The sequence below is a fragment of the Deinococcus cellulosilyticus NBRC 106333 = KACC 11606 genome, assembly GCF_007990775.1.
Taxonomy (GTDB): domain Bacteria; phylum Deinococcota; class Deinococci; order Deinococcales; family Deinococcaceae; genus Deinococcus_C; species Deinococcus_C cellulosilyticus.
Map to the genome: position 1 here is coordinate 110,018 of NZ_BJXB01000009.1, position 57,671 is coordinate 167,688.

A 57,671-nucleotide genomic window follows, 5' to 3' on the forward strand; every position below is an offset into this window, starting at 1 on the left:
CCACCGTTTTAGCAAATGCATCTTTCTCAAGATGCTCCAGGGTGTCCGAGAGGGAGGTGCTGCTGGACTCAAACACCTTCTGCAGGATCTGCTCCGGGGCATCGAAAGGCTGGATCACCTGCTGTGAGGCGTCCCGGTCACTGCTGGCCAGGGTGCGGGACAGTTTCAGTTTGAATTCCTGATAGCTTCTGAAGCCCAGGCCCTGCACCAGTCTGACCACGGTGGCCTCGCTGGAGTTGGACACAGCAGAGAGATCTGCGATGGTCCAGTGCAGAAATTCCTCCGGGTTGGCCAGGATGGTGTCAATGATCCGCACACTGGCAGCCCCGACCTCTTCACGCATGACATGGAGCTTGCGCAGCAGGGGGGGCAGATGGGCTGGAAAGGATTGCGACATCAGGGCTCCTTCGGAAGTGCAGACCGCAGGTGGTTTGATTCATTCTAAGGCTTCACCTGCAAAACACCTGCATCAAAATGAAGCAAAAATTCCTGCAAAACCCGTGCAAAACTTCAGCCAGGGCCAGACCGGGGTTGCTGCAATGGAGTGTTGATGGAGGACCACAAGACCAGGAAACATGGCTCGAAAAGCAAAACCTGCTGTTGAAGCCAGATGATCAGCACAGAAAACGATGAAACAAAACCATCATTTTTCTTCTGTTTTTGTGAAGCATTGTTGCGTTTTCAGGGCATGAAGATGCAACATCAGCGGGCTTGCGGTGCTGCATCTCCTGTGGCGATCAGGCCGATCAGGGCGTCCAGGGTGAGAGCAAGCAGGGCAGCACAGAGGGCTCCCACCATCACGAGGCCTGTGTTCTGCTGGGACAGACCATTGATGATTGGGGACCCCAGACCACCTGCACCCAGCGCCGCTCCGATGGTTGCAGTTCCAACGTTGTACACGGTGCTGGTGCGAATTCCTGCGAGCAGCACGGGCATGGCCAGTGGGAACTCGATGCGCAGCAGTTTCTGCAGTCCGGTCATGCCGGTTCCGGTTGCTGCGTCCAGCACCCCTTCATCCACACTGAGCAGGCCCGCGATCCCATTGGAGATCACCGGAACGAGACCGTACAGGATCAGGCCCAGCAGGGTCGGATAGACCCCAAATCCGAGTGCTGGAACGGCAAGAGCCAGAATCGCCAGGGTGGGGACCGTCTGGCCCAGTCCGGTCAGGGTTTCTGTGAGGCGCAAAAAGGACTGGTTGTGTGGGCGGGTCACGAAGACAACCAGTGGCAACGCCAGCAGCAGGATGATGCCCTCGGCCAGCAGCACCAGAAGCAGGTGGTCCAGGGTAAGCTGCCAGAGGGGTCTGTCTGTTTCGGGGGGTGTCCCGGCAGACAGTGGAGCCAGCAGTCGGGGCAACAGGCCTGGAATCAGGGCCACCAGCAACAAGGCAGACCAGATGAGTGCAGTGAAAGGGCTTCTCCGTGCAACCCTTTTCACTTCTGGCTCCTCTGCAGATGCAGCAGATCGCTGTAGTGCACCACACCCAGCACTCCACTGTGGTCTTGCACGGCCACAGCATCCACACCATCCCGGAGCATCACCGACAGGGCCAGCCTGGCATGGTCACTGGAGGAAAGCACCGGGGCCCCCTCCAGATGCCCGGGTTTCACCAGTTCAGCAAGGGAAATGCCTGCAAGCTGGGTGAGCACAGCATCTTCCCCCATGAACCTGCGCACAAACGGACTGGCAGGCTGATGAATGAGTTCATCAGGCGTCCCAAACTGCTCCAGGCGGCCTTCATTCATCAGGGCAATGCAGTCTGCCATCAGAATGGCCTCGCTGATGTCGTGCGTCACCATGACAATGGTTTTGGAAAGGCGTTTCTGGATGTCCAGAAATTCCAGTTGCAGTTTCTCTCTGGCAATGGGGTCCAGGGCACCGAAAGGCTCATCCATCAGGAGAACAGGAGGGTCTGCAGCGAGGGCACGGGCCACCCCCACCCGTTGCTGCTGCCCTCCGGAAAGTTCTGCAGGTTTCTTGTCCCGGAAGAGGTCAGGATCAAGACCCACCAGTTGCAGAAGTTCATCCACCTTCTGACGGGTCTGTTTTCGGTCCTGCTTTAAAAGGTCAGGCACCGTGGCGACGTTCTGCCCAATGGTCAGGTGGGGAAAGAGCCCAATTCGCTGGATCACGTAACCCATGTTGCGGCGCAGCACCTCGGGCCGGATGCCCAGCACGTTCTGACCGTTCAGGGAGATGCTGCCTGCGGTGGGTTCAATCAGGCGGTTGATCATCCTCAGGGTGGTGGTCTTTCCACACCCTGATGGCCCCAGCAGGGCAGTGATTTTGCCTGCCGGGAAGGTGAGGGTCAGGTCCTCCACTGCGGTGCGCTCCCCGTATTTTTTCTGCAAGCCTTTCAGTTCGATCATGTGGTCCTTCCCAGTTTTGTTCCAAGCAGTTGCTCCAGGGCACGCAGCAGCACATCGGCCAGCACGGCCAGCAGACACGCTGGGATGGCCCCCAGCAGAATCAGATCTGTAGCCCCTCCCTGCAGCCCTTTGAAGATGTACACGCCCAGTCCTCCTGCTCCGATCAGGGCAGCAACACTGGTGACACCAATCAGGAGGACCATCGCCTGACGCACCCCGGCGAGCCACACCGGCAGTGCCAGAGGGAGCTCTACCCTCCAGAAACGCTGGGTGTCAGTCATGCCCATGCCACGGGCAGCGTCCAGCACGCCCTCATCCACACCCCTGAGGGCCACCACCCCGTTTCGCAGCAGAGGGAGCATGGCGTACAGGGTAAGGGCCACCAGGGCAGGTGTGGTCCCGATGCCGCTCACCCCCGCAGCCCGCAGGCCGGGAACATGGTCCGCAAGCCATGAAAGGGGGGCAATCAGAAGGCCCAGCAGGGCGAGACTGGGTACGGTCTGGAAAGCTCCGGCCAGTCCGAGGGTGAAGGCTGCTGCCTTCTCATTGCGGCTGGACCACACAGCAAGCGGTCCACCGACCAGGGTGGCCACCAGCAGGGCTGAGAGCGTCAGCCTGAAGTGCTGCCCGAGTTCTGCGAGCCAGCGTTCCCCTTCGTTGCGGCCCTCGACCAGCACGCTCCAGCTGTCCAGCTGATGGGTCAGGTAAAGCAGGACCACCACAGGAACCCACAGCCACGCCCAGAGTTGCCGCCTTGAAGGGAGGGCCAGACTGGAGACGTAAAGGGCCATGCCTGCACCCACCATCCACAACCAGAAGCCTGTGCTTGCACTCACCCTGGCGATTTCAGACTGGCCCAGAAGATCGTGACGGGTGAGGAGTCCAAACAGAAAAAAACCACCTGCCAGCGCAAAGCTGGCAGGCAACCAGAGCCATCTGGGCCGGAAAAAGCCGACGGCTGCGAGAACAGAAAGCAAAGCCCCTCCAAGCCACTGGTGCTGCGCGGCCAGCATGTGAAACTCGGGAAGGGCAATGCGGTTGGGTCTCAGACCTGTCCACGGCAGAAAGAGGGCTGCCGCGAGCAGGGCCAGCGGAAGCAGAAGGGTCCTGAAATCAAAGGTGTGCTTCATGGGTCAGGCAAAAAGCCAGGGGAGCATGCTCCCCTGACCCCTCTGGCGTTACTTGATGATGCCTTTGCTCTTCAGGAAGGCTGCTGCCACATCACGGGCAGGCTTCCCTTCTACGGCAATCTGGGCGTTCAGTTTCTGGATGCCCGACTGGTTCAGCGTCCTGAAAGCCTTGTTGAGCAAAGTCTGGATTTTGGGGTTGGCCTTCAGCACTTCTGTGCGGATGATGGGTGCTGGCTGGTACACCGGCTGGGCATTTTTGGGGTCTTTGAGCACCACCAGATCCAGCGCAGCAATGGTCCCGTCGGTGCCGTAGGCCATCGCTGCATTCACACCGTTCTGCCCACTTGCTGCAGCCTGCTGGGTTTGCAGAGGGGTGGCTCCGGCCAGCAGCAGCTTCTGGTCTGCTTTCAATTTGAAGCCATAGGTGTTTTCAAAGAGCTGGAATGCGTCAGGACGGTTGAAGAACTCCGGGCTCCCGGCCACCTTGAGGTTGCCGCCTTTGTTCAGGTAGCCTGCCAGATCGGCATAACTGGAAAGTTTATTGGCCCTGGCAAACTTGGCAGGGAGGGCCAGTGCCCAGGTGTTGTTCACGTTGGCAGGATTCAGCCAGGTGATGCCGTTTCTGGCATCCAGGTCTTTTGCCAGCTTGTGAATCACTTTGGGATTCTGTGCATTCTCGCTGCTGATTTTGGCTTCCGGGAAGAGGTAGACGGCATTTCCGGTGTACTCGGGGTAAACGTCAATTTCTCCAGACAGGATGGCTTTACGGGCCACTCCGGTGTCCCCGAGGCTGGTTTTGTCGGTGACGTCAAATCCGGCGTCTTTCAGGGTCAGCAGGATGATCTGCCCCAGAAGTTGTGCTTCGGGGTCCAGCTTGCTCGCCACAACAATCGGTTTGGCAGAAGCCTGTGCGGCAAGGGCAAAAGCGGCAATCAGTAAAACACTTTTCTTCATGATTCTCCTCCAGCAGGACAGATACGGCTCAGAACAAAATGGGGTTCAACGTTTGAGTGAGGTGCGAATGGCCAGCCAGGGTCGGTCCGCACTGAAGTCATAATACTTGGTGCTGACCAGTTGCAATGTTCCCTGAATTCCACCTTTCAGGAGGCCATTGTGCAGTCGAATCCCCTGGTAATAATGCGGTGACAGGTGCTGGGAAGCGCGCTGGTGGTGGGCGCTGTGCTGCCAGTACCCCATGTGAGACAGGTCTTTCAGGACCACCAGGTTCAGCCAGTTGAAGGGATCGAGTTGCCGTGAGCTGTAACTCAGAATGGCAGGTGAGGGTTCCTGTCTGAGCGCCTCCACCAGCTTTGCATCGATGGCACTGAGTTCCTGCCGGATGTCAGCGGGCGCATCTGGCCTCAAAATGGAACGGAATCCCACAAAGGCAAGCTCAGGGAGGTTTTGCAGGGCATGAGGATCAAAAACGTGGAGGGTGTGGGGCCACTGGCCGTGTTCCAGCCTCTCTTCATGGGTGCGTCCGGTCAGCAGGGTCCCGAGCAGGGTGTCTTGCATGTCCTGCAGGTTCGAGAGGTCCAGGGCATTGTGGGCAGGATCGGTAAAAGGACGTTCTGGAAGCTGTTCTTCGAAAGCAAGCTGTACAAATCTGGACGCGGAGGGTGAGGGGGCATGTTGGTGTTCAGACATGAAGAGCTCCGGTGTGGTGCAGCACGCTGGCCTGCGAGGCCACCTTGTGCAAAATCTGGTACTGGTCTTTGTGCGTGATCTGGTAATGGCTGAACCCTGACCGGTGCAGCAGGTCCTGACCTGCAGGGGTGAGGTGCAACTTCAGCAGGGCCTCCTGCAACACCTGACGGGATCTGGGGTCCAGGTTCCGGTGCACGGCAAGAGGTGGGGCTGGAAAGGGTCCAATGCTCTCAATGATGCGGAGTTCCTGCCTGAGCCTGGGTTGTTGCTGCATCACCCAGGAAAGCACCTGGCTGTCAATCGCAGCAGCGTCCACCTGCTGGGCACGCACCTGCTGGATGGACTGCAAGTGTGAGCCACTTGGGGTGAATCGTCCTCCAAAGGGCGCAGACTGCTGGGCAAGCCGGGACAGCGGGGCAGCAAGACCGGACAGAGAGGTCAGGTCATTGAAGGCCCAGTGTGCGTAAGCCAGATCATTCAGGTTGTCAAAAATGCTGTCTCGGTGAACAATCACGTCGCTGAAGTACACAGGCTGGCCTTTTGAGCGTTCCTGCAGGGGAACCGGCACCGCCAGAAAGTCGAGGTGGTCATGCTCCAGTCCCAGCAGGCCACAGATGAAGCCCGCCTGTGCGTTTCCGTTTCTGAGGGATTTTTCGTCGGTGGTCCACAGTTCTGCGGGCTGGTATTTCAGGTTCAGCTGGGGGTGGGTCTCGAAAAGCCTCACCAGATCCAGCAGGTGTTGCTGGTGGCCGGGTCCCAGCAGGGACACCACATCCACCGTGATGGGGCGAACCAGGGTCATGATCTTCTCCTTTCTGGGCAGGCTTTCCTGTCCCTTTTGTGCACCAATCCTAGATTAGTTTACATAAATTGTCAACTAAGCGATCTGGCCAGCAAGGGCTGTAGCCTTCAAACCAGAGCAGCACCTCAGGAAGGCCGGATTTTATGGCCATACAACGTGCTTTATGGGGTCAGCCACCTCTCCGCCGCTCCTTTTCCATTGGATCAGAATCCATCCAGGAAAATGCCGAAACTTTATTTATTTACAAAAATCATCAATAATACTGGCATTGAAGGTCCCACCCCCAAGGAGCATCCATGACCCAGAAAATTGAACCCGATGAACTGCAACACCTGCAAACCCAGCACAACCAGCCCCTGATTGTGGACGTGCGCTCCGAAGAAGAATACCTTGCTGGACATGTCCCAGGAGCCATTCACATTCCCCTTGCGGACCTGGCATCCAGGATCGGTGATTTGCCGCAGCAGACCATCGTCCCGTACTGCAACATGTTTCATCCGGGTTCCTCCAGAGGAGAACAGGCCCGGGACCTGCTGCAATCCCATGGCCTGGATGCCCGCGTGCTCGAGGGCGGGTTTCAGGGCTGGAAAAAGGCAGGGCTTCCTGTGGAAGAAGAGCTTTAAGACCATTCCGAAGTGTCTTAGGATGGGGCATGAGCGCCTCAAATGCATGGACTTCAGGCCCCACAGACAGCCTGACCGATGTTGAAGGCATCCTGGTCGGGCATCACACGGACATGGAACTGCTGTCTGGAACCACTGCTGTGCTTTTTCCGGAGGGTGCAGCGGCGAGTGTGGATGTGCGTGGGGCAGCGCCGGGCACCCGTGAAACCGACCTGTTGCAACCGGAAAACCTTGTGGAGGACATTCAGGGCCTGGTGCTCAGCGGAGGGAGTGCTTTCGGGCTGGACGCTGCTTCTGGAGTGGTGCAGTTTCTTCTGGAACAGGGTAAAGGCTTCAGGATTCATGACCACCTGCATGTGCCGATCGTTCCAGCAGCCATTCTTTTTGATCTGGAGCGTGGAGCAGCACGTGGACGTTTTCCAGACCGCAGTTTTGGATATCAGGCTGCAGCAGCGGCAACGGAAGGCCCGGTGGTTTGTGGAAGTGTGGGCGCAGGAACGGGAGCCCTGGCAGGCAGCCTGAAAGGGGGCATCGGAACGGCCAGCCTGATGCTGCCCGGAGGCATTGTGGTTTCTGCCCTGGTGGCCCTCAATTCTGCCGGAGAGGTGTACCATCCGGAAACAGGCCAGCTTTATGCAGATGCCTTTGTGCCTTCAGGCTGGTCTGTGGGCTGCATCGAGCCTCCTCCGGCAAAACGCGGTCCACAGATCGGGCAGAACACCACCCTGGCCGTGGTTGCCACCAACGCCACACTGAACAAGACCCAGCTGAAAAAAGTGGCCCAGATGGCACATGATGGCTTTGCCCGTGCCATCCATCCTGTGCATACCCTCTTTGATGGAGACACGGTTTTTGCCGTGGGCACAAAAAAGCTTGCCCTGCAGCACCCTCTGCAGTTGCATGAGGTCTCTGTGGCTGCTGCCGATGTGGTTCTGCTTGCCATTCGAAACGCTGTGCTGGAGGCAACTTCGGAAGATTTTCCCACCTTCAAGCGCCTGCTGAAAACCGGACCATAGACCCCCTGCTGTCCTGTGGAAGGGCACACCCTCATTTCTGGCGGAAGCATTTTCTCTGATGTTCTGGAAAGGACACCACATCAGAATGGTTTGAACTTGAATCAATATAGTGCTATAATTTATATAGTTTAGAGCAGCCCTCTCCTCTGTTCTTTCAAGGAGCACTGATGAGCACACATCCGAAAAAAGTCGGTTTCCTGACCTTCGGGCACTGGCAGGGTGGCAGGGGTTCTCACACCCCCACCGCCACAGAAGCCCTCACACAGACCATCGAACTTGCCGTTGAAGCGGAAAAAGCCGGTCTGGATGGTGCCTTCCTGCGGGTGCACCACTTTGCCAAACACCTCTCTGCACCCTTTCCTCTCCTGGCGGCCATGGCTGCACGCACACAGCACATTGAACTGGGCACCGCAGTGATCGACATGCGGTATGAGAACCCTCTCGGGATGGCAGAAGAAGCAGCCATCACCGACCTGATCAGTGGTGGCAGATTGCAACTGGGCCTCAGTCGCGGATCTCCCGAGCAGGCTTACAAAGGGTACGAAGCTTTCGGGTACATTCCCCAGGATGGGCAATCGGTTGCCGATTATGCCAAGGACAAAACCGAACTGTTCCGGGCAGCCATCCAGGGCAAAGGGATGGTTTCCGCAGATGCAGGAGGAAGGCCCTCCCAGGCCATGCTGCCAGTTCAGCCCCAGTCTGCCACCCTGCAAAACCGCATCTGGTGGGGTGCAGGCACCCGGAGCACTGCCGTCTGGGCAGGTGAGCAGGGCATGCACCTGATGAGCTCCACCCTGATGACCGAAGACACAGGTGTGCCCTTTGGCGAATTGCAGGCAGAACAGATTGCGCTCTTCCGAGAAGCCTGGCACAAAGCAGGCTGGGTCGGTGAACCCCGGGTGTCTGTGAGCCGCAGCATCCTGCCCATCACCTCAGACTTTGACCGTTACCTGTTTGGTGGACACGCCGACACCGATCAGGTGGGGATTCTGGACGGTGCACGTTCCCGTTTTGGTCGCAGTTATGTGGGCGAACCGGATGTCATTGCCCAGGAGTTGCAAAAAGACCCTGCTGTGCAGTCTGCAGACACCCTGCTCCTGACGGTCCCGAACCAGCTTGGGGTGGAATACAACGCCAGAATGCTGCAGACCATCGCCACGCACATTGCTCCTTCCATTGGCTGGCGTCCTGCCTCAGAAAGCACAGAAATGGTCGAAAACGCCTGAACCTTGAATCTTCTGGAAGCTCTGGGAATGCCCAGAGCTTCCCTGTTTTCACACCACTGCTGAAAATTTCCTGTTGTATACATCTTTTGACAGGATGGACCCTGACCGGAAGGTGGCTCTGTTAACATACAGCCAGCATGGGTTTGCAATCGTTTACACCTGACTTCAGCACAGAAAGCCAGCCATGAAGTTCTTCTCCACCCTCAGGGAACTCTTCCAGATTCCTGGATACCTTCAGTTCAGTGCGGCCCTGATGATGTTCGGGATTGCCTTCTCCTACATCATGCCGTACACCTCCCTGTTTGCCACCACCGAAGCCCACATGTCCAAAACCCAGCTCGGGATTTTTGTGACCTCCATGTCGGTGGCGAGCATCGTGATCAGCACCCGCCTGGCGCAACTCTCAGACCGGGCAAAGGACCGCAGATGGATCTTGCTGCTGGCCCTGCTCTCTTCTGCTGTGGGTTATCTGCTGTTCAGTGAGGTGCGGAATTTCTATGTTCTGCTGCTGATTGCCTGCACCCTGCTTGCCATTGGGTCTGCTGCTTTTCCGCAGCTGTTTGCCTTTGCTCGCATTCGGCTGCAAGAACAGCAGGTGAAGCAACCCGAACTGGCCATCAGCACCCTGAGAACCTTCTTCTCGCTGGCCTGGGTGATCGGTCCAGCCACAGGGGCACTTTTGCTTGGGGCTTTTGGTTTTCCCTGGCTGTACCGGGTGGCAGCCCTGTGCGCGATTGCTGCAGCCCTGATCGTCTACCGGTTCAAGGCCCTGAAGAGTGCACCCAGACAGGCCACTGCCAGTCAACCCCTGTCTGCTGTGCTGAAAAGCCCCACCGTGATGGCGATTTTTACAGGATTCACCCTGCTGAGTGTGGCGGGAGCCCTCAGTCAGATTGCCCTGCCGCTGAGGGTGGTGCAGGACCTGCATGGAACCAAAGGCCAGGTTGGGCTGCTGTTCAGTCTGGCAGCAGGGCTCGAAATCCCCTTCATGATTTTTTTCGGCATCATCGCCGCGAAACTCCCCAAAAGTCGCCTGATCATCGCAGCCGCAGTCCTGCAGGGGGTGTATTTTCTGGTGCTCAGTCAGGCCACCCACATCTGGCAGATCTTTCCTGCCCAGATCCTCACTGCACTGGTGATCTCTGTGACCCAGGGACTCGGTATCTCCTACTTTCAGGACCTGCTCCCAGAAGAACCGGGCATGGCCACCACACTGAATGCCAACACCAACCGCACCGGGTCCATCCTCAGTGGTCTGCTGTTTGGCACCCTGGGAAGCCTGCTGGAGAACCGTGAGCTGTTTCTGGTGTGCATGGGGATGTGCTGGCTGTGCGCCACCCTGCTGTACTTCTTCGGTCGGGAAAAGCATTTGCAGGCCTACCACAAATCCCGCAAAGTGATCGGCTGATTCCAGAGTTTCCCCACTTCCTGAGAGCACAGCTGTGACTCAAAAAGCTATTGTTGATCTAAAGAATCTTTTTTGTGGACCGTTTATGCCTGAAACGCTTGCCAGTCAATGATGGTTCAACATGCCAGAGAGACAGTAGGGCAGGTCTGGACGTGAATAGTTGACGAATCTTGTAAACCATCATAGGCTGTGGTGAGATCTGCCCCGCAGATACATTCCCATCTGACCTGATCCACACAAGAGGTGAACCATGACCACAACACCCACTGCACGTCCAAAAACCTTCAAAATTGGCGGCGAACTCGAAATCAACCGTCTGGGCTTCGGAGCCATGCGCATCACCGGACCCGGCATCTGGGGAGAGCCTGAAGATCCTGAAGCCGCAAGGCAGTTGCTCAGGCGCACCGTTGAACTGGGGGTGAACTTCATTGACACCGCAGACGCGTACGGACCCGACACCTCCGAAATCCTGATCCGTGAAGCGCTCCATCCTTATGCCGAAGGTCTGGTGATTGCCACCAAAGGGGGAAACACCCGCCAGGGTCCCAACCGCTGGGCTCCGGTGGGACGTCCGGAATACCTGCGGCAGGCCGTGGAACTGAGCCTTCGCAAACTCAAGCTGGACCGCATTGACCTGTGGCAACTGCACCGCATTGACCCCAAAGTCCCCAGAGACGAGCAGTTCGGAGTCATCAGGGAATTGCAGGACGAGGGCAAGATCCGTTTTGTGGGCCTCTCCGAAGTGACCGTGGAAGAAATCGAGGCGGCCCGCAAGATTGTGGACGTGGTGACGGTCCAGAACCTGTACAACCTCAGCAACAGACAATCTGAGGCCGTGCTGGACTACACCGCCCAGCACAACATCGGGTTCATACCGTGGTTCCCTCTGGCCACCGGCAACCTGGCCCGTGAAGGCGGCGTTCTGGATTCCATCGCCCGCAAACTGCAGGCCACCCCATCCCAGGTGGCCCTGGCATGGCTGCTGAAACGCTCACCCAACATCATTCCCATTCCTGGAACTTCAAGCATCAAGCACTTTGAAGAAAACCAGAAGGCAGCAGACCTTGAACTTTCAGATGAGGATTTTGCAGCGATTCAGAGACTGCTGGAATAAATTCAGCCAGAAAAGAGCCCACACAACCTTGTGTGGGCTCTTTTGATTGAGGATTTTACTTGATGACCAGCAAGGTGATGCTCGATGCGGGCAGGGAGGTGCTGACTTTGCCTGCGCTCAGGGTCAGGTTGGGTTTTGCCACAATGGCTTTCGGAGAGGCAGCGGTGTACTGGTACACCTTCGCATTGGTTGCCGTGACATTCCTGGTCTGCAGCACCACCGTCTGGGCCACTTCCTGCTTGTTGACCAGCATCACCGTGACCGCCTTGTCCGAGACCCGTTCTGCAGCGTAAACAGCCACCTTGCTCTGGTCTGCACTGGTGGACTGTACATAAGTGTCCCCGAACGCACCTCCCAGACCGTCGTAATTGCGGTACATGCGCATGGCGTAGGTGATGGGGGTGCGGTCAGGGTCATACCCTGCATCCCCCTGATTCAGGAAGGTCGTGCCCCAGAGCACCGCCATGTCCACCCCTTCACGGGCGAAGATGCCCAGCACATCCGCCTGGGCCACAGCCCCGTTGATGTGGTCTGGCGCACCAAAGTTGTACTCACCAATGGCCAGTCTGGTGCCGGGATAATAGGTGTTCACCCACTGCTTCATTCTGGGGATCAGGTTGACTCTGTCCGCAATCCAGCTTTCATCAGTGTAGGTGCTGTCCCAGAGGCTGCGGGTGCTGCGCAGGCGTTTGGCCCGGGCACTGGCCGAGACATCGCTGTTGTACACCCCGCTCTGTGGATAGTAATGCAGGTCCAGGTAGTCGAGCAGCCTCTTGCCATTCGTGGTCTCATAAGCCTTGAGTTTCTGGAGGTACCACGCCACGAGTTCCATGTCTCCGTGGGCTTTGCGGTCTGGACGGGTGTTCCACCAGTCTCCACCTGCTGCAGCATCCCTGGCAGAATAGAAGTAATTGGTCCAACCCCACTCTGCCGGTCCAAGCAGCTGTGCAGCAGGGTCCACAGCCTTGATCTTGCTGCCGTAGTCGATGGTCTTGTTCAGCAGTTCATCGTAACCAAGGGGCTGGGGGTGTACATCCCTGTGGGTGCTGTTCCACAACATGGGTTCGTTGTCGAGGTTGTAATACTTCACCCCACCGGCACTTGCCTTCCCAAACGTCTGGGTCAGGTGGGTGATCCAGCCCTGCACAAATGCGGAATTGACGGCCACACTGGTGTCCAGGGGGTTGTTTCCGGTGATGAAGGTTCCGTCTGGTTTCACCCCATTTCCACAATCTGGGTGCCAGGGGTCCACTGCCTGCTGTGCACCATACTTTTTCACACTGAACCCACAGGTGATGTTGCGGTCCCTGGTCACATAACCGATCATGGGCACGGTGATCAGACTGGCTGTGCCCGTGCGGCGGTCCTGCTGGACAAACAGGTCCACTGCATTCCCTTTGGGCAGGATGCCAGGATTTGAGTTGGCCACCGGATACCCCTCAAAATACCAGTCGCTGGCGGTGGCATCTGCATCCACCTTGTAATTGAAACGGCTGGTGCGGTTCCCTCCCCAGCGCCGGACGGGCAGCTTCAGGTCTTTTGCCAGGGTCTCTCCAGCAAAGCTGATTCCGTAGATGTTCGGGCTGATGGGTTTCCTGCCCAGGGCTGCATCCACATTGAGCACAAAGTCGGCAGGGGGCTGAACAGGACCTTTCTGGTAGAAGAGCACTTCATCCAGGTAAAAGGCAGGCTGGGCCTTGCCCAGGGTGTCCTGCACAGCAAGACCCGTGATCATTCCGGAGGCTCCCAGGGTGCTGGTGGGAATTTCGAGCAGGGTCCAGGTGTTTGCCGTGGCTTTGAACGTGTAGGCTTTGTCCAGCAGGACACCCCCAATCTCGAGAACCACCCGTGCGGTCTGGCCGCCGGCAGTTCCGCCATGCACCCACAGTCGCAGGGTGTCCACCTTTGTGCTGTCGATCCCGGTGTCGGTGTGCAGGTACAGGCCTGCCCAGGCACTGTTGAAGGTCACCTGCATGGCCCGTGTTCCGGCCTGCACCGGACTCGCACCGGCAAAGTTGATGGTGGTGTTCCAGGACCAGTTCTGCCAGCCTGCAGCCAGAGCATCGACATAGACAGGCCTGCTGTTGGTGAATGCAGCTGTGTCCATCCCTGGAGGGTTTTGGTGGCCTGTTGAGGGTGTGGATGAATTGCAGGCCATCAAAGCCAGGGTCAGGGGCAAGGCAATGAACAGCACCTTCAATTGCATGTTTGTCTCCTCCAGAAAAAGCTTTTGACCACAGACTATCAGGTTTCACACAACATCCCAGTGATCTCTGGTGCGAATGGCTGTTCAAACACCTCCTGATCTGCAAGAATCGGTCCATGAAGGTCAGATTCATGTCATGAAGATGTCTTTACAATGTTCATAACAGTGTTCATCACATTGGCATCGTTGCCGAGTTTCTGCAGATCCAGCTTGAAAGGTGGAGCACTCCGTGAAACCCATTCGGTCTGTGAATCCCTTTTCCAGAAATGACCAGTTGTATCAGGCACTGGTCGGCGGTTTGCGGCACTGGGTGCTGGTGCTGGACCGACAGGGGAGCATTCTGGAAGCCAGTGACAGCATCCTTCAAGATTTGCAGGTGCCGAGACAGGACCTGATCGGGGTTTCGTTCTGGTCGTCTCCCTGGTGGAAACCCGAAAGCCTGTTGCAGGTGCAGGATCGACTGAGCAAAACCCGGCTGCCCATCTCTGCACGCATGGAAGTGTGTTTGCCGCAAGGCCAGAAGGTCATGCAACATTTCATGTTCACTTCTGTGGGACGGGGAAAGACCACCACCATTGTGGTGGAAGCCTTCCCACCACAGAACGCCTTTCTGCCAGAACACCTGTTGCAAACCGCACTGAACCATCCCTCACAGGGATTTGCTTTGCTGGACGCCGAAGGGCAACTGTTGTGGGCCGGGGACAGCTTCCGCAAACTGACCGAAGGCACCGACTTTGATCCCTTTGAAGCAGAGACCTGGGAAAAGCTCACCGGACACCCTGTGATCGCTGTAAAACCTGGAACTTCACAGGAAACAGACCTCACCTTGCGGCAAGGTGAGCAACAAAGGCTGGCCCACCTGACGGTTTGTGCTCTTCAGGAACCTGCAGGTTACCTGCTGCGACTTGAGGACAGCACCGAACAACAACGGGCCCAGAAGCAACTCGAGCAACTGGAAAGCCGCCTGTCTCTTGCCCTCAAAGCAGGTGGGGTGGGCATCTGGGAATGGGACATCCACTCTGACACCCTTTACTGGGATGACCGGATGCTGGAACTGTACGGCACAAACCAGGAAGAATTTTCCGGGAAACTCGAAGGCTGGGAGAAACTGCTGCATCCAGAAGACGCCTCTGCTGCTGTGGGTTTCACCTACCGGGTGCTGATGGGATCGGTGGAACAGGACATCGAATTGCGGGTGCTGCTCCCAAATGGCCTGATCCGACATTTGCGCTGTTTCGCCGGTCTGGAGCGCAGTGCCAGTGGACAGCCCATCCGGGTGATTGGCACCACCTGGGATGTCACGCGTGAAAAACTTGTGGAATCCGGGTTCAAAGAAGCCCAGGAAATTGCACAGGTTGCCCGCTGGCGCTGGAATGTGGTGGAACAGCAATTCGAGTGGAGCGATGACCTGCGCAGGTTGTGGGGTTACCGCCCGGATGACACCCTGCCCACCGATGCGCGAATTTCAGAACTGTTCAGCACGAACAGCTGGCAGGAACTGCAAAAAGCGTCCGCACATGCGATTGAAACCCGTGAAGGTTTTGCACTCGATGTCGAATACCTGGGCAAAAAGGGCAAGAAAGGCTGGATGCACATCCGGGGTCGGGTGGCCGAAAACCGCGAAGGGCAGGTCACCCAGCTCTATGGCACCCTGCAGGACATCACCGAAAACAAACTGGCCCGCTCCCAGCTGGAAGCCCTGTCCAGCAAACTGCTGATCGCCACCGAAGCAGGGGGCATTGGCATCTGGGAGTGGGACGCAGAAACCATGTGCATGACCCTCGACCGCCGCATGGCAGAACTCTTTGATGTGAAAGCCAGCCATTTTCCGCACCAGCTGGACATCTATGCCCTGATCGAGCACCATGTGCATCCCGATGATGCTCCCTCTCTGTCTGAAACGTTCCGCAATCTGGCAGACCATCCCAGACTGGGCCATGACATCTTCCGGGCAGAGACCCGGGTGGTGGTGCAGGGACAGACCCGCATCCTGCGCCTGCATGCCCGCATCCTGCCCTCCACAAATGGCGAGGTGAGGATGCTGGGAACTGCGTGGGACATCACCTCCCAGAAGGCCACTGAAAACCTGATCAGGCATCAGGCCAATTATGATGCCCTTACCGACCTGCCGAACCGCAGGCTGTTTTACGAGCTTTTGTCACAGGAACTGAAAACGGCTGCCCGAACCTCCAAATCCTGCGCCCTGCTGGTCATTGACCTGGACCGCTTCAAGGAGATCAACGACACCTACGGCCATCCTGCAGGGGACCAGATGCTGATCGAGGTGGCCAACCGCCTGCGCATGTGCATCCGGGCGTCAGACATCATGGCCCGCCTGTCCGGAGACGAATTCGTGATCCTGCTCACCCAGCTGGATGAAGCAGCCCCCTCTGCAACCCTGGTGGCCGAGCGCATCCTGGGCATCCTGCGGCATCCTTACCGACTGTCCGGGGAACAGGTGATGCTCTCTGCAAGCATCGGCATCACGGTGTTCCCAGACGATGCGGAAGACCCCAACAAGCTGATGGTCAGCGCAGATCAGGCCATGTACAGTGCCAAAAGTGAGGGCAAGAACCGGTTCCGTTTCTTCAAGCGATCGATGCAGGACACTGCCTTCGAAAAGAGGCGCATCCACAACGACCTGGGCTTTGCCATTCGCAGGAATGAACTGGAAATGTACTACCAGCCCATTGTGGACCTTGTGACCGGTCAGGTGGTCAAGGCCGAAGCCCTGCTGCGCTGGAAGCACCCCGAAAAAGGGTTTGTCAGTCCAGGCATTTTCATTCCCATCGCAGAAGAAAGCGACCTGATCCATGCCCTGGGTGACTGGGTGTTCAAAACCGTCACCCAGCAGGTGCAGAAATGGGATGCAGCAGGCGTCCCTCCTGTTGAAGTCTCTGTGAACATCTCCGCGAAGCAGTTCATGGACCCCAGAACCATGGACCGCCTGCTGGGTTACATCTCCACGGCAGGCATCGCACCAAAACGCATCATTGTGGAGATCACAGAGAGTGTCTTTGTCCAGGAGAAGAGCGAAATCGTCTGCCAGATCAGGCAGCTTCAGGAAGCAGGCATCCGCATTGCGCTGGACGATTTCGGAACCGGATACTCCAGTCTGAATTACCTGACCCGTTTTGACACCGGGTACATCAAGATTGACCGTTCGTTCATTCAGGGCATCCACCAGACCAGCGAAGCCGCCATTGTGGACGCCATCATTGCGATGAGCCACAAACTCGGAAAAACAGTCATTGCCGAAGGGGTGGAAACCCTGGAGCAGGCCGAGTGGCTGAAAGACAAACGCTGCGATCTGGTGCAAGGGTATTATTTTGCCCGTCCTTTGCCAGCAGGTGATTTTGTCGCCTTTGTTGAAAAGTTTGCTGCACTCCCACCGGAAGGGTGAAGCAGGTCAACCCTCATCGGTGAAGCGAATGGGCAATCTGACCACGGCAGTGGTGCCCACCCCCATTTCACTTTCCAGGTGGATCTCTCCTCCGTGCCCCTCCACAATCCATTTGGCAATGGGGAGACCCAGTCCTGTCCCTCCTGGGTCTTCGCTGCGGTGGCGGGAGCGGTCTGCACGGTAAAAGCGTTCAAACACCCGGGGCAGGTCTTCTGGACCAATGCCAATTCCTGTGTCCGACACCCTGAGCTCTGCCAGTTCTCCGAGTTTGCGGAATTCCAGATTCACAGCTCCCCCTCTGGGCGTGTACTTGAGGGCATTCTCCACCAGGATCAGCACCAGCTGTCTCAGGCGGTCCGGGTCACCCAGCATCTCGACTTCATCCACCTGCAAGAGCTGCATGGTGTGGTTGGGCGAAACCCGTTCCAGATCACGCCACACATCCAGCACCACCTGATCCAGGTGGATGGTGTCCATGCGCAGGGTGGCCCCGGCATCCCCTCTGGCAAGCTGCAGCATGTCATTGACCAGACGGCCCAGACGGGTGGCTTCCCGCTGCACATCTGAGAGGATTTCTTTCTTCTCGTCTTCTGGGATGTGTGGGAAGCGCACAAAAAGGTCCAGGTTGCCCTGAATGCTGGTCAGGGGGGTTCTGAGTTCATGGGCCGCATCTGCAACAAAACGCTTCTGGGCTTCACTGAGTTCACGAAGCTTCTGTTCGCTCTGCATGAGGGCATCCTCTGCCAGCTTGCGGTCATGGATGTCGATGCAGGCCCCAATGAACCCCCTGAACTGCCCATCTGGTGAAAATCTGGGGGTTCCACGGTCCACCACCCAGCGGTACTGTCCATCATGGCGCAGCATGCGGTATTCACTTTCGAAAGGTTGCTGCAGGCGTTCCGGGTCCATGAAATTGCCCAGGAGACGTGCCCGATCTTCTGGATGCATCAGGTCCATCCACCCCGTGCCAAGGTCCTGCTCAGGAGGTCTGCCGGTAAATTCCGTCCAGCTCTGGTTGTGAAACACTGCATTGCCTTGCGGGTCGGCCATCCAGATCATCACTGGAGCCCGGTCTGCCACCAGCTGGAAGCGCCTTTCACTTTCCAGAATGGCCTGCTGGGCCTCTTTCCAGTCGGTGATGTCGATTGCGCCCCCCAGAAATTGAAGGGGTGTTCCCTGATCATCCCGCACAAAAACCGTTTCTCTGGTGTACAGCCAGCGCCAGGAGCCGTTTTTGTGCCGCATGCGGTATTCTCTGGGGAGGGTCTCCCCTGCTTCGAGGGCAAAAAGCCGCTGGTAGTGCTGCAAGGTGGCAGGGAGTTCATCCGGGTGAATCATGCTGGAGGCGGAGGTCTGGTCCAGTGCATCCATTTCGACTGGTGTGTATCCCAGAATGTTTTTCAGTTCACTGTTGAAATAAATGTTTTTGCGCTGCCGCACATCATAAACATAGATCAGGGTGGGAACGGTGTCAGCAATCCGTTGCAGAAAGTGCTGGCTCTCCCGCAGGGCCATCTCTGAATTCTTGCGGGCAGTGATGTCCTGAATGATCGAGCCCACGCCGAGGGTGCGGCCATCTCTGCTTTTCACCGGGAAGTAATTCAGCTGCCAGTGGTGACCTTTTCGGAAGCCAGGAAGGTCCTGATCGGTGAGTTCCACATCCAGGAGGGGCTCTCCGGTGGTGAGCACCTGCTGGAGCATCCTTTCAACCTTTTCGAAGGCCCCTGGGAACATTTCATTCATGGTGCGGTTCTGGTGCTCTTCGCTGGGCTGCTGGTTGTATTCTGCGGCCTTGCGGTTGACCAGTTCGATTTTCAGTTCGGTGTTCCTGAGCCCGATGCCCACCGGGGCATTGTCCAGAATGGCCTGCAATCGGGCAATGGTTTCTTCCTGCACTTGCTGCAGCTCATGTTGCTGCTTTCTGAGTTGCATGCGCTCCAGGGCATCTGCCAGCAACAGGCTGCAGGACTGCAGGATCACCTGCTCAAGCTCTGTCCAGCCCACCTCACCTGCCCTGACAAAGCCAACCGTGAATGCCTGAAAAGGCAGCGGGCACCACAGCACAGAGACGCCCGCTGCCTTTTGCAGCATCAAGCTGTCGGGTGCGTGTCTGGCAGAGAGGTGCTCTGGAACGTTTCCAGCAACTCGTTCTTCTCCGGTGTTTGACACCAGAATGCAGCCAACCAGATGGGGCAACTTCTGACGAATCTGCTGCAGCATCTGTTGCGGGGTTTCTGCTGATGCCAGTGCAGCATGCAGCGCCTGCAGCCGATCACCTTCTGGCACCTCTGGTCTGAAGATCCCCAACCAGCCTGTCTCTCCTGCTGAAGTGTGACATGGGAACAATGACAGCGTTCCAAAAAGACTGCCCAGATGAACCTGCACCTGTACAGGGTTCGTTGGTTCCCAGGTCAGAAGCGCCTGCTCCGGGAAAAGCTCACCCAGTTGCAAAACATCTGGCCCAAAACAATCCCTGAAGGCAGCGTTGACGCTCTGCAAAAGGTGACTGGTGGTGCTGATCCATGCAGGATCAGAGAGCACCTGAATCAGGTCCTCTGCGGGGAGGGCATGCAGGTGTTGCGTTGTTGAATTCTGTGAATTCAAGCCATCTCCTCTGAAGTCCCTCAGGTGCGGACAGGGAATGACCTGATTGTACTCTTTCCTGCCCAGGAATGCCGTCCATGCGAAAACAGGGACCCTCATGGGGTCCCTGCAGGTTGAAGCTCCGATCAACGGTTCAGACGACGGGTCACCAGGGTCTGGGCCTCTTCCAGAGCGGCCTTGATGGTCACACCATTGTTCAGCACCTTGTCGAGGGCCGCAGCGAACGCATCGTTGGCAACAGACTCCAGACGGTTGGACTCGATGCCCTTCACATTGTTGGCGGCGCGAACCCACATGGGTCGGGCCACCTGTCCACCGAGGAAGTCCACAGGCTGACGGAACAGCGCATCGTTCTGGGCAGACTTCAGGGAGGGGAGGGAGCTGTTCACCCGGAAGGAGTTCAGCTGCACTTCACGGTTGAGGGAGAAGAATTTCAGGAATTCCCAGGCCAGTTCTTTGTTTTTGCTCTGCTTGGGGATGGCCATGAAGCTTCCACCCCAGGTGGCGTAGCTTTTCTCGGGAAGGTCCACAGCACGCCATTTGCCTGCCGTGTCGGGAATCAGGCCACGCATAGTGCCCTCAAACCAGGCCCCGAAAGGCTGGGTGGCAATGCGTCCTTTGTTCAGGCCATCGGTCCACTCAGGACTCCACTCGGCGATGTTGGCGTCCAGTTTGGCGTCACGCACCTGCTTGGCCAGGGTGATGGCCTGCACGAAACGGGGGCTGGTCAGGACAGGGTTGCCTTTTGAGTCAAAGAAGAGGCTTTCCCCATTGGTGACTTTTGCACGGATGTAGGCCTGGGCCACAAAGCCAGCGTTGTGGAGCAGGTAGGCACCAGTCTTCTCTTTGATTTTCTTTCCTGCCTGGATGTAACTGTCCCAGCTCTTGGTCAGCTGTGAGGTGGTGACGCCTGCCTTCTTGAGGATGTCGTCACGGTAGAAAAGGGTACCAGGTGCAATGTCTGCAGGGAACACGTACATGCCGCCGTCAGGGTTGGTGGCCTGCGCCCATGCGTAAGCAGTGACCTGTTTCTGGTACTGTTTGCCGTTGTAAGGGGCTTTCAGCAGGTCTTCGAGACCGCCAGACTCACCGAATTTTGCCACAAATCCCACTTCCACACAGGTGACATCTCCTGCACCAGAGCCGGTGGCAAGTGCAGTGGTCAGGGCGTTGTGGTGGTCACCATAGGCCAGGGTGTTGACTTTGATGTCCACGTCGGGGTGGAGCTTTTTCCACATGGGAATGGCGGCTTCCACCGAGACATTCATGTTGGAGAAGCAACTGACGGTGAGGGTGGCTGCCTGGGCGGTGCCGTAGGCAGAGAGGGCAACAATCAGACCAAGAACGCGTTTCATCTTAACTTTCCTCCTCAGAGAGAACAGGGCGTATGGAAGCACATCTCTGGCTTTCAAAAGAATCCTGAAAGCAGAAACATGTCGTGCAGGCACGGGTGAAGGCGTCCATGCCTGCACGGCTGGAACAGAAGTGACCTTTGACAGCAACACCCGTGAAGGGCTGCGGTCTGTGGATCACAGCGAAGAGAATTGAAAACGTTTGCTCAAGAGGATTCTACTGGATGTCCTGCAAAATCCGCATATCAAAATGAAGCGAAAATTCCTGAGCGAACGTGTTGATTCGTAACAGCCTGTAACAATTCATGTGCTCAGAAGCAGAGTGGAAAATTCCGACATGAAAAACAACGCCCAGGAAGTGCTTTTTCATATGACAGCCTCAGGACGGCTTGCTGGACCAGGATGCATGATGAAACAAAACTTTCAAAAAGGCGGGTTTCTGATGAAACTCCTTTTGGATTTCAGGGCAGATTCCTGAAACCCAGTGCGTGGCAGGGGTCCCTGATATGACCCGATGAGCACTTGAAAGGGCTAAAACGGCAGCAAGGAGAAAGGTTTTCTGAGATTCAGCCCTAAGAATTGGGGCCGATTTCCAGCACAATCATCCTGGGTGCGCGGAAATCTGGGTTCAACACATTGGTCAAACGTTTTCCCAGAAAAAGACCGGGCCATGAAGAGGCCCCATCTCCTGTTTTTTGATCCTGACTGTCAGATCTCTCCTGGCTTGCAAGGTTCTGCCACCTTTCAAGGCTCTGCCCTTCCTGCAACTTGAGCAGCACCTGAGAAAAAAAGGCCTCCCAGAGGGAGGCCATCAAACAACACAAGACCTTAGCCTTTGACCCCACTGCCAATGGCGGCCCCTTCCACAAAGTACTTCTGGAAGGCGAAGAAAATGATGATCACCGGGAGCATCACCAGAATGCTGGCGGCCATCAGGTACTGCCACTGCACTTCCGAAGCAGTGCGAAAGAACTGCAGGCCGACCTGCAGGGTGTAGAGTTTGTCGCTGTTCAGGTACAGCAGAGGACCCACATAGGAATCCCAGGTGCCCTCAAAGGTGAAGATGGCGACGGTGGCCAGGGCAGGTTTGGAAAGGGGAACCATCACCTTCCACCAGATCCACAGGTCGTTGGCTCCGTCCACCCGTGCAGCTTCAGAGAGTTCGTTGGGGATGCCCAGGTAGAACTGCCTGAGCAGGAAGGTGAAGAAGGCCCCTGCAAAGTAGCTTGGCACAATCAGGGGGAGGTAGCTGCCCACCCATCCCAGTTTGGAAAACAGGATGTACTGGGGAATCATGGTCACCATGCCGGGAATCATCATGGTGGAGAGCAGGATGGTGAAGAGGATGTTTCTACCTGGGAAACGCAGTTTGGCAAACCCATACGCAGCCAGAGAGCAGGACAGCAACGTTCCCACAATCACTGCAGCCGTATAAAGGGTGGTGTTGATGGTGTACCGGGTGAAGGGCGCAAGGGTCCAGGCCTGCACGAAGTTTTCCCACTTGATGGGGCTCGGAATCCAGATGGGAGGATTGGCATACACCTGCACATCTGGCTTCAGGGCGGTGGAAAGCATCCAGAGCGCGGGGAACAGGATTAAAGCACTGATGATCACCAGCAGCACGAATGCCATAAACTTGCCCACCCGGTCAATGAATCGGGAGCCTGTGCCTCCTCTTCTGGTGGTGGCGATGGGGAGATTGTCGGTGGTCATTCTTTGGCCTCACCTTCGTAGTACACCCAGCGTCTGGAGAAGTGGTTCTGGACCAGCGTGATTGCCAGGGTGATGAACAGCAGAATCCAGGCCATGGCAGAGGCATAACCCATCTTGTAGTCTCCGAAGGCGGTCTGCCACATGTAGAGCCCGTAGAAGAGGGTGGAGTAGGACGGTCCACCTTTTCCTCCTTCCGACATGATCAGGGCCGCTTCCCAGAATTGCAGGGCGGCACTGATCCCGGTGATGAGTTTGAAGTAGATGGTGGGGCTCATCATGGGCACCGTGATCTTGAAGAACTGCTGCATCGGGCTTGCACCGTCCAGGTTGGCCGCTTCGTACAGTTCCTTGGGAATGCCCTGCAGACCTGCCAGGTAGATGATGTATCCCCCTGCTGCGCCCCACATGCTCATGATGATGAGGGCAGGTTTGGCCCAGGAGGGATCTCCGAACCAGAAGGGAGGGTACTTGATGCCAATGGACCTCAGGAAGGTGTTGATGGGGCCAAAGTCAGGGTTGAAGACCCAGAGCCAGAGCAGAAGCACTGCAACCCCGGTCAGCACCTTGGGCAGAAAGAAGATGGTGCGAAACACCCGCTGTCCAGGGATTTTCTGGTTCAGGAGCACCGCAATGGTCAGGCCCACTGCAATGCTGAGGGGCACCGCAAAGACCGCGTAGAAGGCCGTGTTTCCGAGGGAAATCCAGAAGAACTGGTCATCGAAAAAGAGCCTCCTGTAGTTGTCGATGCCGACCCAGCGCATCTGGCTGGTGATGTCGTAGTTGGTGAAACTGGCAAACAGGGAAAACAGCATGGGTCCTGCGGTGAAAATCAGGAATCCGAGCAGCCAGGGCATGATGAACAGGTAGCCTGTCAGGGCCTCCTGCCTTCTGAGTCTGGACATCTTAGCCATGTGTGCCTCCGGGTGTGCGTGTGCCGTGCATGGTTGCGGCCTCCTTCTGGGCAATCCTGATGGGGCACTGGGGTGGACTGGGTCCACCGGCCTTCATCGATCCTCGCTTTATTTACTTAAATATATTAAAAAATTCCGGATTTTGGTATATGCTGTTTTTACAAGACCTTCCCTCACCCCCCGGCAACCCTCTCCCTCCTCGCTGCCAAAGGAGAAATCCCTCTGATGATCACCACTGAAAATCCTGCGAATGTGCTCGCCATCGACATTGGCGGGACCAAACTCGCGATTGGCATCGTTTCAAAAGACGGGGACCTCCTGGCGTCGCTGCGTTGTCCCACTCTGGCCCATGAAGGCCCCGATGCCGTGCTGTCCCGCATTCTGGACCTCAGCCGCACCCTGCTGAAAGACCACCCTGTGACCGCAGTGGGGGTGGGCTGCGGAGGACCTCTGGACGCAGAAAAAGGCATCATCAAAAACCCTCCCAACCTGCCAGGCTGGCTGGATTATCCCCTGGGGGACCTGTTGAGACAGAACCTCGGCCTGCCCGTTTTCATCGACAATGACGCCAATGCTGCAGCCCTTGCCGAGTATCGTTTCGGGGCAGGACGGGGCACCCGGCACATGGTCTACCTGACCCTTTCCACCGGGATCGGAGGGGGCATCATCATCGATGGACGGCTGTACCGGGGCAAGCACGGCAATGCCGGAGAACTGGGGCATATCAGCATCAAACACGATGGCAGGAAGTGCAACTGTGGCAATTCAGGCTGTCTGGAAGCGTATTGCTCGGGAACCTCCATCGCGAAAAGGGCCAGAGAACTTGCTGCCGAGCACCCCGGTTCTGTGCTCGAAAAACTCGCCGGAACCGTTGAAGGCATCCGGGCAGAAACCGTGCTGGAAGCCCTGCGCCAGCAAGACCCCCTCACCACCTCCTTCTGGGAAGAAACGCTGGACATGCTGGCTTCCGGCATCACCAGTGTGATTCATACCTTCGACCCCGAGCGCATTGTGCTGGGTGGAGGCATCACCAACTTCGGCCCCCTGCTGTTTGAACCCCTCAGGGCACGCGTCAACAAGATCACCATCCCAGACCTGAATGCAGGTGTGGACATCGTTCCTGCGGAACTCGGAAACCATGTGGGCATTCTGGGCGCAGCAGCGGTGGCCCTGCAGCATCAGGAACAAGAGGTTCTGGCATGACCCATCAGGACATTTTTGAAAAATACCATTCCGAACACCTTCAGGCCTTCACCGCCCTCCGTGAGCACGCCAGCGAACTTGGTGAGATCGCCCGCACCTGCACGGAAGCCATCCTCTCGGGCAAAAAACTCCTGATCTGCGGGAATGGCGGAAGTGCAGCAGACGCCCAGCATTTCGCAGCCGAACTCACCGGACGCTACCGTCGGGAACGGCATGCCCTCCCTGCGCTTGCCCTCACCACCGACACCAGTGCCCTGACCTGCATTGGCAACGATTACGCCTATGAAGATGTTTTTTCACGTCAGGTGGAAGCCCTGGGCCAGGCCGAAGATGTGCTGATCGGGATTTCCACCAGTGGCACAAGCAAAAACGTCCTGAAGGCCATTGAGGCTGCCCGGAAAAAAGGCCTGAAAACCGTGATGCTCACGGGAGGACGGGAAGGCAGCAGCCCAGTTGCAGACCACACCCTGAAGGTCCCGAGCACCACCACCGCCCACATCCAGGAGATGCACATCTTCTGCATCCACGTGATCTGCGAAAACATTGACGAAGCCGTGCTGGAGAAAAGCAATGCCTGAAACCGACACTGACACTGCCCCTCATACCCCCAACTCCACCCGCAAGAAAGCCGTCTTCCACATGATCGGCAACGCCCACATTGACCCGGTGTGGCTCTGGAACTGGCAGGAGGGGTTTCAGGAAGTGAAAGCCACCTACCGCAGTGCCCTGGACCGCATGAAGGAATACCCCGATTTTGTCTTCACCTGCTCTTCGGCAGCCCATTACGCCTGGGTGGAAGAGAATGATCCTCAAATGTTTAAAGAAATTCAGGATCGGGTGAAAGAAGGCCGCTGGGAAATTGTGGGCGGATGGTGGGTGCAGCCCGACTGCAACCTCCCCTCTGGAGAAGGCTTTGTCCGGCAAGGCCTGATCGGGCAGCGGTATTTTCTGGAGAAGTTCGGCGTGACCGCAAAGGTCGGATACAATCCTGACTCCTTCGGACACACCATCACCCTGCCCCAGATCCTCAAGAAGAGTGGCATGCCCTATTACACCTTCATGCGGCCCGGTCCCCATGAACAGGGCCTCCCCTCCCGGCTTTTCCACTGGGAGTCTCCAGATGGAAGTCGCGTCCTGACCTTCAGGATTCCCTACGAGTACTGCACCTGGGGCAAAAACCTGGAAACCCACATCAAGAAGTGCACCACCGAAATCCCCGATACCAACGAACTGATGGTGTTCTATGGGGTGGGCAACCACGGGGGCGGTCCCACACGCGAAAACATCGACTCGATTGTTCAGCTGAATGAAGATCCCTCACTCCCTGAACTGACCCTCAGCAGCCCCAACCGTTACTTTGCTGCTGTGGAAAAGCGAGAGAAGATCCCGGTCTGGTCTGACGAACTGCAACTTCACGCTGTAGGGTGCTACGCCGCGCACTCAGGCATCAAACAGTGGGTCCGCAAAGCTGAAAACATGCTGATCCGGGCCGAGAAGTTTGCTGCACTGGCCCACCACGTCACCGGACAGCCCTATCCAAAAGCAGAATTCACCCGTGCCTGGAAAAACGTGCTGTTCAACCATTTCCATGACATTCTGGCCGGAACCAGCATCGAGAGCGCCTACGACGACGCCCGCAATGAACTGGGAGAGGCCCTGAGCATCGCCTCGAGGGCCCTGAATTTCGCGGTGCAGAGCATGAGCTGGAAAGTGAACATCCCCATGATCGAGGGCACCAAACCCATCGTGGTGTTCAATCCTCACGCCTGGGACGCAACACTCCCCATCGAGATGGAATACGGCGGCCTGAAGCCCGGAGATGTGCTGACCGACGATCAGGGAAGAGAAGTTCCCTACCAGACGGTGCGCAGCGAGGCCACCGTTTCAGGCTGGCGCAAACGCATCACCTTCATGGCCGACCTGCCTGCTCTGGGTTACCGCACCTTCCGCATGAAACCCGGAGAAGCCCAGGAAGCCAGGGAACCCAGAACCGACCTGACCCTGGAAAATGAGTTCCTGAAAGTCACCTTCGACGAAGAGCTCGGAGGCATTTCCAGCATCTGGGACAAAGAGCAGGGACTGGAAGTGCTCAAAGCCCCTGCGGCCAGAGGGGCCATCTTCACGGACACCTCGGACACCTGGAGCCACGGCATTCTGCGTTACGACCAGCTTGAAGGGTACTTCAGTGGCGAGAGCCTGAAGGTGGTGGAGGAGGGTCCAGTCAAACGCACCATCCGCATCCGTTCGGTGTACCAGAACAGCACCCTGATTCAGGATGTGAGCCTGTTCACTGGTTCCCGCCATCTGGAAGTGAAAGTCACACTGGACTGGCATGAAAAACACAGTGTTCTGAAACTGCTCTTCCCCCTGATGCTGCATTTCCCGCAAGCGACCTATGAAGTGCCTTACGGGACCATCACCCGACCTGCAGACGAAAACGAGAAACCCGGACAGACCTGGCTGGACCTGAGCGGCGTGTACCGGGCCACCGGAAGCATCTACGGGGTGAGCCTCATCAACGACGCCAAGGCCAGTTACAGCATTCAGGACACCTCTCTGGCCCTCACTGTGCTTCGCAGTCCCATCTACGCCCACCATGACCCTTACGTGCCTTCTGAAGAGAAGGACCACCGGTACATGGATCAGGGGGAACAGCGCTTCACCTACCTGCTCCACCCCCACACAGGAACCTGGAGGGACGCCAAGACCGTGCAGCTCAGCCAGACGCTGAATCAGCCTGCAGTCGCCATCATTGAGACCTACCACGATGGTCCTCTGCCCCAGTCCCAATCCTTTGTCAGAGTGGATGCAAAAAACGTGGTCCTCAGTGTGGTCAAGCAGGCTGAGGCAGGCGAGGATCTGGTGCTGAGACTCATTGAGACCAGCGGCCAGGACACTTCTTTCAGACTTGAAGTTCTGGGGCAGTCCTTTGAACATCACATCTGTGGATATGAAATCAAAACCCTGATGCTGAAAAACCAGCAGTTGATCGAGACAGACCTGCTGGAACAGCTTTAAGCACATCAACATCCAGAGTTATCAGAAGTGAGGTGCAAAAGCACCTCACTTTTTCATGCGTTTCTCCATACCACTTCAGGTTTGTGCTCCAGACAGCAAGAGAAGATGAGAAATCAAAATGCAGGACATTCTGATCAAAGTCCTGTAGGAATGTCTACATCCGGCATAACCGGACACACTTAGGGTAAGGCCGTATCACACAGATGCTCTGACTTGCAGGACATCTGATTTGAAAGGAAGGTGTTTTACATGCGTAAATCCAGATGGTTGATTGGCCTTGCCCTGTCTGCGGCACTCACAGCTTCTGCCCAGGCGACAGACCTGCACTTCAGCGCGCTGGCAAAACTGCAGCAAAACAACCAGAATCAAGGAAATCAGGGGAATCAAGGAAACCAGGGCAACCAGGCCACCCAGAACAGTGCCAGAGCCCTGACCCTGACAGACCGCGCATTCATCATGAAAATGGCGATGGGAAACAATTATGAAATTGCTGCTGCACAGCTTGCACTCAACGCCTCGGGCTCGAATGAAGTCAAAAACTTTGCCCAGCACATGATGGATGATCACACCAAGATGGGCCAGCAGTTGCAAAATGCCGTGAAAAACGTTGCTCCTGACCAGACACTGCCCCAGGGCACCAGTGCACGCCACCAGCGTCTGCTGGATCGACTGAAGAATGCGGGCAACCGTTTTGATGCCGAGTACAAGGCCCAGCAGGTGATCGTCCACAAGGAAACGCTCGCGCTGCTCCAGCGGTACATTGCCAGTCCCCATGCGAACGCCACCATCAAAGCTGTGGCACAGAATGCTGTTCCTGTCGTGACCATGCACCTTGAGATGGCCCAGCAACTGCCTGCTGGAACAGGAAACAATGGTGGGGGAAACAACAGCAGTGGTGGGGGCAATGGCCAGTAAATGGGTTGACTGGTGAACATCTCACACCTGGCTATCCCGTCTGGCCTTTGTACAGAACAGGACCTCTCGGACTGAGGGAGCACCATCCCTCAGTTTTTCGTTTTCAGGCTTCTGGGTCACAGAAACATTTCTACAGGGTGCTGTCAGTCACCTTTGTAACAGCACCCTGTAGGAATGTCTACATCCTGTACAGGTCTCACTTGTTAGGGTAAGACCGTTGGACCTCGAAAAAGCAGTCTGGGGTCCCCAAGAAAGGTGGTACATCATGAAAGGTACATCCCGTTTTATTGTGGGTCTGACATTGACAGTTTCTCTGCTGACCTGTGTTGCTCTGGCGCAAACCACACCTGAGCAGCCCACACCACCTCCTGCTGAACAGCCTGTGACCCCTCCTGCAGACCCACCGATGGACATGCCTGCAGATCCAGCGGCCCCTGCCACACCGGCCCCCACCAGTTCGGACATGAGCACCACCATGATGGATCAGGTGGACATGAGCAAGACGTTCACCATGACCGACAAGAACTTTGCCATCAAGATGCACACAGGCAACAACTACGAAATTGCTGCAGCCCAGATTGCCCTGACCAAATCCAGCTCTGCTGCTGTCAAGGCTTTTGCGCAGCAGATGATCACCGACCACACCAGCATGGACCAGCTCCTGATGAATGCTGTCCGGTCCATCAAGCCTGAGCACATGGTGCCAGGTCTGCTGACCCCCAAACAGCAGTTGATGCTGGACCGCCTGAACGCTGCCACTGTGGATTTTGATGCTGAATACAAGGCACAGATGATTGAGAGCCACCAGGAAACCCTGGACCTGCTGCAGATGTTCATCGACAGCAAGTATGGAAACACTGTGCTGAAAGGTGTTGCTCAGGGGGCAGTGCCCGTGGTGACCATGCACCTCCAGATGGCCCAGGGTCTGGTCCTCTGACAGACCTTCAGGAACACCTCAAGCAGGAACCCCTCAGGGCCGCAGTCATGAGGGGTTCCTGCTTGAGGGAACGGATTCACTGGCCCACCATCAGAGGGCCAGTGAATTTGAAAAACATTTCAACTGATCTCAGCCAAAACCGTTCAAAGCCTTCCACTGTCCTGATCCTGATGGTCATTTTGGGGGAACAAGTCGCCTGAACAGACTGTTGTTTAAAGATATCACCCTGCTCACCGTCTCACTCCACCAAAAAGAGGCAGGGGAGTCAGCCTGCCTCAGGAGAAAAGGGAAATTGAAGATGGGAGTGAAGTTGTCCTGTTGCCGCAGGTCAGACTGTTTTTACTTGTTGAAGTCTCGCTTGCCTTCCTGAACGATTTTTTCCACAGTTTTCTGGGCTTCGTCCAGGGCTTCTTTGGGGCTGCGTCCACGCAGGATCACATCGTCCACCGCTTTGTTGACGGCGGTTTCGTAGGTGGGTGCGTACACAGGTGCGGGCATCACGAAGGTGTATTTCATGTTGCCAACCAGCTTCTTGAAGAGGGGGTTGGTGTTGGCAGTCTGGGCGGTGCGGGATGCAGGCAGGTCGTTCTGCTCAACGGCCCAGATCTTGGCCCCTTCGGTGGCAAGGTAACGGGCAAAAGCATAGGCTTCTTTGGGGTGTTTGGTGCCTCTGGGAATTTCGAGGTTGAATCCACCACCCCAGGAGGTCATGTTGCCGGGTTTGCCATTGGGGGTGGGCACTGCAACCATGCCCCACTCCATGTCAGGCGCGTTGCGCTGCAAGGTGGTGATGTAGTTGCCGTTTTTGACCACCATGGCGACCTTGCCACTCATGAACTCGTCCTGGCCTGCTCCCCCGAAGGAGGCTTTGAAGCTGGAGTAATTCTGTGATCCGTAACGGTCGGTCCACTTCTTCATGAATTCGAGGGCTTTGACCGCGTTGGCGTTGTTCACGCGGGGATCTTCGAATTCCTTGTCGAAAAGGGTGTCTTGCAGGTTGCCGACCCATCCGGTGTAACCGTAATCCCCAAAATTGGGGTGGAAGCCCATGCGGGTGTAGCGGTCCCCGTCTTTCTTGTCGAGCTTGTTGGAGTAGTTCCACAGGTCATCCCAGGTTTTGGGGGCCTTGTTGGGATCGAGACCGACTTCTTTGAAAGCTTTCTTGTTGTAAAACAGCATGCGGGTGTCGGTCACGAAAGGCAAGGCGTATTGTTTGCCTTTGTAGGTCCCGGTGGCGTACAGGTTGGGGAAGAAGAGGTTTGCAGATTTGTCTGCACCCAGGGCTGACAGATCGGTGATCTGGTTTTTGGCAGCACGGAACCTGGAGGTGCGGATGTCGATCACCACCACATCTGGTGGGTTGCCTGCGGCCACCCCGGCCAGGGTTTTGTTGATGATCTGGTCGAAGGGAATGCCCGTGTACTCCACCTGGATGTTGGGGTTTTTGGCGTTCCAGTTGTTGATGATCTTGTCGATGGTGGGTCTGCGCTGGGCACTGAGCCAGTGCGCCCAGAAGTTGAGTTTAACCACTTCTTTTTTGGCTTGAGCAAGGCTGGTTCCCATTCCAAGCATGGAAAGACAGGAAACGGTGAGGAGCAGCAGGTGACCTTTACGCATGTGACCTCCTTGGAGTCATCAGGGGTTGTACGTTGTATTTATTTTTTAATTGTATTAAATAATTGAGATTCGTCAAGGGGGGCCAGAAACATGAAGGGTCCATCTGCACTCAAGGTGGACAGCATGAGAAAGGTGCAGCACATCAAGAACCAGAGGAAGGCTGATGCTTTCCTCTGGTTCTGGTGTCCGGGCAGGTTCAGGCTGGCAACACCTTCACCAGCACAGCGCCATGTGCAGGGACTTCTGCCGAAATCTGGTTCGAATGCTCCGTGACTTGTGCACCCGTCCACAAATTGCTCACTGTCAAAGAAGCGTTCAGACCCATCAGAGTGCCATTCACCTGAATGATGTCAGGTTCCATCCCCGTGTTGAACAGGGCCAGATAGGTCTCCCCTGCCTCTCCTCTGGCCGTCCAGACCACCTGATCTCCCCTGCGGAAAAGCTGTCTGTTGCCTGTGGAGGTTCTGTGCATGTGCAGAACCTCCCTGTTGGTCAGCAAAGAGAGGGTGAATGGGTCCAGATCCCGCAATTCGCCACCAAACATCAAAGGGCTTTTGGCAATGCACCACAGGGTCATCAGGGTCCTCTGTTCATCCTCAGAGAGGCGGCACATGCGGTCTGCCCCTCCCCCATCCACCGAGCGAATGCCAATGTGACCCAGAGGAAGCATGTCTGCATCAGGCCAGTGACCGGGACCTGCATGCTGGCTCCATTCATGACAGCGGTCAAACATCACCTGCACATGCTCCCAGTGGTCCCACAGGTCATCGGTCATGCGCCACATGCTGGCATGGTGCTTGAGGTGTTCTGCGGCGTGCAGGGCTGCGGGGCCAGGAGAGAGGCTGAGAACCATCTCACGGCCACAATGGTCGATGGCATTGCGGATCAGCTCCACTTCTGGCGCATGGTAGCCATAGAGCCTGGAGGCTGCAATGTCATCCACCTTCACAAAATCGACACCCCAAGAGGCATACAGTTCAAAAAGCGAGTTGTAATAGGCCTGGGCTCCCTCTTTTGAAGCATCCACACCGTACATGTCGGTGTTCCAGGGACAGATGGAATTGGGATGGGCGATGTCCCGGGCCGTTGCAGACGTTCCTGAAATGGGGGTGTTGTGGTGCACCGCCTGCCTGGGAATCCCTCGCATGATGTGAATGCCAAACTTCAGGCCCAGGCTGTGCACGTACTCCGCCAGAGGCCTGAACCCCAGGCCTCCTGCAGCACTGGGAAACCGGTTGGCCGCAGGGATCAGGCGGGAGAATTCATCCATTTCCAGCGGCACAAAGGGACGGTACTGCGAAGAATACGCTCCTGGTTCATACCACTGGATGTCCACAATGACGTACTCCCAGCCCAGGTCCCTGAGGTTCTGGGCCATGTATTCGGCATTGCCACGCACTTCAGCTTCTGTCACAGAAGCACCATAGCAATCCCAGCTGTTCCAGCCCATGGGTGGGGTTTGGGCAACAGTCATAGGTTCAGGGGCCTCACTTTGAAGGCGTAGATGGTCTTCGAGTGGAAAGCCTGACCAGGCCGTAAAACGGTGGAAGGGAACCGGGGTTTGTTCGGGCTGTCCGGGAAGTGCTGGGTTTCCAGACACACCCCCAGGTGCTTTTCGTACCTGCGACCATTTTTGCCGGTCACCGTGCCATCCAGAAAGTTTCCAGAGTACAGCTGAATTCCCGGCTCGGTCGTGAAGGTCTCCAGCACCCTTCCAGAAACCGGCTCGTACAGGGTGGCCGCATGCCTGAGTCCACTGTTCCGCAACACAAAATTGTGGTCGTAGCCTCCGGCAGTGCGCAGGTGCACATCATCCATGTGGATGCGGGCTCCAATCGTTTGTGGGCTCCGGAAATCCAGAGCGGTGCCTTGCACTGAAAGCAAGTCTCCTGTGGGAATCAGGTTGCTGTCTGTGGGGGTGAACTGATCCGCATAAAGGGTCAACTCATGCCCCAGAATGTCGGTTTTTGCACTCCCCGAAAGGTTGAAAAAGCTGTGGTTGGTGAGGTTCAAGATGGTCGTCTGGTCCGTGCTGGCCTGGTAATCAATGTGCAGCTCATTCAGATCCGTCAGGGTGTAGGTGACAGTCACCTGCAAATTGCCGGGGTAGCCCTCCTCACCATCAGGACTCAGGTGTTGCAGCCTGACCCCGACCCCTCGATCATCGACAAAGCCACTTCCAGACCAGAGGACCTGATCAAATCCTTTTGGTCCGCCATGCAGGGAATTCGGGCCATTGTTCTGGGCCAGACGGTAGGTCCTCCCTTCCAGATCGAATTGGCCTCCAGCAATGCGGTTGCCAAACCTGCCGATGGTGGCCCCGAAAAACTGGGCGGTGCTGCGGTCCAGATAAGGCTCCAGACTGTGGTGCCCCAGCACCACATCTTCAAACTTGCCCTGGCGGTCCGGGGTGCGCAGGGACACCAGCACTGCCCCAAACTCGGAAATCTGGGCGGTCAGGCCACTTGCGTTGCGCAGGGTGTAAAGGGAAACCTCTTCCCCTGAAGGCAGGTGTCCCCAGGGTTCACGGTGAACAGAAGGCGAAATGGGCTGGGTTCTTGTGGGCATGACACTCCTTGAAGGGAAATGTGGGAAGGGCGAGTGCACCACCCGCCCTGAAAGGTTACAGCAGGGTTCATCTGGAGAAACGGAGGGTGGCCATGCTGTGCGGGGGCAGAGTCAGCTTCCAGGTGTTGTCCTCTTTGTACACGTCCAGAGGCTGCAATGAGATCCGTTCTGGCTGGTCATAAGTGTTGGTGGCGTCTGGCGCAGGGCCAGAGAGGAGCTGGGCAGACAGCAGGGTTTCAGGCAGGTCATACAGCATGATCTGGCTTTCTTCGCTGATGTGGCGGTTGATGAGGGTGAGGTTGGTGTTGCCGTCTTTCTGGCTGGCGGTGGCGGTCACACGGGGCATCTTGAAGACCCGATCTGTCTGAACCTCCACATGACAGCTGGTCGCCCCGATGTGGTGCTCGTGCAGCTTCAGGGCGTGGTAGGTGGGGGTCAGGAACATCTTCTCCCCTTCGGTCATGGCGACGCTTTGCAGGACATTCACAATCTGTGCCAGGTTGGCAAGACCCAGGATGTTCGCCTGTCTGTGGAAGCCCTCAAGGGCAATCCCCACGGAGAGGGCATCCCGCAGGGTGTTGGCCTGCTCGAAGTTGTTGGGGCGACTGTCATCATGAGGGCCAGGACCCCAGGGGCGGGTTTCTGGGTGCCACACCCCGTATTCATCCATGGCCACCTTGATGTTCTTGCGTCCTCTGACGTATTTGTCGATGGTGCGTTTGGCCCGCACAATCGCTTCCTCGGTGGTGTCCGCCTCCGCCAGCAGGGTGTAATAATTCTCCTCCGAGAAACCTGTTTCTGCGCCCCCATCAATCCAGTAGGTGTGCACCGACAGGTGATCGATCAGGTCGATGTGGTCCTGGATGTGCTCCATGAAGATCTCGTTCCAGAAGGTCTCCATGTGGTCTGCACGGGCAGCGGCCACCTCATCGTTTCCGACAGCAACGAGTTCCACCGAGGGGTCCACATGCTTCATCATCACGCCATAACGCTTGAATTCTGCAGCATAGGTCTTTGCATCGTAACGCCCACCGCAGTCCCAGCTTTCGTTGCCCACGCCCCAGAGTTTCACATCCCAGGGGTCTTTTCTGCCGTTCTTCTGGCGTTCACGGGTGACGGTGGTGTCTGCAGTGCCACTGGTGTATTCCAGCCAGTCACACATCTCCTGCACGCTGCCTGAGGCCATGTTTCCGGCCAGATAGGCTTCAGATTGCAGCAGCTCACACAGGTCCATGAATTCATGGGTGCCCAGTTCGTTGGTGTCCGTCACGCGGGTGCCGCAGGAGATGCCCAGCCTGGGGGTGCGCTGCCCGATGCCATCTCTCCAGTGGTAGTGGTCTGCGTAACACCCCCCGGGCCAGCGGATCATGGGAACAGGCATCTGCTGCAGGGCAGACACCAGATCATTCCTCCAGCCCCTGGTGTTGGGAATGCTGGACGAAGGCCCAACCCAGAGGCCGTCATAACAGCAGCGGGCAAGGTGTTCTGCGAAGTGGCCATAGAAACGTGGAGAGATCAGGCCAATGGGGGTGGTGATTTTCAGGTGGGTGGTGTTGGTTGGTGTTGTCATGGGTGGGGGTCTTTCTGGGGATGGTTCTTCAAGAGCAGAAGGCTGAAGGCTTTTTCTGCTGGCAAGAGCTTCTGCTTTATAGGCCTTCTGCTTTATGCCTTCAGCCTTCTGCCGTCATTTACTTCACAACTTCAAATTTCCAGTTCTGCGCGGGGTGGTTGTTGGGAACCCAGGTCCGCACGTCCGTGCCAGGGTTGCCGCCAGCGAACACGCTGTCCACGGCCAGGAAGGTCTGTTCTCCGACCAGACGGACGTAACCCAGGCCCATTTCATCCACAGACCAGTTCTGGGCGAAGAGGTCATTGCAGGTCCAGACGTCGATGTTGGTGCCAGGGTTGGCGTTGCCCCCTTCGAGATCAAGGCACAGGTCCTTTTTGCCGACCATGCTGCGCAACCTGAAATACCCTTCCTTGATGCTTTCCAGCTTCCACTGTTGCTGTGCTTTGCCATTGCAGGTCCACTGGATCACATCGGTGCCAGGTTCGGTTTTGCCGTCTTTGACATCCAGACACAGGTTGTTCACCTGGTTTTTGATGGTGTAGACCGTTCCTGCTTTGAGGTCATATCCCGTGCCCCGCTCTTCGAAATAGGGCCAGCCGTTTTTCCAGTCCATTTTACGGATCTGCATTCTGGGATTTCCAGCGTAGCTGCTGTCATAGTAATGGTAAATGAGGTAATCATTCTGCCCTTCGGAGAAGACATCCTGCCCCCCAGGGGCTTTCTGGTTGCCATAGGTGTTCAGGATGATGGTTCCACCTCCATCTTTGAGGTCCAGCCCCTTCTGATCGAGGTAGGGTCCTTTGATGTCTTTTGAGCGCCCTACAGCAATTTTATAGGTGCTGTTCAGGCCCTGGCAGCAGAAATCCCAGGACATGAAGAGGTAATAATACTCGCCCTTTTTCAGAATCGCGGGGGCTTCCACCGGGTTGAATTCGGTCCTGGGACGTTTTGCCAGCGTCACAATTTCACCCTGGGGCGTTTTGGGGTCTTTGAGCTCGGTCAGTTTCAGGCCACTGGAGAAAGATCCGAAAGACATGTACCACTTGCCACCTTCAATGAAGACATCAGGATCAATGGCGCTGTAGTCCACCTCTCCAGCTTTGGAGGTGAGCACCACCCCGAGGTCCGTCCAGGTGTCGGTCTTGCAGGGGTCGGTGCTGCTTGCAACCCCGATGGCAGAATTGTTGGTCCCGAACCTGGAAACCGCATAGTACAGGTAGTACTTCTGGGAGGCTGCGTCGTAGATCACGTCTGGTGCCCACACGTTGCCCGTGTTGTAGGCTTTGGTGATTTCAGGCGCTGGAATCTCACCTGTGGTCACCCAGGGACCTTCTGGGCCACCCTGGGAGACATGCACCAGAATTCCACCAGGGTTGGTGTTTTCACGGCCAATGCCTGTGGAGAACGAGCAGTAGGTGTTCCCGGCTTTGATCAGGGTGGGGTCATGGGCACCGAGGTCACCGGACATGTTCAGCAAAGACTGGGGCTGCTCAGGTGGGTTCACAGGAACCTGCACGTTGGAGCAGGCCACCAGGGACAGGGCCATCAGGATGGGGAAACACTGTTTCATTCAAACCTCCTTGAGAAAAAGCCACACTTGACCCACCACGACGGATGTTGTGGAGTTGCAATGACGCTCAGGTTGTGGGGAGGGGTGTGAATGCAGAAAGCATGGGTGACCCTACAGCATTTCTGCCGCTGCTGTCAGGGACTCATTGAAACAAGGTGAGGCACCGGTGTTCAGAACCTTCTGTGCCCCACCTCAGGCTTCACAACTTCAGACGCGCAGGCCCTGACCGAGGGCGTAGTAGAGGTCAGAGAATTTGAGGTCCTGCTTCAGGTCGCGCAGTTTCGTGTCTGCGTCAATGACCACCAGTTCCACACCCGCAATGGCCGCAAAATCTTCGATGTGCTCACTGGTCAGGGTGTAAGAGTACACCGTGTGGTGTGCCCCACCCGCATAAATCCACGCAGCACACGCCGTCTTGAAGTCGGGCTTGCATTCCCAGACGGCACGGGCCACGGGCAGGTTCGGGAGCTCAGGATGCTCCACTGCGGTCACTTCGTTGACGATCAGGCGGAAACGGCTTCCCAGGTCCACCAGGGACACATTGATGGCCTCTCCTTTCTGCGAATCGAACACCAGACGCACCGGATCTTCCTTCCCACCAATGCCCAGCGGGTGGATTTCCACTCTGGGTTTGCTTTCTGCAATGGTGGGGCACACTTCCAGCATGTGGGAACCCAGCACTTGATGTTTTCCGGGTTCCAGGTGGTAGGTGTAATCTTCCATGAAACTGGTGGCTTTGTTGCCGGACATGGTTTTCAGGGCAGAGAGCAGGACAGCAGTCTTCCAGTCCCCTTCACCAGCGAAACCATAGCCTTTGGCCATCAGTCTCTGGACGGCCATGCCAGGGAGTTGTTTCAGGCCATGCAGGTCCTCGAAGGTTGTGGTGAAGCCCTTGAAACCCCCATCGACGAGAAACTTCTCAATTCCCAGTTCCAGACGGGCAGAGTAACGCAGGGAATCGTGACGCTCTCCGCCTTTTTTCAGTTCTGGAGCCACATCATAGAGTTCTTCGTATTCTGCGACCAGACGGTCAATTTCTGCGTCACTGATGGCATCCACGACCTGGACCAGATCGCCGACGCCGTAAGTGTTCACCGAGAAACCAAAGCGCATTTCTGCTGCAACTTTGTCCCCTTCAGTGACGGCCACAAAACGCATGTTGTCCCCGAAGCGGCAGAACTTTGCTCCCTGCAGGTCATGCCACGCGTGAGCAGCACTGGCCCACACACCCAGACGCTGCTGCACTTCCACGTCGCTGTAATGCCCAACCACCACTTTGCGTTCCAGACGCATTCGGGTGTGGATGAAACCCGCTTCGCGGTCCCCGTGGGCGGCCTGGTTCAGGTTCATGAAGTCCATGTCGATGCTGTCCCAGGGCAGGTCCCGATTGAACTGGGTGTGCAGGTGCAAGAAGGGCTTTTTCAGCTGACTCAGGCCCCCAATCCACATCTTGCTGGGAGAGAAGGTGTGCATCCACAGCACCACCCCTGCACATTCGGTTGAGGAGTTGGCTTCGATGCAAAACGCCCTGATGTCATCCGGGGTGGTCAGCACCCCTTTGAATTCGATCTCCAGTGGAATGTGCTCACTGGCATCCAGGGCGGACACCAGTTCACGGGAGTTGACATCGACTTGCTTGAGGGTTTCCGGGCCGTAGAGGTGCTGGGAACCGGTGACGAACCAGAGTTTCGGGGTGGCGTTGGTCATGAAGTTTTCCTTATTTCTGTCCGTACACATGGGTGTAACGGTCGTAGAGTTTGTCGATGTCCTGTTGCTCCAGTTTTTCTGGATTGCCCAGCTGGTAGGCAAGGTGCACGGTTTTCGCGACATCCTCGCACATCACGGCGGCTTTCAGGGCCTTCTTGATGGATTCTCCGATGGTGAAGACCCCGTGGTTCTTGAGAATCACCGCAGGGGAACGGTGCCCGGTCAGGGTTTTCACCACTTCCTTGCCGATCTCTTCTCCACCGATCAGGGCGAAACCACCACAGGGGATGGGACCTCCGAATTCATCCGCCATTGCAGTGAGAATGCAGGGAATTTCCCGGTTGTTGGCTGCCCATGCGGTGGCATACGCACTGTGGGTGTGGATGATGCTTCTCACATGGGGCATGTGGCGGTAGATGTAGGCATGGGTCGCTGTATCACTGGAGGGCTTGTATTTGCCTTCCACGACTTTGCCGTCCAGATCAAGCACCACCATGCTTTCAGGGGTCAGTTCCTCAAACATCAACCCCGAGGGCTTGATGACCATGAGGCCTGATTCGTCGTCCAGAACACTGATGTTTCCGCTGGTCCAGGTGACCAGGCCCTGTCTGGGCAGTTCCAGGTGTTGTTTGCACAGTTCTTCACGCAAGTGTGGGAGCAGCATGGGCCACCTCCTCGGGTTCAGTGGGTTCAGAGTCTTCGGTCTGGGAGAGCTTTTTCAGGCGCTTCATCACGTTGTTGAGGCCACGCCCGAAGTGATCATGCAGGGTGATGTATTCCTTGTAGAGTTCCCGGTAGACCCTGACGTTTTCTGGATTGGGAATGTACACGTTCTTCTCCAGGCGACCCATCACTTTGGCTGCAGCCCGGATGTCCTCGTACAGTCCTGCAGCCACGGCAGCGTGAATGGCGCTCCCGAGGGCAGGGCCCTGTTCACTGGTCACGATGCTGAGCGGAAGCTCGGTCACGTCGGCATAAATCTGCATCAGCATTTTGTTCTTCTTCAGGCCACCCGCGATGATCAGTTCGGTGACGGGGACCCCGTGCTGTCTGAAATTGTCGATGATCGCTCTGGTCCCGTAAGCCGTCGCTTCAATCAGGGCCCGGTAAATGTCCGGAGCACGGGTGTGCAGGGTCAGACCCAGAATCAACCCAGAAAGGTTGGCATCCACGAGGTTGCTGCGGTTGCCGTTGAGCCAGTCCAGTGCGATCAGGCCGTGCTCGCCAGGTTTTTGCTGGGCGGCTTCTCTCTCCAGAATCTGGTGAACGCTCACATGCTCGACCTGAGCCTGCTCATGGTAACTCGCTGGGACCGCATGCTTCACAAACCAGCCGAAGATGTCCCCCACACCGGACTGTCCAGCTTCATAGCCGTAAAGACCGGGGATGATGCCCCCATCGACCACCCCACACATGCCAGGGACCTCTTTAAGTTTGTCTCCAAGCAGCATGTGACAGGTGCTGGTGCCCATGATCGCCACCATCTGGCCGGGCTCGGTGACGGTGGCTGCAGGAACTGCAACGTGTGCATCCACGTTGGCCACAGCTACAGCGATGCCCTCTTTCAGGCCAGTCCACTGTGCAGCCTGAGCAGAGAGTGTGCCTGCTTTTCCTCCCAGTGGAGAGAGTTCCGTGAGCATCTTCTCTGAAACCACATCCGCAAACTCAGGGTTGAGGGCAGCAAAATACTCTCTGGAGGGGAAGTGTCCATCCTGGTACATGGCCTTGTAACCTGCAGTGCAAGTGTTGCGGGTTTCCACCCCGGTAAGCTGCCAGACCACCCAGTCTGCAGCCTCAATCAGTCGATCTGCTGCTTCATACACTTCTGGGGCCTCTTCCAGGATCTGCAGGGCTTTGGCGAAGAACCATTCGCTGCTGATCTTGAAGCCGTATCTGGGCAGCCATTTTTCGCCCATGCGTGCGGCGGTTTCATTGATGCGGTCTGCGTGCGGCTGGGCAGCGTGGTGCTTCCAGAGTTTCACGAAAGCATGTTTCTCGCTTTTCAGTTCTGGAAGAAAGCACAGAGGGGTACCCTCCTGGGTGGTGGGGAGCATGGTGCAGGCGGTGAAATCAATCCCGATGCCCACCACATCTTCTGCGTTCACACCACTGAGTTTCAGGGCTTCTGGAACGGCTTTTCTGAGCACTTCCAGATAATCGTCGGGGTGCTGGAGGGCCCAGTCTGCGGGGAGGTCTTCCCCAGTGGGCAGCTGGTGATCGATCACACCGTGCGGATAAGGGGTGACTGCAGAGGCCATTTCCTGACCGTCCCGCACCCGAACCACCACAGCGCGGCCAGATTCGGTGCCATAATCCACACCAATGGTGTACAACTCTTTCAAAGGGTCGCTCATGGATGCTCCTTGTCGGCGTCCGTCACCCGGACCACCACTTTGAGGACGTCTGGCAGGAGGTCAGCGTGGGTTTTGAAGGCCTGCTGCACTTCTGCCAGAGGGTAAATGTGAGACACAATCTCTTCAAGCTTGACCTGTCCGGTCTGGACCAGACGGATGCAGGCAGGGTAGGTGTGCTTCATGCGGCGGGCAAACACCAGGGTCAGGCCTTTTCTGCGGGCCAGGGCGTGTTGCACTTCACAGCGGTCATCTCCGGGAATGCCCACCAGCACGAGCCTTGCTCCGGGTCTGCACAGTTCTGCACCCAGTTGCACAGCGCTTCCGGCCCATGCTGCCTCAAACACCACGTCATAATCGCCGCTCATGGTGTAAGAGGCTTCATGGGTGTCCGTTGCGCCCCACCCTTCAGCGGCTTTTCTGCGCCATGCCAGGGGTTCAATCACGGAAAGCTGGGTCACGCCAGAGAGGGAGAGCAGTTTCGTCAGCAGAAGCCCGATGGGACCTGCGCCAATCACGGCCACCCGGTCTCCCACATCCACCTGACCCAGGCGCACGGCATGCAGGGCCACCCCCAGGGCTTCGAGAAGGGCTCCGGCATCGTTGCTGACCTCATCCGGGAGGATGAAGCAGTTCTTTGCTGGAACGGTCAGGGTTTCCTGAAGGGCTCCGTGATGAGGGTACACACCCAGGAAGGTGTGGTGGGGGCACAGGTTGGGGTGCCCTTCCTCACACTGGCGGCAATGACCACAGGCCACATGAGGCTCCACCGCCACACGGTCTCCGACCCTGAGGGTCTGGTGGTCACCGGATCGGGTGCCACCTGCCACCTCGATCACCTCTCCACAGAACTCGTGCCCGAGGATCAGCGGGGTTTTGATGCTGGTGTCCCCGATCCGGTAATCCTGATACATGTGGATGTCGCTGCCGCACACGCCCACACTCAGCACCCTGATCCGCACTTCTCCAGTTCTCAGAAGCTGACGCTCAGGGGATGGACCGACCTCGAAAGTCTCAGGGGCGGTCAGGTAGGCAGCCTGGGTCATTGGGAGGCCTCGTAATCCTTGAGGTTCACTTCAGGCCAGCCATTGTCATCCCACTGGAGTTCCGTCACCTGCAGGGTGATGGTGCCCATCAGGTCCCCGTCGTAGTAGTGGTGGGCCAGCAGGTAGCGGTTGCCATCCTGATACACAGACTGCCCGCCAGGACCCACAAAACGCCCGGTGGTTTCGAGCAGCAGGCTTCCGCCTCCGTTTGCCAGGTCATTGCCATTCTTGTCGAGGTACGGTCCAGTGATGGATTTCGAGCGGCCCACCATCATCTTGTAGGTGCTGTCCAGACCCGCGCAGCAGCGGTCAAAGGACACGAACAGGTAGTAATACCCGTCCCGCTCGATCAGGGCAGGAGCTTCGATGGCCCCTCCCCCTCTGGAAGCCAGTTTGTAGAGCTCCTGGTTGCTTTCCAGCAAGAGGCCCGTTTTGGGGTCCAGTTCACGCATCTTGATGCCGTCCCAGAAGGAACCAAAAGCCAGCCAGGAGCGTCCATCGGAGGTGTCCAGTCGTGCAGGATCAATGGCGTTCCAGTTGTCGATGCCGGTCTTGCTGCGCAGCACCATCCCTTTGTCCTCCCACTGGTAATTGGGATTTTTGGGGTCCAGGGTGGTGTTGGTCAGCAGGCCCATGGCGCTCTCGTTGGTCCCAAAGTGACTGGCAGCGTAGTACAGGTAGTAAATGCCATCTTTGAAATACACTTCCGGGGCCCACAGATTGGGCACCACGAAGAGCTCAGGCATGATCCAGTCGGGTTTTTCAGGGAGCACCGTGCCCAGCTTCTCCCAGTTTTTCAGGTCCTTTGAGGCGCGGATCTGGATGTTGCCGTTGCCGTAATACTCGTCTCCGGTGGAGAACACGTAGTAGGTGTCTCCGTCTTTGTAGAGCCCGGGGTCGTGGGCTCCGAGGTCTCCAGTCAGTCCCTGCATGTGTCCAATTCCTCCGAGCATGAGTGCGGAAAGCACCCCGAAGATTTTCAAACCCTGTTTCTGCCATCCGATCATGGGGATCACCTCAGTAGTCCAGCACCACTGCCGAAAAGGACAGGGCAGGAAGCTTCAGCACGAGTTTGCCGTCTTTGATCTCCCCTGCTTCAATCGTCTGCAGGGTGAGCTTTTCAGGCTCCTCGAAGGAGTTGTGGGCTTTGGGGTCGCTGCCAGCAAGCTGGTGGGCCACGCGCACGGAAGTGGGAACACGGCCCTGAAAGACGATTTCGGTTTCGAGTTCTTCATCCTGGCTGCGGTTGACCAGAAAAACAGCCCCTTCGTTCTGGCTGGCATCAAAACTGGCACTGGCATCGAGCAGGTTCACGAGGCCGTGTTTTTTCGTCTCGTACTGGTCGGAGGCCACATGCAGGCTGAGCGCCTGACCAGAAGCGTGTTTGCTGAACACCAGGAAAGGATAATAGATGGTCTGTTTGAACATGCCATCCCGTCTGGTCATGATGGGAGCGATCACATTGACAACCTGTGCGATGGAGGCCATCTTCAGCACATTGCTGTGCTTCAGGAAGACATTCATCCACTGGGCCACCACCAGCGCATCTTCAAGGTTGTAGACCTCTTCCAGGATGTGGGGGGCCTGCTGCCACTCGCCGTTGCCGTTCATTTCGCGGTACCAGACGTTCCATTCATCCCAGGAGAGGAACACGTCTTTCTGGCTGCGTTTCTTGGCTTTCACGTAACGGATGGTGGCGGCCAGGGTTTGCAGGTGGTCTTCGAATTCACGGGTATAGGCGAGGTAACTGGCAGTGTCCTCCTCCCGGTTGCTGGCATAGTAGTGCATCGAGAGGTAATCGATCTGGTCCCAGGTCTCTTCCAGCACGATGCGGTCCCACTCGGGGTAGGAGTTCATGAGGCTGGAGGAGGAACCGCAGGCAATCAGTTGAATGGAAGGATCGATCAGCTTCATGGCCTTTGCAGCCTGCACGGCTTTCTTACTGTAATCCTCTGCAGAAAGCTGTCCCACCTGCCAGGGACCATCCATCTCGTTCCCCAGACACCAGAACTTCACACCATAAGGTTTTTCAGCACCGTTTTTGATGCGCAGGTCGCTGTAATGGGTGCCGCCTTCGAGGTTGCAGTATTCGACGATGTTGGCCGCGTCCTGAATACTTCCGGTGCCCAGGTTCACGGCCATCATGGGTTCGGTTTTCAGTTCAGCGCAGACCTTCATGAATTCATCCGTGCCAAACTGGTTGGTTTCGATGCTCCTCCAGGCCAGATCGCGCTTGACCGGGCGGTTTTCCCTGGGGCCAATTCCGTCTTCCCAGTTGTACCCTGACACGAAGTTGCCCCCGGGGTAACGGATGGAACGGAAATTGAGTTCCTTCAGGGCGTCCATCACATCCCTGCGGATGCCGTTCTCGTCGCTCAGAGGGCTTTGGGGGTCGTAGATGCCCTCGTAGATGCAGCGGCCCATGTGCTCGGCGAATCCACCAAAGATGTAGTGGCTGATTTCGCTGATGGTTCTGTGGGTGTCAAGAAGAATCTGGGCTTTTTTCATGGCGGGTCCTTTCAGGAATGGATCAAATCAAAACTTCGCTCTGGTTTTGTGTTTCTCAAAAAAGGAGGGCTTGAGGTTTTGCAGGAGCTCCAGGAGGGGAACTCCTGCACAGGAAGGGAAGAAGTGAGGATTTACTCTTTGAGGCCCGTCAGCGTCATGCCCTGTTCGATGTACTTCTGGGCGAAGACGTACACCAGCAGCACAGGAATGGCGGTGATGGTGGCACCGGCCATCAGTTTGCCGTACTCGATGCCGTAACGCATGGTGAAGTTGCCAATCCCGACGGGCAGGGTGAGCATGTCGCCGTGCACCATGAATTGCGGCCAGAGGTAGTTGTTCCAGGCCCCCAGGAAGGAGAACACCCCAAGGGTGACCAGGGCCGGAACGGACAGGGGGAGCAGGATTCGGAAGAAGATCACCAGGCTGTTCGCGCCGTCCAGACGTGCGGCCTCTTCAAGTTCCACCGGAATCGAGGAGAAGAACTGCCGCATCATGAAGACCCCGAACACATTTGCAACACCAGGCCAGATCAACACGTGGTAAGAGTCGATCCAGTTGAAGTCGATCATCATGATGTAGAGCGGAATCAGGGTGACGATGTTGGGGATCATCATGCTGGCGAGCAGGAACCAGAACCACTGTTCACGGCCTTTGAACTTCATGCGGGCAAAGGGGTAGGCGGTCAGGCAGGCCACGAACAGGTGGGCCACCGTGTAGGCCACCGAGGTGAAGAGTGAGTTCCAGGCCCACCTCAGGATGTTGGCATCCGGGGTGTTGAGGATGATGTTGAAGTTCTCCAGGGTGGGGTTGGCCGGGAACCACTGCACAGGCTGGGCAATCGCATCACCGTCTGTTTTGAAGGCGGTGGTGACCATCCAGTACAGGGGGGCCAGAAAGATCAGGGCCTGAATGCACAGGAGCACGAAACGCAGGGTGTCTTTGGGGAGTCGAAAGCCTGGGGTTTTCTTGGGTGCCTGGACGGTCATGTCAATTCCCCCTGCTGCGGGTCACGTCTTTGGCCATCATGCGGAACTGGATCACGGTGAAGACCAGCATGATCAGTCCAAACACAAAGGACATGGCGGTGGCGCTTGAGAACTGGTTGTTGGTGAAGCCTTCCTCGGTGATGTAGTGAATCACCGACTGGGTCGAGCGGCTCGGTCCCCCGTTGGTCATCAGGACGCTCTGGCCGTACAGGTTGAAGGAGGCCAGCACGGTGGTGACTGCAACAAAGAGGGTGGTGGGTTGCAGGAGGGGCAGGGTGATGTGCCAGAACTTCTGGAATCCGTTGGCCCCGTCAAGCTCGGCAGCCTCGTAGTAGCTCTGGGAGATGCCACTCATGGCTGCGAGGTACAGGTTCATGTTGAAACCCACTGTCCACCAGATGGTTGCGATCACGATGGGAAGCCAGACGATGTTCTCGTCGGTCATGTAGTTGATGATCGGGAGGTTGAACACGTCCCGCCGGACCACGTTGACCAGACCGTTGCCGTTGTCGAAGACCCAGCGCCACAAAATGGCGACCACGGAAACCGAGAGGATGCCAGGAGAGAAGAACACGGTGCGGAAAAACCCTCTGAACAAAATGGGTTTCTGAAGTTGCACTGCCAGCAGAAGGGCGACCACCACCAGGGCAGGAACGCTCCATGCCACGAAGATGCAGGTGTTGACCACGCTCTTCCAGAAAAACTGAGCCTGAATTTTATTGGGGTCAAAAAGGTTGGTGTAGAACTCCAGGCCCACGTAGGGACTGATGGTGTTGAGGGGGTCCCAGCGGTGCATGCTGACCCACACCCCGTAGCCGATCGGGTAAACGAAGAACACGAAGAACAGAATGGCGTGGGGAACCAGATACAGGTAGGGAACCAGCGGATTGGACTCGTTCAGCGCGAAGATGCTGCGCTTGGTCGCTGTGGGCTTGGTGGCGGTTTTCAGCATCCTTCTCCTCCTTCAGGCTCGGGTCCCCTGGGCCAGACTCATCCCAGGGGACCTTGCACCTGGCTGGTTTCTTAGAGGCCCAGGCTCTGGCGGGCTTCGTTCACGTTCTTCTGGGCTTCTTTCACACCATCATTGAGGGCGTCCTGCACGGATTTCTTGCCCAGGATGGCGTTCTCAACGGCCAGGAACATGGCGTTCTGCACCTGATCCACCCAGGGCCATCCGGTGGGGATGTAGATGTTTTTCAGGTTGTTCTTGATGGGAGCGAAGGGGTTCTTGGCATAACGGGGATCATTGGCAACCGCAGGCTGGGTGGGGAGCGCACCGGATTCGGTGAAAGCCAGCATCTGCTCCTTGTCGGTCATGAAGCGGATGAATTCCAGAGCAGCGGCGCGTTTGTTGGCGTCATAACTGTCCTTCTGGCGGGGCAGCACGAGGTGGGTGTGGGCGCCCCATGCGGCGGGTTTGCTGCCCAGTGCAGGGGGGAAGGCAACGCCGAGTTTGATGTTCTTGGCGTCACTGTAGAAGTTGTACATCCAGGCCCCGTTGGTGTTGAAGCAGCTCTTGCCTCCACGGAAGTCGGCAATGGCGGTGTCGTCGGTGAGTTTGGCAGGTGAGACCTGGTACTTGTTCACGAAATCGACGTAGGTCTGAATGGCCTTGACGGCTTCAGGGCTGTTGAAGTCAGGGTTGAAGTCCTTGTCTACAGTGTTGCCACCGAAGCTGCGCACTGCACCATATGCAGTGAAGAGTGCTCCTGCTGCGTTGTGGGACACCCCCCAGCCGTAAGTCGCGAGTTTGGCCTGATCGAATCCGGCTTCACCGGGCTTCTTGCCGTTCTGGTCCACGGTGCACTTCTGGGCTGCGGCCAGGAACTCCTTGTAGGTCTTGGGCAGCTTCTTGATGCCGTATTTGTCGAGCAGGTTCTGGTTGTAGAACATCACCACAGACACTTGGCTGAAGGGAATCCCGTAGACCTTGCCCTTGGAGGTGCCCCCTGTCCAGAGGTTCTTGTAGTAGTTGCTGGACTTGATGCCCAGTTTTTTGATGTCCGCAGAGGTGATTTCAGCAACGGCGTTTTTGGCCACGAAGTTGTTGATCACGTTTTCAGTCATGGCAAGCACATCGGGAGCTTTGCCTGCGGCCACCAGGGGGCCAATTTGCTGGTAGGTGGTGCCCCAGGCCACTGCGCTGGCCTTCACATTGATGTTGGGGTGGCTCTCGTTGAATTTCTTGACGAGGTTTTCCATGTCAATGCGGTCAGAGGCGGTGTAGCCGTGAATGAAGGTCAGTTCCACTTTCGGTCCGCTGTAGGTGTTTTCGGCGGCGAAGGCGGAGGCACTCAGCAGGCAGCTCAAAACGATGATGCTTCTTTTCATAACTCTCTCTCCTTGGGGTGTGAGGCCACCAGATGAGCATCAAAGGCAAAAAAGACGTTGTGAGGACAGCCTTCGGGTCTCTCATGTGTTAGCGATCACATTGATTGTGGTTTCCTTCTGTGAACGATCACAGACTAGCACCTTTCTGGACCCCCTGTCAACAGGATCAGGGGCACAGGCTTCAGGTGAAGTCTTCATGCATTTCAGAATTGATGGATGCTTTTCCAGACGCATGTCTTTGTTCTGTAAAAGGCAAAAGCCCAGGGCAGGATGTTGAAGATGGGGGCTTCATGCACGGGATGTGATGGGCCAGAACTTCAAACATTTGAGTGGAAAAAGGGTGTGATGCGCTGTCACCCATCCACCCCACCACAAGGAGGCACATCTGCTTCCTGCTGAAATGCGTTTGAAAACCATCTGAAAGATGGTTTTTTCTGGACAACTCTGGTCTGAATCCATTTGTGCGCGATCTTGACGAAGCTTCGACAAGCCGTTACAGTTGTGTTATCGCTCACTTCGCTGTCACATTTTCCAGGTGAGCTGCAACCTGCACAGCAGACGTTCGCAGTGTTGGTTCACAGGAGCAACCATGAGCAGCCAGCCCCACAAACCTGCTGTCATCACCGACGTGGCAAAACTTGCCGGGGTCTCTCACCAGACCGTCTCCAGGGTGCTCAACAAGCATCCCAGCGTCTCGGAACACACCCGCAAAAAAGTCCTGGAAGCCATCCAGGAGCTCGATTACCGCCCCAATCAGACCGCACGCAGTCTGGTGACCCGCAAGACCTCCACCATCGGGGTGGTGAGCTGTGGATCATCACAATATGGCCCCTCCCAGATGGTTTACGGCATCGAACAGGCCGCCAGGGATGCCGGGTACCATGTCATCATCACCAACATCACCGAACTGACCCGCGACCAGATCACCGAGGGCATCGAGCACCTGATGATGCAACAGGTGGACGGCATCATCCTGATCACCCCCCTGATTGTGAATGTCAACGAGATCAAAGACCTGCTTCCCAACGTGCCCTACGTGCTGATTGACGCCCCCTGGGGCATTGACCTCCCCACCGTGATGATTGATCAGGTGTCCGGGGGCCGCAAGATGATCCGCCATGTGCTGGACCTGGGCCACCGTGACATTGCTTTCATCACCGGACCCATGCACTGGTGCGATGCCAAATACCGCCTGGAAGGCTGGCAGCACGAAATGCAGACCGAGAACCTCCCGATGGATCTGGTCATCGAAAGCGACTGGAGTGCAGATGGGGGTTACGCTGCAACCCAGAAACTGCTGAAAGGGGGCCACAAGTTCACAGCGATTGTGGCGGCCAACGACCAGATGGCGCTCGGAGCCATCCATGCCCTCAAAGATGCAGGCATCCGGGTGCCCGATCAGGTGTCCATCGTGGGTTTCGATGACATCCCTGAAGCCGCCCACTTCGATCCTCCCCTCACCACCATGCGCCAGAATTTTCCCCTGCTGGGCAAACGGGGCGTGACCCACCTGCTGGAACGCCTGAATGATCCACAGATTGACGTGCACCAGAGCCTCATTCAGGCCCAGATTGTGGTGCGAAAAAGCGTCAAGAACCTGGTGTAGCAAGTTCACAGTTCAAAGCGAGTCCCTGCTTCAGAGGACTCGCTTTTGATTCATGGTCCAGATGACATGATGCTGGCCCCGACACAGTCGAAAATGAGTTCATGTGGCCTCCAAAAAAGTCTGATCGCAAAGCAGGTTTTTCCCGACCTCTGTCTCTGTCTACTGTGAACTGTGAACTGAATACTCCAGAATCACCTGATGGGCAAGCTCCAGACCCCATCCGCCTTCCTGATTGACCATCACCACACAGGTGAAGCTCTCCCCAAAACGGTCAGGGCAGTGCAGGGCACCAATGGAATACCCGGGGCCTCCCCCACCGTGACCGATGAATTCATGCCTGAGGGCGTCAATCATCAGGCCCAGGCCGTAGCCTGGAACGGTGAAAATCGGGTGATGGTCAGCCACCACCACAGCCTGCATCATCTCCCCGAGCTCACGGGGCAGCAGAACCCGGGAAGTGAACAGGGTGTCCACCAGAGCAGCAAGTTCAGAGGCTGTGGAAAGCACCACCCCATGTGCCACCCAGCCCGGATGGTAGAATTCCCGCACATCCTGCAGCTCAGGGGACCAGAAACGGCTGAATCCAGGGGTCAGGTCTGCCATGTCCTGCAGATTTTCTGCCACCCTGGTGTTCTGCAGTCCCATCGGATCAAACAGCAACTGTTTGAGGGTTTCAGCAAGGCGCTTCCCGGAAAGCTTTTCCACCAGCAACTTCAGCACCAGATAGCCCACATTGGAGTACAGAAAGGTGTCTCCAGCCTCTTGTTGCAACCCCATGGAGGAAATCAGGGTCAGGTATTCTTTCTCAGTCCAGGGCTCAGGTGGATGTGCTCTCAGGGCTTCCTGATAGGCTTTCAGGCTCCCATAATCTGGCAGTCCCCCTGTGTGGTTGAGCAGGTGCCTGATGGTGATGGTTTCTGGCAGGTGCAGGTCCGGGAGGTGCACAGCGACAGCATCGTCGAGTTGCAAAGGATGGTCCCGCATGAGCAGCATCAGGGCCGCAGCAATCAGGGTTTTGGTCACGCTGTAAATGGGAAAAAGCGCATCCAGAGCCAGAGGATGCTCGCCTTGCAGGTCGGGATGTCCGACCGTGGTCACAAGCTCAGGTTTGCCATTGCGCACCACTGCGAGAGAAATGCCGGGAACGCCCTGCTCCAGACGAAATTGTTCAAGACGTTTGAGCTTTCCAGGGTCTGCAAATGCCATGGGTCAGTATAGCTTTTGTCCTCGGCAGGGACAAAAAACCCTCCAGTGGAGGGCCTGTGAGGTGCATCCGTTCTAATCTCCAGAAACCACAGAGGGGGTCCCCAGAGGTGGGTATTTTTCTTCCTGGTAGGCTTCCTGGGCATGCTCGGAAAGGTCAAGACCTGCGGTTTCATAGGGAGGGGTCACCCTCACCCTGAACACAGCATCGAGCAGTTTCATGAGGGTCCAGGTGCCTGCTGCAGCCACTGCAACTGCAGCAAGCACACCCACAGCCTGAATGCCCAGTTGTGCCCAGTTTCCGTCAATGACCCCGGAATATGCGCCATTCACCGCTTTGGAGGCAAACACACCTGTGAGCAGAGATCCCACGGTGCCCCCAACGGCATGGCAGGCAAAGACATCCAGCGCATCATCTGCTTTGAGTCGGTGCTTGTACTGGATCACCCAGAAAGAACAGCTTGCAGCGATCATCCCGATCAGGATCGCAGACATTGGACTGACAAAACCTGCTGCTGGGGTGATGGCAACGAGGCCCACCACAGAACCTGTGGCCGCACCTATGGCACTGGGGCGCTGTCCCCGCAGGGCCTCCCAGAGCACCCAGGCGAGCATGGCGGCACTGGTGGCAGTGCTGGTGGTGATGAAGGCAAGGGAGGCACTGCCGTTGGCCCCGAGGGCAGAGCCTGCATTGAAGCCAAACCAGCCGAACCACAACAGACCTGCACCAAGCAGCACATAAGGGATGTTGTGGGGCACAGCCTGCCGTTTGGTGGTTTTCATGCGTTCACCGAGCAGCGTTGCTGCAACGAGCGCCGAAACCCCGGAGGAGATGTGCACCACAGTTCCACCTGCAAAATCCAGAGCCCCCAACTTGAAAAGCCATCCTGAGGCATCCCACACCCAGTGCGCCAGTGGGGAATACACCAGCAGTGTCCAGCAAGCAATAAAAACCATGAATGCACTGAACTTCATGCGGTCAATCAGGGCCCCGCTGATCAGGGCTGCCGTGATGATGGCAAACATGCCCTGGAACATCACAAACACGTATTTGGGAATGGCATGGCCTGTTGCCGCTTCAAAAGTGCCCCACAGGGTGTTCTGGTCGATGCCCTGCATGAACGCATTCTCCAGTGACCCGATGTACGGACTGCTGCCATTGTCACCAAAAGCAAGGGTGTAGCCCAGCATCACCCACAACACCCCCACCAGCCCCATGGTGCCAAAACCCATCATGATGGTGTTCAGGACGCTTTTGGTGCGGGTGAGTCCTCCATAGAAGAAGGCGAGGCCAGGGGTCATCAACAAAACCAGGGCACTGGACATCAGCATCCAGGCGGTGTCTCCCCGGTCCAGGGTCAGGGGGACCGTTTGCTGGGCGTGTGCAGATGCGATCAGGAACAGAAGCAGAAGCAGGTGAGGGCGGAAGTTTCGTTTCATGGTTCCCCTCCAGTGCAGCAAGTGGGAAACTTGCAGCACAGGTCAGACGGACAGCAGAAAAGTGGTGTTTCCTGCAGGTGAATCTGTGGGGCGCGTCAGAACGAAAAGGGCAACAAGAAGAGGGCTGGGTCCATTTCTGGAATTCAACCTCCGTCTTGCTGTTAGGATAACAGAAAAGGCCATCTTGTCAAGGAAATTTTTAATAGATGAATTTTTTGAAAAAATGAATCAAGATTTGCCGAATCAAACGTATAATTCACAGATTGTCATTTTGGAAAATCTTCAGATTTTCAAAGATTGAAATGGGTCACCTGTGCTTCTGCACCTTGAGGTGCTGAGTGGCATAACGATCCCCTCTGGGCAACCCCTTGAGCAGGCCAGGCATTGGTTTGCTCAAGGGGCTTTTCAACTGCCCTGGTTTCAGACACCAGAAAACCTCATCAGGTCAAAAAAGCGATGTGGTGGAGGCTCAACATTCGTTTCCTCCACCACATCAAACATGCCTCCTGATCAGGACATCCAGGTCAGACTGCAGGTTCCTTCTGTGTGTCTGGCAGAGGCACACCAAACACAGGTGTCCCATCTTCTGCATATCCAAACACCTGTGCACGGGCATGGCGGTTGGGGTCATACAGGGGGTCTCCCACAATCTCCTTGTAACTGCGGGCATGGAAAATCAGCACGTCCGTACCATCTTCCAGGGTGGTGAAACTGTTGTGTCCGGGGCCATACTGTCTGTTTTTCTCACTGGTCTGGAACACGGGCTCCCGGGATTTGGTCCACACGTCAGGATCAAGCAGATCTGCATCCTCTGGTGCACTGAGCAGGCCCATGCAGTAATGGTGGTCTGTTGCACTGGCAGAAAAGCTGATGAAAATGCGTCCATTGCGTTTCAGCACGGCAGGACCTTCATTGACCAGAAAACCAATCACTTCCCAGGGGTATTCAGGGGTGGTGAGCATCACCTGTTCCCCTTTTAAGGTCCAGGGGTTTTCCATTTCGCTGATGTACAGGTTGGAGTTGCCGAAGATTTCGGGGTTTTTCTGGGCCCAGACCAGATACCGTTTGCCTCTGTGCTCAAACGTGGTGGCGTCCAGCGCAAATGTCTCCCACTTTGTCTTCAACTGTCCTTTTTCAACCCACTGGCCCTCCAGAGGATTCTCGGCATCACATTCGAGCACAAACATGCGGTGGTCAAAGAGGCCATCGCGGGTCTCGGTGGTTCTGGCTGCAGCAAAGTAGATGTACCACTTTCCATCAATGAAATGGAGTTCGGGGGCCCAGATGTTGGCGCTCATGGGTCCTGTGGGGTATTTTCTCCAGACCACCACGGTTTCAGCGGCGGTCAGATCTTCCAGTTTTCGTGCTCGACGCAGTTCAATGCGGTCATATTCAGGCACAGAGCCTGTGAAGTAGTAGTACCCATCGGTGTGCAGGTGAACCCAGGGATCGGCCCTCTGTTCGACCAGTGGATTGGGAAAAACGGGTTGTGATGGCATGACAGGCTCCTTCTGGACCAATGTGAATTCATGTGATCGATCACAATTGGTTAGGACATGAGAGGTGGACTTGGGCAGGATCAAGTGAAGTGTAGCGCAGATGTGAACGCTAACACAGTAGCACTGTGCGCCTGAGGCTGTCAAGACACACCCCGGCATCGCATACACTTGAACCACATGCGAGACCTTCTTTTACAGGCCTTTCACTCTGCACTGGCAGAAAATGATCCTTACCTGCTGACCCTGAATCACCTGCCTGAGCGACCTTCAAAAGGACAGGTGGCCGTGCTTGCCGTGGGCAAAGCTGCCCTTCCCATGCTGAAAGCTGCAGAAGACACCTATGGTCCAGACCTCATTGGACATGCCGTCACACGATATGGTCATGGGGGAGCGACCCTCCACATTCCTCTGGACGAAGCCTCCCATCCCACGCCAGACGATAACAGTGAACGTGCAGCCCAGAAAGCCCTGCACCTTGCGGCCTCCCTGGAAGAAAAAGACACCCTGATTATTCTGATCAGCGGAGGGGGAAGTGCGTTGTGGTGTGCGCCCAGGGGCATCACCCGACCTGAGAAAACCTTGCTGACCCGGCTGCTCCTGAACAGTGGGGCCACCATCCACGAGATCAACACGGTTCGCAAACAATTCTCCCACATCAAAGGGGGGCAGCTGGCAGAGCACACCCGAGCAAAAGTGGTGACCCTGATGCTCTCAGATGTGTCCGGAGATGACCCCTCCATCATTGCCTCTGGCCCCACCATCCCAGACAGCAGCACACCGGAAGATGCTCTGGAGGTTCTGCAAAGGTATGGTCTTGATCAGCAGCCAGAACTCCAGAACGCTGTTCAGCACCTCAGACACGCCCCTCCCCGAAAAAACGCACGCAAGGACCGGACTTCGAGCACCATCATCGGCAGCAATTTCCATTTCCTGAAATCCGTTCAGCACTTCTGGCAACAGCAGGGCATTCCAGCAATCCTTCTGGGAGACACGTTTACAGGTGAAGCCAGAGAACTCGCCGCCTTTCATGCAGGAGTGGTCAGGAGCATTCGGAATCATGCTGAACCTGTGAAACCTCCTGTGGTCCTGATAAGTGGTGGAGAGGCCAGTGTAACGGTCAAAGGCTCAGGTCAGGGAGGCCGCAATCAGGAGTTTCTGCTGTGGTTGTGCTGGCACCTGAAGGACGAAGGGGTGTGGGCATTTGCAGCCGACACAGACGGCATCGATGGAACCACTCATGCAGCAGGAGCCCTCCTCACCCCGGACACCTTCCAGAGGGCTCAGGCTGTGCGAAACATCAAAAAAGACCTGGAAGACAACAACGCTTTTGCATTCTTTGAAGCTCTGGAACAACTGGTGGTGACGGGACCCACCCACAACAATTTGAATGATTGTCGGATGGTGTATGTGTCTGGCACTCGGTAAAATGCCTCATGACAATTCATCTCCCTGAAGCCTGGATCACCCAACATGGTCTTGAAAGCCATCGAGAATTGCTTCAGCAGCATACCCTGGCTTCTGTTTTGTTTTTTCTGGGTAAACAAAGCCCCTCCGTGGGCTCAAGTAAAATTGGAGGTCTGCCGGACCTTCCTCCTTCCTTTTGCTGGCCCCTGAATGGAACTGGAGAAGCACTCACTTTCTTGATGCAGATTCGGCTACAAGACTTGCCTGAATCTGCGGGTGATCCTTTGCCACGAGCAGGCATGCTTTACTTTTTTCTGGGTGAAGATGAACCTGCTTACAACATTGACCATCAAGTTCTGCTCTACACCGGTGATGAGCCTCTGGCCTGTGTTGACCCACCTGCAGAATATGCCTGTGAATCGTACACGCATCTGAAACCACATACTCTTGAGGCGGTTTTTGCACCTGATCTTCCCCACTGGTCGACCAGAGACTACGACACACTCGTTGCTCTACTGGGAGAACAGGCTCAAGAAAATTACGAGTCCTGGGTTAGAGAACTCCATCAGCAACCCGATAAGGTTCTTGTCGCCAGATTGTTTGGGCATGCTTCAGGCGTTGGTCAGGACTCCAGAGAAGATGCTTATGTGGTCCGTGAAGTGGGACCCCAATATCTGTTCGACCTGAAAAAATGGGCTGAATTGAACATGATCCATGCCCTGGACTGGCTGCATTTTCTCACCTTCGAATCGGTAGATGAACTTGATTTGATGTTCTGGGATGCAGGTTACCTGCAATTCCTTATTCACCGCAAGGATCCAAGAAACCTGAACTTTCAGAACCTGTATGCAGCCATTGAGACCAGTTGAGGATCACGGCCTTGCCCGACTTTGACCCGTGGCCATCCCTCCTGCAATCAGGTGGGCTGCCCGCAGGGGCTCGGGGATGTTGGAGCAGATGGCGAAACGCTGAATGACCTGTTCAGCCTGTTCCAGCGTGAGCCCAGCACGCTGCACGTACACACCAGAAGCAGCCTCCATCTCTCCTGCTTTCTGGATCAGGTGCCATTTGCGTTTGCCCCCAGGCACCCGGTTCAGCAGGGCATCTTTGATCTTCTCCATGTTGGGCTTGCGCCTGGAAACCACCAGCACGGGTCGGTCCAGCAGGGCACTGAGTTCATGGATGTCCATGACATTGAACCCCCCCAGGGCAATCCCCTGCAGCAGAATCAGCTGGGTGTGGTCATAAAATTTGGAGTTCAGGACGAGGTTTGCAATCACGCGGGTGCTGTTGACCCCATCCCGCCGGATTTTTGCACTGAGGATGCCTTCGAGTTTCTGCCCGGCGTAGACCGTTCCAACAATCGGGATGTCTCCCCGGTGGCTGCGCTCAAACGGAAAGTCATCAAACCCGATGGCGTGGGAGAGTTTTGATTCACGCATGAAATCCCTCCAGCCTGGACAGGACCTCCCTGACCCTGGTGCGGCACACCAGAAAATCAGCGGTCAATTGATGTCTGCGCAGAAAGGTGCGCCACTTGCGCTGTCCTGAGGTGCTGCAGCCCCAGGATTCACGGGTGTGAAAGTCCAGAAGCAGGCCCACATCATCTCCCCTGCTGGAAAAAGCAACCTTGAGGGCAGGATTCAGAAGGTCCAGGTTCATGGGCAGGCCAGCGAGCACCCACAGATCATACAGGTCTTTGGCCCTCCAGCGACCCCTTCCAAATTCTGCAAGTCCATGCAGCTTCCAGGCGTAAAGGATTTCTGGCAGGCAACTGGGAACAGGCCCCACCTCAGGAATGAAAGCCTGCACTGGAGGATGAATCAGGGGGTCTCCGAAGGCAAAATCAATCTGGAAGCACTGGAGGTCCCCATCCTGCACCTGTCCGGTCAGAAAAACCCTCACGCCCGGAAATGCAGTGTCTTCCCAGATGATTTCTGAACGCTCAAAAAAAAGTTGGGTTGACGGGTCAGGAACAGAGAGGATCTCATGGATCAGACGCAGCAGATCTGCTGAATTAAAATCACCGAGCACCAGATGATCCAGGTCCACTGGGCGTCTGGCTCCAGGGCACAGGGTGGAGGTGAGCATGGAGCCACGCAGCACCAGTCGGTCCTGTTCTGGATGCTGGATGGTCCTCCTGAGCCAGCCTTTCAGCAACTCAGGCTCGACTTCCGGGGTGTGGGATGTCATGCGTGCACCTCCTTCGGATAAAGGTTGAAAACTGGGGGTTCTCCGGTGTGGTCTGACAGGAAACAGCCATCCTGTTTTCCCTGACGGACGAATTTTGCAAGTTGCAGCACCTCCCTGCCACGTTCAAGGCGGTAAATCACACCTTCTGCTGAATCGATGGCTCCATGGTGCCCGTGCGGCCCCAGGTTTTGCAGTGCTGATGAAATGGACAGTGCTTCACCTGAATGAAGCAAAGCAGGCGAACAAAAACCTGCGTTATGCACCCGGCTTTTCATCTCCAGCAAGGGCATCCTGTGGCCAGATGCCTCAAAGACATCCAGCACGACCAGAGGTTCATGGGGCAGGTGATAGCGGGTGCCGTGGGCCACCGGAAGCCATTCAAACACTGCCCTTTCTCCTTCTTTCAGCCAGGAGAATCGGCGCTGGTTCTGTTCAAGCCAGACAGCAAAAGCCCTGCGGTTGTCATTCAGAG

At 56.5% G+C, this 57,671-nt stretch carries 48 protein-coding genes (2 of these 48 running past the window's edge); 16 read left to right on the forward strand and 32 right to left on the reverse strand.

Annotated elements, in window-relative coordinates; translation table 11 throughout:
- From DC3_RS11645 to DC3_RS11675, 7 genes are all read right to left on the reverse strand, one after another.
- Positions 1-397, reverse strand: partial view of a MurR/RpiR family transcriptional regulator gene (locus tag DC3_RS11645; RefSeq protein WP_146884547.1) — the 5' end (the start) only. The gene continues 479 nt to the left of window position 1, outside the view; only the first 397 of its 876 coding nucleotides appear in the window; it begins with the start codon at positions 395-397; its stop codon lies off the left edge, out of view.
- 305 nt (positions 398-702) lie between these two features.
- On the reverse strand, positions 703-1,440 hold the full coding sequence (locus DC3_RS11650) for an ABC transporter permease (RefSeq protein ID WP_146884548.1): 738 nt from the start codon (positions 1,438-1,440) through the stop codon (positions 703-705).
- The gene (locus DC3_RS11655) at positions 1,437-2,372 is read right to left on the reverse strand and encodes an ABC transporter ATP-binding protein (protein ID WP_146884549.1); all 936 of its coding nucleotides are present in this window, start codon (positions 2,370-2,372) and stop codon (positions 1,437-1,439) included. Before DC3_RS11655 ends, DC3_RS11650 begins: the two co-directional genes overlap by 4 nt.
- Positions 2,369-3,502, reverse strand: a complete 1,134-nt coding sequence (locus DC3_RS11660; RefSeq protein ID WP_146884550.1) for an ABC transporter permease — start codon at positions 3,500-3,502, stop codon at positions 2,369-2,371. Before DC3_RS11660 ends, DC3_RS11655 begins: the two co-directional genes overlap by 4 nt.
- A gap of 48 nt (positions 3,503-3,550) precedes the next feature.
- A complete protein-coding gene (locus DC3_RS11665) occupies positions 3,551-4,456 on the reverse strand; it encodes an ABC transporter substrate-binding protein (RefSeq protein WP_146884551.1) in 906 nt (301 codons plus the stop codon).
- A gap of 45 nt (positions 4,457-4,501) precedes the next feature.
- Positions 4,502-5,149: a hypothetical protein gene (locus DC3_RS11670; RefSeq protein WP_146884552.1), complete on the reverse strand. Its 648-nt coding sequence runs from the start codon at positions 5,147-5,149 to the stop codon at positions 4,502-4,504.
- Positions 5,142-5,951 (reverse strand): PhnD/SsuA/transferrin family substrate-binding protein, encoded by an 810-nt coding sequence (locus DC3_RS11675; protein ID WP_146884553.1) that lies wholly within the window; start codon positions 5,949-5,951, stop codon positions 5,142-5,144. Before DC3_RS11675 ends, DC3_RS11670 begins: the two co-directional genes overlap by 8 nt.
- A 296-nt stretch (positions 5,952-6,247) precedes the next feature.
- Between DC3_RS11675 and DC3_RS11680 the strand changes: the two genes are divergently transcribed.
- The 5 genes from DC3_RS11680 to DC3_RS11700 all read left to right on the forward strand — a co-directional run bounded on the left by DC3_RS11680 (position 6,248) and on the right by DC3_RS11700 (position 11,338).
- Positions 6,248-6,574: a rhodanese-like domain-containing protein gene (locus DC3_RS11680; protein ID WP_146884554.1), complete on the forward strand. Its 327-nt coding sequence runs from the start codon at positions 6,248-6,250 to the stop codon at positions 6,572-6,574.
- A gap of 29 nt (positions 6,575-6,603) precedes the next feature.
- Positions 6,604-7,590 carry a P1 family peptidase gene (locus DC3_RS11685; protein WP_146884555.1) on the forward strand — a complete coding sequence of 329 codons (987 nt, stop codon included), beginning with the start codon at positions 6,604-6,606 and terminating at the stop codon, positions 7,588-7,590.
- A 167-nt stretch (positions 7,591-7,757) separates the two neighbouring features.
- Positions 7,758-8,816, forward strand: a complete 1,059-nt coding sequence (locus DC3_RS11690) for an LLM class flavin-dependent oxidoreductase (RefSeq protein ID WP_146884556.1) — start codon at positions 7,758-7,760, stop codon at positions 8,814-8,816.
- A gap of 184 nt (positions 8,817-9,000) precedes the next feature.
- A complete protein-coding gene (locus DC3_RS11695) occupies positions 9,001-10,224 on the forward strand; it encodes a sugar efflux transporter (RefSeq protein ID WP_146884557.1) in 1,224 nt (407 codons plus the stop codon).
- Between the two features lie 250 nt (positions 10,225-10,474).
- Positions 10,475-11,338 (forward strand): aldo/keto reductase, encoded by an 864-nt coding sequence (locus DC3_RS11700; RefSeq protein ID WP_146884558.1) that lies wholly within the window; start codon positions 10,475-10,477, stop codon positions 11,336-11,338.
- A 55-nt stretch (positions 11,339-11,393) separates the two neighbouring features.
- Here DC3_RS11700 and DC3_RS11705 read toward each other — a convergent pair whose 3' ends face one another.
- The gene (locus tag DC3_RS11705) at positions 11,394-13,544 is read right to left on the reverse strand and encodes a glycoside hydrolase family 44 protein (RefSeq protein WP_146884559.1); all 2,151 of its coding nucleotides are present in this window, start codon (positions 13,542-13,544) and stop codon (positions 11,394-11,396) included.
- Between the two features lie 229 nt (positions 13,545-13,773).
- Here DC3_RS11705 and DC3_RS11710 point away from each other — a divergent pair, with 229 nt between their 5' ends.
- Positions 13,774-16,947: a bifunctional diguanylate cyclase/phosphodiesterase gene (locus tag DC3_RS11710; RefSeq protein WP_146884560.1), complete on the forward strand. Its 3,174-nt coding sequence runs from the start codon at positions 13,774-13,776 to the stop codon at positions 16,945-16,947.
- Between the two features lie 6 nt (positions 16,948-16,953).
- Here DC3_RS11710 and DC3_RS11715 read toward each other — a convergent pair whose 3' ends face one another.
- Positions 16,954-19,551 (reverse strand): PAS domain S-box protein, encoded by a 2,598-nt coding sequence (locus tag DC3_RS11715; RefSeq protein ID WP_186815980.1) that lies wholly within the window; start codon positions 19,549-19,551, stop codon positions 16,954-16,956.
- Positions 19,552-19,676: 125 nt separating this feature from the next.
- Positions 19,677-20,906: an ABC transporter substrate-binding protein gene (locus DC3_RS11720; RefSeq protein ID WP_146884562.1), complete on the reverse strand. Its 1,230-nt coding sequence runs from the start codon at positions 20,904-20,906 to the stop codon at positions 19,677-19,679.
- 334 nt (positions 20,907-21,240) lie between these two features.
- Between DC3_RS11720 and DC3_RS29110 the strand changes: the two genes are divergently transcribed.
- The gene (locus tag DC3_RS29110; RefSeq protein ID WP_186815981.1) at positions 21,241-21,381 is read left to right on the forward strand and encodes a hypothetical protein; all 141 of its coding nucleotides are present in this window, start codon (positions 21,241-21,243) and stop codon (positions 21,379-21,381) included.
- A gap of 350 nt (positions 21,382-21,731) precedes the next feature.
- Here the strand turns inward: DC3_RS29110 and DC3_RS11725 are convergent, their stop codons facing one another.
- A complete protein-coding gene (locus DC3_RS11725) occupies positions 21,732-22,616 on the reverse strand; it encodes a carbohydrate ABC transporter permease (protein ID WP_146884563.1) in 885 nt (294 codons plus the stop codon).
- Positions 22,613-23,527 carry a carbohydrate ABC transporter permease gene (locus DC3_RS11730; protein WP_146884564.1) on the reverse strand — a complete coding sequence of 305 codons (915 nt, stop codon included), beginning with the start codon at positions 23,525-23,527 and terminating at the stop codon, positions 22,613-22,615. The genes DC3_RS11725 and DC3_RS11730 overlap by 4 nt, the downstream gene beginning before the upstream one ends.
- 225 nt (positions 23,528-23,752) lie before the next feature.
- Here DC3_RS11730 and DC3_RS11735 point away from each other — a divergent pair, with 225 nt between their 5' ends.
- The 5 genes from DC3_RS11735 to DC3_RS11755 all read left to right on the forward strand — a co-directional run bounded on the left by DC3_RS11735 (position 23,753) and on the right by DC3_RS11755 (position 29,600).
- Positions 23,753-24,730, forward strand: coding sequence for an ROK family protein (locus tag DC3_RS11735; protein ID WP_146884565.1), 978 nt, complete (start codon positions 23,753-23,755; stop codon positions 24,728-24,730).
- Positions 24,727-25,308, forward strand: a complete 582-nt coding sequence (gene gmhA / locus DC3_RS11740) for a D-sedoheptulose 7-phosphate isomerase (RefSeq protein WP_146884566.1) — start codon at positions 24,727-24,729, stop codon at positions 25,306-25,308. Before DC3_RS11735 ends, gmhA begins: the two co-directional genes overlap by 4 nt.
- The gene (locus DC3_RS11745; RefSeq protein ID WP_146884567.1) at positions 25,301-27,748 is read left to right on the forward strand and encodes an alpha-mannosidase; all 2,448 of its coding nucleotides are present in this window, start codon (positions 25,301-25,303) and stop codon (positions 27,746-27,748) included. The genes gmhA and DC3_RS11745 overlap by 8 nt, the downstream gene beginning before the upstream one ends.
- 249 nt (positions 27,749-27,997) lie before the next feature.
- On the forward strand, positions 27,998-28,663 hold the full coding sequence (locus DC3_RS11750; protein WP_146884568.1) for a DUF4142 domain-containing protein: 666 nt from the start codon (positions 27,998-28,000) through the stop codon (positions 28,661-28,663).
- Between the two features lie 265 nt (positions 28,664-28,928).
- Positions 28,929-29,600: a DUF4142 domain-containing protein gene (locus DC3_RS11755; RefSeq protein WP_146884569.1), complete on the forward strand. Its 672-nt coding sequence runs from the start codon at positions 28,929-28,931 to the stop codon at positions 29,598-29,600.
- A 339-nt stretch (positions 29,601-29,939) separates the two neighbouring features.
- Here DC3_RS11755 and DC3_RS11760 read toward each other — a convergent pair whose 3' ends face one another.
- From DC3_RS11760 to DC3_RS11825, 14 genes are all read right to left on the reverse strand, one after another.
- Positions 29,940-31,217, reverse strand: a complete 1,278-nt coding sequence (locus tag DC3_RS11760; protein WP_146884570.1) for an ABC transporter substrate-binding protein — start codon at positions 31,215-31,217, stop codon at positions 29,940-29,942.
- 196 nt (positions 31,218-31,413) lie between these two features.
- Positions 31,414-32,691 carry a glycoside hydrolase family 27 protein gene (locus DC3_RS11765; protein WP_146884571.1) on the reverse strand — a complete coding sequence of 426 codons (1,278 nt, stop codon included), beginning with the start codon at positions 32,689-32,691 and terminating at the stop codon, positions 31,414-31,416.
- Positions 32,688-33,785, reverse strand: coding sequence for an aldose epimerase family protein (locus tag DC3_RS11770; RefSeq protein WP_146884572.1), 1,098 nt, complete (start codon positions 33,783-33,785; stop codon positions 32,688-32,690). The genes DC3_RS11765 and DC3_RS11770 overlap by 4 nt, the downstream gene beginning before the upstream one ends.
- Before the next feature lie 67 nt (positions 33,786-33,852).
- On the reverse strand, positions 33,853-35,355 hold the full coding sequence (locus tag DC3_RS11775) for an alpha-N-arabinofuranosidase (protein WP_146884573.1): 1,503 nt from the start codon (positions 35,353-35,355) through the stop codon (positions 33,853-33,855).
- A gap of 118 nt (positions 35,356-35,473) precedes the next feature.
- Positions 35,474-36,925, reverse strand: coding sequence for a family 43 glycosylhydrolase (locus tag DC3_RS11780; RefSeq protein ID WP_146884574.1), 1,452 nt, complete (start codon positions 36,923-36,925; stop codon positions 35,474-35,476).
- A 207-nt stretch (positions 36,926-37,132) separates the two neighbouring features.
- Positions 37,133-38,632 (reverse strand): L-arabinose isomerase, encoded by a 1,500-nt coding sequence (gene araA / locus DC3_RS11785; RefSeq protein WP_146884575.1) that lies wholly within the window; start codon positions 38,630-38,632, stop codon positions 37,133-37,135.
- 10 nt (positions 38,633-38,642) lie between these two features.
- A complete protein-coding gene (locus DC3_RS11790) occupies positions 38,643-39,296 on the reverse strand; it encodes an L-ribulose-5-phosphate 4-epimerase (RefSeq protein ID WP_146884576.1) in 654 nt (217 codons plus the stop codon).
- Positions 39,274-40,986 (reverse strand): ribulokinase, encoded by a 1,713-nt coding sequence (araB, locus tag DC3_RS11795; RefSeq protein ID WP_146884577.1) that lies wholly within the window; start codon positions 40,984-40,986, stop codon positions 39,274-39,276. The genes DC3_RS11790 and araB overlap by 23 nt, the downstream gene beginning before the upstream one ends.
- Entirely contained in the window at positions 40,983-42,029 is a 1,047-nt protein-coding gene (locus DC3_RS11800; RefSeq protein ID WP_146884578.1) for a zinc-dependent alcohol dehydrogenase, read from the reverse strand. The genes araB and DC3_RS11800 overlap by 4 nt, the downstream gene beginning before the upstream one ends.
- Positions 42,026-43,036: an arabinan endo-1,5-alpha-L-arabinosidase gene (locus tag DC3_RS11805; RefSeq protein ID WP_222594750.1), complete on the reverse strand. Its 1,011-nt coding sequence runs from the start codon at positions 43,034-43,036 to the stop codon at positions 42,026-42,028. The genes DC3_RS11800 and DC3_RS11805 overlap by 4 nt, the downstream gene beginning before the upstream one ends.
- Before the next feature lie 10 nt (positions 43,037-43,046).
- Positions 43,047-44,537, reverse strand: coding sequence for an arabinosylfuranosidase ArfA (gene arfA / locus DC3_RS11810; protein WP_222594751.1), 1,491 nt, complete (start codon positions 44,535-44,537; stop codon positions 43,047-43,049).
- A 131-nt stretch (positions 44,538-44,668) separates the two neighbouring features.
- Positions 44,669-45,523 carry a carbohydrate ABC transporter permease gene (locus DC3_RS11815; protein WP_146884579.1) on the reverse strand — a complete coding sequence of 285 codons (855 nt, stop codon included), beginning with the start codon at positions 45,521-45,523 and terminating at the stop codon, positions 44,669-44,671.
- 1 nt (position 45,524) lies between these two features.
- Positions 45,525-46,475, reverse strand: a complete 951-nt coding sequence (locus DC3_RS11820; RefSeq protein WP_146884580.1) for a carbohydrate ABC transporter permease — start codon at positions 46,473-46,475, stop codon at positions 45,525-45,527.
- Positions 46,476-46,546: 71 nt separating this feature from the next.
- The gene (locus DC3_RS11825; RefSeq protein ID WP_146884581.1) at positions 46,547-47,854 is read right to left on the reverse strand and encodes an ABC transporter substrate-binding protein; all 1,308 of its coding nucleotides are present in this window, start codon (positions 47,852-47,854) and stop codon (positions 46,547-46,549) included.
- A gap of 589 nt (positions 47,855-48,443) precedes the next feature.
- Here DC3_RS11825 and DC3_RS11830 point away from each other — a divergent pair.
- Complete coding sequence (locus DC3_RS11830; protein WP_146884582.1) at positions 48,444-49,460, forward strand: LacI family DNA-binding transcriptional regulator; 1,017 nt, start codon at positions 48,444-48,446, stop codon at positions 49,458-49,460.
- 159 nt (positions 49,461-49,619) lie between these two features.
- Here DC3_RS11830 and DC3_RS11835 read toward each other — a convergent pair whose 3' ends face one another.
- Entirely contained in the window at positions 49,620-50,666 is a 1,047-nt protein-coding gene (locus DC3_RS11835; protein WP_146884583.1) for a serine hydrolase domain-containing protein, read from the reverse strand.
- Between the two features lie 72 nt (positions 50,667-50,738).
- Positions 50,739-52,103, reverse strand: a complete 1,365-nt coding sequence (locus tag DC3_RS11840) for an ammonium transporter (protein ID WP_146884584.1) — start codon at positions 52,101-52,103, stop codon at positions 50,739-50,741.
- On the opposite strand from DC3_RS11840, the gene DC3_RS11845 reads away from it, so the two are divergent.
- A complete protein-coding gene (locus tag DC3_RS11845) occupies positions 52,102-52,404 on the forward strand; it encodes a hypothetical protein (protein WP_146884585.1) in 303 nt (100 codons plus the stop codon). The genes DC3_RS11840 and DC3_RS11845 overlap by 2 nt on opposite strands.
- A gap of 223 nt (positions 52,405-52,627) precedes the next feature.
- Here the strand turns inward: DC3_RS11845 and DC3_RS11850 are convergent, their stop codons facing one another.
- A complete protein-coding gene (locus tag DC3_RS11850) occupies positions 52,628-53,602 on the reverse strand; it encodes a glycoside hydrolase family 43 protein (RefSeq protein ID WP_146884586.1) in 975 nt (324 codons plus the stop codon).
- Positions 53,603-53,779: 177 nt separating this feature from the next.
- Here DC3_RS11850 and DC3_RS11855 point away from each other — a divergent pair, with 177 nt between their 5' ends.
- Together DC3_RS11855 and DC3_RS11860 are read left to right on the forward strand one after the other, a co-directional pair.
- Positions 53,780-55,027, forward strand: a complete 1,248-nt coding sequence (locus DC3_RS11855; protein WP_146884587.1) for a glycerate kinase type-2 family protein — start codon at positions 53,780-53,782, stop codon at positions 55,025-55,027.
- Positions 55,028-55,035: 8 nt separating this feature from the next.
- On the forward strand, positions 55,036-55,875 hold the full coding sequence (locus DC3_RS11860; RefSeq protein ID WP_146884588.1) for a DUF1963 domain-containing protein: 840 nt from the start codon (positions 55,036-55,038) through the stop codon (positions 55,873-55,875).
- A gap of 3 nt (positions 55,876-55,878) precedes the next feature.
- Here the strand turns inward: DC3_RS11860 and DC3_RS11865 are convergent, their stop codons facing one another.
- The 3 genes in view from DC3_RS11865 to DC3_RS11875 are tightly spaced (each overlapping or abutting the next) and all read right to left on the reverse strand, a layout consistent with a single transcriptional unit that may run on beyond the window.
- Positions 55,879-56,448 (reverse strand): endonuclease dU, encoded by a 570-nt coding sequence (locus DC3_RS11865; RefSeq protein ID WP_146884589.1) that lies wholly within the window; start codon positions 56,446-56,448, stop codon positions 55,879-55,881.
- Complete coding sequence (locus DC3_RS11870) at positions 56,441-57,199, reverse strand: nucleotidyl transferase AbiEii/AbiGii toxin family protein (protein ID WP_146884590.1); 759 nt, start codon at positions 57,197-57,199, stop codon at positions 56,441-56,443. Before DC3_RS11870 ends, DC3_RS11865 begins: the two co-directional genes overlap by 8 nt.
- On the reverse strand, positions 57,196-57,671 hold the 3' portion of the coding sequence (locus DC3_RS11875) for an RNA ligase family protein (protein ID WP_146884591.1). 220 nt of this gene lie beyond the right edge of the window; the window shows 476 of its 696 coding nt (coding positions 221-696); its start codon lies beyond the right edge, outside the window; its stop codon occupies positions 57,196-57,198. Before DC3_RS11875 ends, DC3_RS11870 begins: the two co-directional genes overlap by 4 nt.

Coding starts and splice junctions, on each gene's coding strand:
- DC3_RS11655 (WP_146884549.1), bottom strand. CDS start 2,372: ATGATCGAACTGAAAGGCTTGCAGAAAAAATACGGGGAGCGCACCGCA.
- DC3_RS11660 (WP_146884550.1), bottom strand. CDS start 3,502: ATGAAGCACACCTTTGATTTCAGGACCCTTCTGCTTCCGCTGGCCCTG.
- DC3_RS11665 (WP_146884551.1), bottom strand. CDS start 4,456: ATGAAGAAAAGTGTTTTACTGATTGCCGCTTTTGCCCTTGCCGCACAG.
- DC3_RS11670 (WP_146884552.1), bottom strand. CDS start 5,149: ATGTCTGAACACCAACATGCCCCCTCACCCTCCGCGTCCAGATTTGTA.
- DC3_RS11675 (WP_146884553.1), bottom strand. CDS start 5,951: ATGACCCTGGTTCGCCCCATCACGGTGGATGTGGTGTCCCTGCTGGGA.
- DC3_RS11680 (WP_146884554.1), top strand. CDS start 6,248: ATGACCCAGAAAATTGAACCCGATGAACTGCAACACCTGCAAACCCAG.
- DC3_RS11685 (WP_146884555.1), top strand. CDS start 6,604: ATGAGCGCCTCAAATGCATGGACTTCAGGCCCCACAGACAGCCTGACC.
- DC3_RS11690 (WP_146884556.1), top strand. CDS start 7,758: ATGAGCACACATCCGAAAAAAGTCGGTTTCCTGACCTTCGGGCACTGG.
- DC3_RS11695 (WP_146884557.1), top strand. CDS start 9,001: ATGAAGTTCTTCTCCACCCTCAGGGAACTCTTCCAGATTCCTGGATAC.
- DC3_RS11700 (WP_146884558.1), top strand. CDS start 10,475: ATGACCACAACACCCACTGCACGTCCAAAAACCTTCAAAATTGGCGGC.
- DC3_RS11705 (WP_146884559.1), bottom strand. CDS start 13,544: ATGCAATTGAAGGTGCTGTTCATTGCCTTGCCCCTGACCCTGGCTTTG.
- DC3_RS11720 (WP_146884562.1), bottom strand. CDS start 20,906: ATGAAACGCGTTCTTGGTCTGATTGTTGCCCTCTCTGCCTACGGCACC.
- DC3_RS29110 (WP_186815981.1), top strand. CDS start 21,241: ATGAAAAACAACGCCCAGGAAGTGCTTTTTCATATGACAGCCTCAGGA.
- DC3_RS11725 (WP_146884563.1), bottom strand. CDS start 22,616: ATGACCACCGACAATCTCCCCATCGCCACCACCAGAAGAGGAGGCACA.
- DC3_RS11730 (WP_146884564.1), bottom strand. CDS start 23,527: ATGGCTAAGATGTCCAGACTCAGAAGGCAGGAGGCCCTGACAGGCTAC.
- DC3_RS11735 (WP_146884565.1), top strand. CDS start 23,753: ATGATCACCACTGAAAATCCTGCGAATGTGCTCGCCATCGACATTGGC.
- gmhA (WP_146884566.1), top strand. CDS start 24,727: ATGACCCATCAGGACATTTTTGAAAAATACCATTCCGAACACCTTCAG.
- DC3_RS11745 (WP_146884567.1), top strand. CDS start 25,301: ATGCCTGAAACCGACACTGACACTGCCCCTCATACCCCCAACTCCACC.
- DC3_RS11750 (WP_146884568.1), top strand. CDS start 27,998: ATGCGTAAATCCAGATGGTTGATTGGCCTTGCCCTGTCTGCGGCACTC.
- DC3_RS11755 (WP_146884569.1), top strand. CDS start 28,929: ATGAAAGGTACATCCCGTTTTATTGTGGGTCTGACATTGACAGTTTCT.
- DC3_RS11760 (WP_146884570.1), bottom strand. CDS start 31,217: ATGCGTAAAGGTCACCTGCTGCTCCTCACCGTTTCCTGTCTTTCCATG.
- DC3_RS11765 (WP_146884571.1), bottom strand. CDS start 32,691: ATGACTGTTGCCCAAACCCCACCCATGGGCTGGAACAGCTGGGATTGC.
- DC3_RS11770 (WP_146884572.1), bottom strand. CDS start 33,785: ATGCCCACAAGAACCCAGCCCATTTCGCCTTCTGTTCACCGTGAACCC.
- DC3_RS11775 (WP_146884573.1), bottom strand. CDS start 35,355: ATGACAACACCAACCAACACCACCCACCTGAAAATCACCACCCCCATT.
- DC3_RS11780 (WP_146884574.1), bottom strand. CDS start 36,925: ATGAAACAGTGTTTCCCCATCCTGATGGCCCTGTCCCTGGTGGCCTGC.
- araA (WP_146884575.1), bottom strand. CDS start 38,632: ATGACCAACGCCACCCCGAAACTCTGGTTCGTCACCGGTTCCCAGCAC.
- DC3_RS11790 (WP_146884576.1), bottom strand. CDS start 39,296: ATGCTGCTCCCACACTTGCGTGAAGAACTGTGCAAACAACACCTGGAA.
- araB (WP_146884577.1), bottom strand. CDS start 40,986: ATGAGCGACCCTTTGAAAGAGTTGTACACCATTGGTGTGGATTATGGC.
- DC3_RS11800 (WP_146884578.1), bottom strand. CDS start 42,029: ATGACCCAGGCTGCCTACCTGACCGCCCCTGAGACTTTCGAGGTCGGT.
- DC3_RS11805 (WP_222594750.1), bottom strand. CDS start 43,036: ATGATCGGATGGCAGAAACAGGGTTTGAAAATCTTCGGGGTGCTTTCC.
- arfA (WP_222594751.1), bottom strand. CDS start 44,537: ATGAAAAAAGCCCAGATTCTTCTTGACACCCACAGAACCATCAGCGAA.
- DC3_RS11815 (WP_146884579.1), bottom strand. CDS start 45,523: ATGACCGTCCAGGCACCCAAGAAAACCCCAGGCTTTCGACTCCCCAAA.
- DC3_RS11820 (WP_146884580.1), bottom strand. CDS start 46,475: ATGCTGAAAACCGCCACCAAGCCCACAGCGACCAAGCGCAGCATCTTC.
- DC3_RS11825 (WP_146884581.1), bottom strand. CDS start 47,854: ATGAAAAGAAGCATCATCGTTTTGAGCTGCCTGCTGAGTGCCTCCGCC.
- DC3_RS11830 (WP_146884582.1), top strand. CDS start 48,444: ATGAGCAGCCAGCCCCACAAACCTGCTGTCATCACCGACGTGGCAAAA.
- DC3_RS11835 (WP_146884583.1), bottom strand. CDS start 50,666: ATGGCATTTGCAGACCCTGGAAAGCTCAAACGTCTTGAACAATTTCGT.
- DC3_RS11845 (WP_146884585.1), top strand. CDS start 52,102: ATGGTTCCCCTCCAGTGCAGCAAGTGGGAAACTTGCAGCACAGGTCAG.
- DC3_RS11840 (WP_146884584.1), bottom strand. CDS start 52,103: ATGAAACGAAACTTCCGCCCTCACCTGCTTCTGCTTCTGTTCCTGATC.
- DC3_RS11850 (WP_146884586.1), bottom strand. CDS start 53,602: ATGCCATCACAACCCGTTTTTCCCAATCCACTGGTCGAACAGAGGGCC.
- DC3_RS11855 (WP_146884587.1), top strand. CDS start 53,780: ATGCGAGACCTTCTTTTACAGGCCTTTCACTCTGCACTGGCAGAAAAT.
- DC3_RS11860 (WP_146884588.1), top strand. CDS start 55,036: ATGACAATTCATCTCCCTGAAGCCTGGATCACCCAACATGGTCTTGAA.
- DC3_RS11865 (WP_146884589.1), bottom strand. CDS start 56,448: ATGCGTGAATCAAAACTCTCCCACGCCATCGGGTTTGATGACTTTCCG.
- DC3_RS11870 (WP_146884590.1), bottom strand. CDS start 57,199: ATGACATCCCACACCCCGGAAGTCGAGCCTGAGTTGCTGAAAGGCTGG.